Raw genomic sequence first — 57,671 nt, 5'->3', positions numbered from 1 at the left:
TCCCTGCGATGGCCGTCTTCACTTCCGCGGCACTGACATTGTTTTGACTGGCATCGAAACCGACAGCAGCCAGGTCTCGCTCCAGTTCGCGCTGCCACTTCTCGTACCAACGTTCCTCGGCCGACTTGGGCGTCGGGTCGCCTTGCAGTCCAGAGCGGTATTGGCCAAAACGGGCCTTCTGCAGTTCGTCGAGCCGAGAGCGCATTCGCTCAAGATGGGCCTCATCCATACTTTCGTCGGCCATGATGCTGGCGACCTCATCGAGTAGCGCGCGGACCTCGCTTGGAGAGAGGGATTCCGGTTTGCGGCGAGCGTAGCGTTCGGGGCAAGTCCGCTCAAGCAGCCAGGCGGCTGCGCGCCAGTCGGTACTGACCGCCGAACGCATCGCGCGAAGAGGAGTCAAACCGGCAGTCGTTTCAGCGGAGGTCAGCTGTGCGGCAAACTCCGCGTCGCGACTTGCCTCATTGCGAATCGTGGCGACGGTACAACCGACGTGCCTGGCCGCTTCGTCGTACCCCGCGCCGACCCCGATCAAAGAGCAGACTTCACGTCGCTTGATGGGATCAGCCAACACACGCGGTCGCCCAACAGGTCGCGGCGGCTGTGGTGAGTTCATGATGGTTCCTCCTGGAGTGTTCTGGGGTCAATCCAAAACCCTCCCTTGGGATGGTCGCGAGGTGACGAGCGGGGAGGGTTTTGCAAAAGACATAGCGAATATATACAGGCGTTCACTATAGCAGATTGGGTGGCCAAAAACGAGAGGAAATTTTCTCGGGAGGGGGGCTGGGATCTGGGGACTGGCGGGGTGGGGGAGTCAACTGCGAAACTCCTACCTGAGTGCTTTTGCGAAGCGGCGATCAACTTCGACGTTTCGGGCTGAGGTAGGTTAGGAGTCGAGCGAGCCTGCAAAGGATAAGCCGACTGGCATCACTATCGCAACACAACGAGCTTCATCAGCCTGATTGCGCAAGACTCAGTCCCTAACTGTCGTCGGTCGAAATCACCGCAGTGTTATGAGTCAAGTCTTCCTAGCGGGCGGTTGATGCAACCGATGTGAGTTGGCCAGTCGCCAAAGTGATCGAAGTCAGATTCCCCGCCGCGACTTCGAGCAGCCTTGCAGGGGCCGCCATGCCAACCACTTGGGTAACGCAGCTGGGTGGAGGTAAACTTGTCGATGCCGTGCACCAGGAGCATTCAAACTGGATGCAAGCGTATGTCGAGCGATTCCATGAGCACGTTTGCGCTCCCTTTGGGAATCCTCCGACAACGCAGATTGCCAAAATAAATCGCAGTTTTTTCAAAGAGATACTGCTAATAGATATCTTCAGCTGATTTGCGGCAATTGTGCCCCCACGAGTTCGTCGAGAAGCACTAGGGACTCTGTCCCACGTTGAACTAACACCAGCGGCACACCAATTGCACTATCGAGCATTTAGAATTCCATCAGATCCATATAGGAGGTCTTAATAGTGTAAGAGCATGATTTCGATGTGCGTTAGGGCACAATTCATTGCGCATATCGCACACCACGGTGCCGCCAATCAAGCAGAGCGGCAAATAACTGACATTGGCGGCCTACCAAACGTTGAGGGAGGCCAATGCCATGTGCTCAGTTTATCTTCGATGTCAAGTTTTCTATTCCTTCTTAGTATTCCTACCTGTCTGGTATGTAGCTCCGGCAGTAGCTGATTTCCACTATTCGGACTTTAGTTCCGTTGATGGTATTCGCATGCGCGGCGATGCCATCCAGAGTGGCAACCGCCTGCGCTTGACGCCTGCGGCTTATCACCAGCATGGATCGGCGTGGATTCGCTACCGAGAGATAGTAGACGACGGATTCCGCTGCAGATTTCAGTTTCAAATGACCGGAGGAGGATCTCAGCCGGGTTTTTCAGGTGTCGGGGGTGATGGATTGGCCTTTGTGATCCAGAACAGCAGCGTCACGGCGCTCGGAGACTATGGCTCGGGAATTGGCTACGGGGGTGTAGGTGATCGAGAAGCCATTCCTAACAGCGTCGCCGTGGAATTCGATACATGGAAGAACTCCGACCTCAACGACCCCAACGGGAATCACGTCAGCGTTCATACACGTGGACTCTCGCCAAATAGTCCCCATGAAGACTACTCGCTCGGCTCGACGACTTTTGTGCCTGATTTCTTAGCGGGGGCAATTCACACTGTCGAATTACGCTACCTTCCCGGGGTGATGGACATCTTCGTAGACGACCTGGCGACGCCAGTTTTTGTCGTTCCGTTGGATCTCAATCAGACGCTTGCATTAAGTCAGGGGCAAGCCTGGATCGGCTTCACAGCGTCGACTTGGAATGGCTGGGCCAATCACGACATCCTCAATGCTTCGTTCAACGCGATACCTGAAAGCGATACCTTTCTAATGCTGACAATGTTCGTTTGGGTAGTCTTTTGCCTAAGCGCATTATTTCGAAGGAGTCCCAAACTATGTACATGAAACTAGTGCTATTATGCGCGGTATCAATTGGTATCCAACTCAGTGATGTTAGTGCCCAACGCATACGTTGGGAAGTTACCGATGGAGGGAATGGGCATTGGTATGAAGTGTTTCAGGGTCCTATAGATTCCGTTTTCGGCGGGATTCATCGTGTTATCGATTGGCCCGATGCATACTTTAACGCCCATGCTCATGGCGGATACCTCGCGACGATCACTTCTGCTGAAGAAAACGAGTTTGTCTTCTCTCTAACGGATTCGCCTGAGTATTGGCAAGGAGATGGAATCGGCAACTATTTTGGCCCCTGGTTGGGTGCTATCCAAGAACCTGGAGACCGAGATCCATCCGTGGGCTGGCAATGGGTCACGGGGGAACCTTTCGAATTCACCAATTGGCATCCCGGCGAGCCCAATGATCTATTCGGCCAGATCGATGAGAATCGCATAGCCTTCTTCGCAAGTGAGAGCTCAACGGGGCTGCGATCCGCATTCTGGAATGATGAGCAAGCCACTCGCCTCATCGTAACCGCCTATGTCGTAGAGTCTGTCCCTGAACCATCGAACTTTGTGATGGTCGTGCTACTTACGTGTATCTGGCAACTAATGAAAAAGCCACTCGCTGGTGTTACCAATTACCTGAATTGTTCACATGAAAGGTTGTTGCCATGAAATACTCAAACGAGCAACTAGACAATTTGTTATGTTTTCCACGTCGACTGCTCGCCGCAGGATTGGTAATGCTTGCTGGTTTGTTCGTAACGAATGGAATGGGACTTGCCGAAGTGCCTTCATCAGAATCCCGGGATGAAAAGCAAACCCAGCGTTTGGAGCAGTTGAAGTCTCAAGGTCCAGATGCAACCTTAACCATTCTTCCGGTCCGTGTTGCCGCTAAACCAATGGATCGTGTTAGCGAGTTGATTGGTCTCCTCCTGGAGAAGAAGGGACTGAAGAACATCGAACTAGGAGACAAACCCTTCGATCCTGGCGAAAACAACGACCTACGCCAATACACGAATGAACTCGGCAAGTTCGTCGATCAGAATCCTATTCCAACGGACTATGCCTTGTACGTCGAGTACCATGTAAAACTGCCAGAGGGCCTGTTGACACAAATTCAGTCGGTCATTCTAGACAAAAAAGGGGACATCGTTTGGAGCGAACAACTGACCGAAGAGGATCAAGAATTGAAGGCAATGCAAAATCATCGCGACTTGATGACCCTTTCAGCGGAGGTCGTCGAGCGGATTGCTCCGCAACTGGGTCTGAATGAAGAGACCGCCCGTGCTGCTCAGCCGGGGAAAATGGCACGCCTTATCGACGAGCGCAGCGGATTGCCTCCTCAAGCAGAGCGTGATGCCATCCCGGCACGCGAGCAGCAGTTCCGCAAGGCAGGACCGCAGCGGACACTGCTGGTACTGCCGCCTCGCGTGCTTGGCCGAGCTACAGATGTCGCCAGCGCTCAGGCCTTGGCCAATGGACTAATTACCGCCGCACTGTGTCAAGCCAAAACCGCTGAAGAAGTTGTCGAGTTCGCTGCGTCTCAAAAGGATCCTAACGAATTGAAAACGCTCTGGGATCTGTCACGTGAGGTTCGAGAGTATGTTCGGCAGCATCCGCCGGAAACCGACTACGTGTTGTGTGCTGACTATGTGTTCAATCCCCAGAACTGGAAGCAAGGATACGTCCACTTGATCGTGTGTGACCGTCAAGGGGAATGGGTAATCGTCGATATGCAGAACTCACATCACAAAGATTATCAAGAAATTGAGCCGACATCGCAGGGTGATTGTGATCGACTTTTAGTCAAACGACTAAAGAAAAGTTTAAACTGAGATCTCAAGATAATGCAATACGACTAGTCGTTATTCCTATCAACGATTCGGACACCACAAAAATGACTTTATTGTCGCTGACATCGTACACACTGGTGAGGAATTAGCCATGTGAGCTGAAGGACATTCGATAGTGAAAACTGTCTCGTTACCGAATACATTCCCAAGAAACATCAACCCACATAAGAAGTCCCCTCCTGGGCACATAAAACCATCAAGAAAGGTAAGTGATTTATGCATTTTTAATAATCCCATGCAGCCGGAATAGACCACCTCGACTAAGCGAGCAAAAGAAAATTTCTGGAAACGCTTATATAATGTAATTAGGCAACCAATGAGGAGGAGGTGTGTGATGAGCACGTATTCCTCGAATGTCAAAAGTTTAACTCTTTCAACCGCCACTTGGAAATCAATCTTCGCAAAGGCAGGTCGATTGCTTTGTGTATTAGGTTTTTTCTATCAAACTAGTTCATTCGATTGTGATCTTTCCGGGGCGGAGCAAAATGATTCTCAGCAAGCTCCCTCTGCTTCGCATGAACAGTTGAAGCAACTGATGGCACAAGGCGACGAATTCGATCGCCGCCATGATTTCGACCAGGCACTTAAAAGCTATAATGAAGTCCTTCGCTTAGACAATTCTCTTGCTATAGCCTATTTTCGCCGCGGTGTGACCAGGATGTTGAAAGGTGAATTGCAGCAGGCTCTTGCTGATGCCGAATCTTATCTCATGCTTGAACCGAAGTCAGCCAGAGGCTATTGGCTGCGTGGTGCAATCTATGGCGAACGTGGAGATCTTGACGAATCTTATGAGGCCTACGATACAGCAATACGGCTGGATCCGAAGATAGCCGAAGCCTATTACGGACGGGCACTCATACATCAATCACGCGGGAACCTAACAGAGGCCTTGCGGGACTTTGATGAGTCCATCCGCTTGGCACCTAATCGTATTTATGTTCATAACTTCCGCGCCAAATTACTCTACAAACTTGGAAAATACGAAAAAGCAGTCAAGGACTACGATTTTGTCCTGCAACGAGATCCTGACAATTACGAAGCCTATTATTATCGGGGGCAAAATCTCTATCATCTCGAGCAATTTGAACAGGCACTGGCTGATCTCAATACCTCTCTAAAACTCTACCCCAAAAGTGCAGAAGCACACGACCTTCGGGGAGGAATACTCATCAAGCTTAACCAACTCGACGAAGCCTTGCGCGACTTCGACGAAGCGATTCGACTCGATCCCAACATGTGGGCCGCTTACGTTGGTCGAAGTGAAGTGCATACCGCACTCGGGGAAAAGAAACTTGCTATTCAAGACCTCGATGAAGTTATCCGACTCTACCCCGAGCATAAACTCGCCTACGTGCATCGTGCCATTTTGTGGATAGATCTCAACAACTACGATAAAGCGATTGAGTCCTACACGCTATTCTTGGAACTCGATGCCGACGACTATTGGAGGTCGACCATTTTTGCTGGCCGCGGAGTCTGTTGGTCTGAGAAAAAAGAATATCGAAAGGCCATAGCCGATTATACCGAAGCACTCCGCTTAGACCCTGACAACGAAGTCTACTATGGTGCTCGTGCATCTTGCTGGGACAAACTAATTGAATTCGAAAAAGCACTAGAGGACTGTGACGCCGGACTCCGCCTGAACCCACTATCGGCGATGCTCTACACAGAGCGAGGAAAGGTTCGGGGGCATTTGCTTGCCTATGAAAAGGGAATTCAAGATCTCACTCAGGCCATCCGGATCGACCCAAACTATGCAGAAGCGTATTACCATCGTGCGATATTGCATTGTGCAAATTTCGAATACTTGAAAGCGATTGCCGACTTCAATCGGGCAATTGAACTCGATCCCGAGAATTCCGTATTTTATGCCGCCCGTGGGTCTGCATATTACGCCCTTGGTGAAAAGGAGAAGGCTCGGGCGGATGAAGCCAAGGCCGACGAACTGGGCATCGTCTACGAGAGGATGTGAACCGTGCCTACTCAAGCTATTCACCAATCGAAATCGACGCTTAATAAGGTACTTACCTTTATGGGTATTGTCTTTGTTATGCTTGCCGGCGGTGTTGCTGGAGTGATGTATAGCATGACTTTCTTCATGAATCTCGGACTCAAGTATCACGACAACTACGAGTACTACGGTGGAACTCTGGCCACTTGCTTCTTGTGGTTGGCTGCAGCGGTAGGCTTTGCAACACCTGGAATCATTTTTTGGCATTTTCGAAACCGTGAAGTGCGATTCAGTCTCCGCACTCTGCTGATCACGATCACTGTCGTGGCGGCCCTTGCGGGACTCTATGCATTCTCCATTTAAATGGCGGAAAACATCGTCAGGAAGGTAATGACTTAAGAAGCTCAAGAGGAAAACTTCCTTTGATTAGAGACGGACTCTATCGAATGAGCATTTGAGGGTCTATGTCAACTCTCAATACTAAAGGATCGAGTTGAAAAGGAGGTGTGACATGAAATGCCCACGTGACGAATCACAATTAGCGAGAGCTAAGATTGATGGCATCCGACTTCACAAGTGCCTTGAATGTTCGGGGATTTGGCTCGAATTCCATAAGCTTGAAGCCATTTGTGGGCTGAAACTTTCGAATATCGAGAGTCATATCCAGGAAATAGATGATGCCTCATTAAACAACGACGTAACAAGTGGAGGCTACATGCGGTGCCCGCGGTGCCCAAAAGGTCGATTGCAAAAAGTATCTTACACGTTCATGCATCCAATAAGGATTGATCGCTGCAATCAATGCCTAGGGTGCTGGGTCGACAAGGGGGAACTTGATGCGATTGTGCAGGAAAAGACGACACTAGACGAACAATTCTCAGAAAGTCACTTTCAGATACCTTAGTCTGCCACTGGGGTCTTGACGGACGGTGGGAGACGTAGGCCTTCAACGGGAAAGGAGGTGTACGATGAATAACTCAACTATCACTGAAATTGAAAAAGTGAATCGCTCGATTGCCCGATGGGGATCGGTCGTTGCCGCGATCCTGTTTGCGGTTGGTTTTCTTACCGATCCGAGGTTGTCCGCCAACCTGGTGATAGCCGAATGGGAGCAAATCGCGCTAATCTTGGTAGTCTTTGTCGGTTATTTGCTCGCCTGGAAGAATAGATTTGAACTCACTGGTAGTATGATAGCTCTTTGTGCAATGGCCGGTTACTGGATTTGGTGCCGGATGTGTGTCAATCAGCTTCCAAACCCAATTGTCTTCATGCTGGCCGCACCAGCTTTATTTCATGTGCTGGCCGTGCTGGTTCACAGAGTTTTGCGTTGGCGGAAGGCCAGTTGAATCAATTGAATGTTTTTGGACCATCATGATTGCCGCGTTCGACTTTCATCCACCTAATTATCCATAGTTGCTGATGGACTCCATGGATTGGTACAAGGCTTGCGAAGGCAAAGCATGGTGATCTCAAGTCTGCATGTCATACCGAGATCTGACGAAATCACGACTTCGTGCCTGTGAAGTCCTCGAATAGTCGACTCGGCTACGATTGGCGAGCAAGGTGGCCGTCTGAAACCTGATACCTAAGATAAGGAGGGCCAGAATCATGTTCACTCACAAAACGCTTTTACTTGCAAGTTCAATCATCGTATTAGCGATTTGCTCAACGGCATCAACGCAACAGCAGGGTAACAACACGGTTGAACGTGGGTCTGCGTCACCACAAGGCTCCCCTTCCCAAAACATTCCAGAAGATAATCTCTCAGTTGCTTACGCCCGCGCCTGTCTAAGACTTGCCAAAGCAGAGGTTGCTGAGGCCCGTGAACAGAACCGTCTGGTCAGCAAATCTGTTACTGATTACGACATCTCACGACTGCTTTTGCAAGTTCGATTCGCTGAGCTGAATCTTTCCCATGCGGAACATGGAGCCGATTATAGCCAGTCGATCCTACAACATATTGCATTACAATCAGAATTGGCCAACTTTGATCTTAAGATTGCCGAATCATTGAGAAGTAAAAATGAAAACCTGATTACCGATGTAGAACTTGAGAGACTAAGAAGTTACGCGGAGGTCTGCAGATTGCGGATGAAGATGACTAGTGATCCAGTGAGCACTTTGTCACTCGTCGATCACTTGCACTGGGAGACACATCGATTATACGAAGAAATCTTGCAACTCGATCGCCGCATCGCGCGACTCGAAGAAATAATGAACCGTTAACTGGTAGCTTTGATTAAAGCGTTTTCTCTGACTGAGAGGCGAGGCGGCCTAGAGAAGCGCATTTCGCAGTCAAACCAAGATGGGGCTTTAGTTTCGTTCGGCCAACGCTTGCCCGAGCGACCCTATTGCTATGCCCGAGCGACCCTATTGCTAGTAGCGGTGGCAAGCTTCTCCTTCATCACGCGGAAGTTGGCAGTTGCTGACCAGCGGAGGTGTGCACAACCTCGCTCAGTTTGAGTTTCCTCGAACTGCCAGCGGGTGGACCAACTTCAGCAGCTTCTCCTGTTGCCCAACTGCTGGCGGTGTTGACAACCTCGGTAGATGCGCCCTTATTCTTAAGAGAGGAAGAGCTGACTCTTGTATGCCTTATCCTAAGTTCCACTAGCTGGCCCCATTCTACGGCGAATTCTTGGGACATGCACCAAGTGCCTATCCCAAAACGTAGAATGGGACCCCGTCCCGTTTGGACAAATGCTCTAAATCTCGGGTCGGGGACCCAAGCTACTTTTGAGAAAAATCGGTTCTGGGATAGGTTCTGAGCTTCAATCGAACCACTCATCCTCCGGGTCGAAGGCGGGGACCGGGACGTTTAGCACTTTCAGGCGGCCGATGGCTCTGTGGCGGCAGCCGGGTTGGATGAGGATGGCGTCGCCTGGTTTCACAGGGTGGCGCTGACCGTCTAGTTCCATTTCTCCTTCGCCTTCAAGAATGTAATAGAGTTCCGTCAGACGTTTGTGATAGTGCGTTTGGGCATTGGTGCTAATCTCAACCGACGTGTCTGGCCGCTTCGTCGTATCCCGCGCCGACCCCGATCAAAGAGCAGACTTCACGTCGCTTGATGGGATCAGCCAACACACGCGGTCGCCCAACAGGTCGCGGTGACTGTGGTGAGTTCATGATAGTGGCTCCTGGGGTTTGGGGACTCTATCCCAAAACCCCTCCCCGGCCGCTACCGCGTCCGACCCTCCCGACGGAGGGTAATTTTACTACACCCTCCCCTTGGGAGGGTCGCGAGTAGTCGAGCGGGGAGGGTTTTGCAACAGACATAGCGAATATATACAGGCGTTCACTATAGCAGATTGGGTGGCCAAAAACGAGAGGAAATTTTCTCGGGAGGGGGGCTGGGATCTGGGGACTGGGGGGAAGTCAGCTCCGGAAGTCCCTCCTGAGTGCTTTTGGGATGGGGCGATCAACTTCGACGTTTCGGGCTGAGGTAGGTAAGGAGCAGGGCGAAGCTGTATTAGGATAAACCAACTGGCAACGCTGTCGCAGCACAACGAGCTTCATCAGCCTGTTTGCGCAAGATTCAGTCCCTAACTGTCGTCGGTCGAAATTACCGCAGTGTTGTGAGTCAAGTATACCTAGCGGGCGGGTTAAGCATCCGATTGCAGTTTGCAAACAGCGAAACTTGCAGCGGGCGCTTAATCTCTCTCGATACTGGCTAAATTCTTGCCAACGAACGCTGATTCGTTTTTGACAAATTCCCACTGTTTGGTGGAGTCAGAAGTCAGGTCCGGCAGCCGATGCAACGATGTCGAAGGGACTGGCGAATTATCTTGTGTATTTCCTTTTGATGCCCATCGACCTAAGTCGAGAGTTGAGCGTTGTAGGTTTGACCCCCAAGAGTTCGGCAGCGCCACCTGGTCCGTAAACCTTTCCATCCGCCACGTCGAGAGCACGGCGCAGGTTTGTCCTCTCTATCTCGCGAATCTGAGCGTCAGTGAGCAACTCTGATTCTGAAACTGCTGACGACTTTCCTGGATCGATGGGCTTCTCATCCAGACTCACGCGCAGCGGCCCACCTTGCGACAGGATTACTCCTCGCTCGATCACGTGCTGCAGCTCACGTATGTTGCCGGGCCAGTTGTACTGCTCAAGATGTCGCACCACGGCCTTGGTCAATCTTGGAGGATCGACGCCGAACCGGCGCGACGCACCCTGCAAAAAATGATCTGCCAACAGCCCGATGTCTTCCTGCCGCTCACGCAGGGGTGGCAGCGCGACAGGAAACACACTTAGGCGGTAGTAAAGATCTTCACGGAATCGGCGATGCCGCGATTCTTCGCGTAAGTCTTGGTTAGTTGCTGCTATTACTCGCACATCCACTCGCCGCGTTTTCTCCTCGCCAACACGCTCGAACTCGCCTTCCTGGAGCACTCGGAGCAGCTTGCTCTGCAGGTCGAGCGGCACCTCGCCAACCTCGTCGAGAAACAGGGTTCCTCCATCGGCAAGTTCAAATCGTCCCAAACGGTCGCGGAGTGCGCCAGTGAATGCGCCTTTAACATGCCCGAAAAACTCGCTCTCAAAAAGCTCGCGCTGAACGGCTGCGCAGTTCACCTTAATAAGAGGGCGGTCGGCCCTGCCGCTACGCCGGTGCAGCTCTCGCGCGACAAGTTCCTTTCCGGCACCACTCTCGCCCAGAATGAGCACCGTCGAATCGGTGGGAGCCACAAGATCAATCTGTTGCGCGACATTCCTCAAGGCCGGGCTGGTTCCAAGCATCTCGCCAAATCCCTGCTCCAAAGCGACCTCTTGTTGCAGGTATTCGTTCTCCTCCTCCAGTCGTTTACGAAGCTGCTGAACCTCCTCCCAAGCGTAGGAATGGGCGATCGCGACCGCAGCGTGGTCGGCAATCATCCGCAGCCAGTTGAAGCACTCGTCGCCGATTTTAACTCGGCTGAACACACCGAGCACTCCCAACACCATCCCATGATGGCTAAGTGGTTGCCCTCCAAACCCCGTGATGCCCTCAGCGCGTACCCATTCGGGGTCTGCGATCCACTCTGGCATTTCGGCCAAGTCGGGCGCTTCGATCGCTTCGCCGGTCAGCGCGATCCGCCCGACTTTGCGTACGCCGATCGGAAATCGGCGAAAGCGACCGTCGAGACGCGTAAGGTCTTTTTCCGGCTCGGCGAATGACCGACCTTGGCTGGCCACTAAATGGAGACATTGCGAGCGGTCAGAACATTCGTCTCGTAGCGCGCACGTCTGACATATGTCGCCAGGTCTTACCAGCCAGAGACGCACCAACGCGACCGACTCCGAGTTGCCGATTCGTGTCACGAGCAACTTGAGGAGCGATGCCAAGTCACGTTCTTGTGCAAGGTCCAACAGGAGCTGTTTCGGATCGTCGAACAGCGGCGTTTGGTATTTCAAAGCGGCCATGCCACTACGATAACGAAATTTCGTTTCTCTTGCCATGACATTTCGTTGTTCGACGAAATATCGTGGCCATCTACAAATGCCACAGAAGTCCGTAACCGTCAATATAGAAATCACTTACGACGTACGAAGAGGGATTGGCACGTCTTCTGCAATTGGTGAATTCCGATGAGCATCAGACTCGTCTGTAGTCCCGAAACCATTGTTAATCGCAAGGAAAGAACCATGTCACGACTCCCCCAAATCGCTCCCGACCAAGCCAATCCGCAGCAGGCTGAACTGTTTGAATCCGTCAAATCGAAGCTCGGCCGAGTTCCGAACCTGCTCCGTGTTTTGGGCAATTCCACCGCCGCGTTGCGTGGGTACCTGGATTTTTCCGGTGCGCTTAGCGCTGGCGGCGGCCTCGATCCAAAGCAACGTGAGATTGTTGCACTCACCGTCGCTCAAGCGAACGATTGTGAGTACTGCCTCGCCGCCCACTCCACGATCGGCAAGATGGTCGGTCTATCACCCGAGGCGATCGAGGCCGCCCGCCGTGCAGACGGCTATGACGAATTGAGCCGCGCGGTGGCTCGCTTTGCCGACGCGGTCGTCAAGTCTCGTGGTCGTGTTGACGACGAGCAACTTGATGCGTTCCGTGCCGCCGGCTTTAACGACGATGCGGTCACTGAAGTGGTGGCGCACGTCGCGCTTAACGTCTTCACCAATTACCTCAACAATCTCGCGGAGACCGACGTCGACTTTCCAGCCGCGGCGCCGCTCGCCACCGAGGAGTCGGAAGCAGCAGCCTGCTCGACTGCCTGTGGCTGCACCGTCTGACTCAATTCTGCCTAGGGCCGTCGAACGCGGAGGTCCGGGTGGATTTCCTTTTACACAAACCTGGAAAGAAATCATGTCCACATCCACTTCCATTCGTCCTCCCTTCACACGGGAGACAGCCACAGCGAAGGTCCGAGCCGCAGAAGATGCTTGGAACTCTAGAGACCCTAACCGCGTATCACTCGCTTACAGCGAGGATTCAACTTGGCGAAACCGCAACCAGTTCCTTCAGGGTCGCGACAAAATTCGCGAGTTCCTCAGCAGCAAATGGGACATAGAACGAGACTATCGCCTCATGAAGGACCTGTGGGCGTTCGAAGGCAACCGGATCGCGGTTCGCTTCCAGTATGAGTATCGCGACGCCGACGGCCATTGGTGGCGAGCCTACGGGAACGAGCTTTGGGAGTTCGACCCCGAGGGGCTGATGCGACGCCGCGAGGCGAGCATCAATGACCTTTCCATCACCGAGTCGGAGCGGAAATTCCATTGGCCGTTAGGTGAACCTCGCCCCGCCGAGCCGGCCGTGGTGCTCTGCGTTAAGTGAGAAACAACTGACGGATATTCCTCAATGCGCACTTCGACGAGTGAATCGTCTTTCCGCACCCACCGTCCTCATCAGTAAGGAGCACCTCATGTCTACGATACCGAGCGACATCGCCTTTACGCCTGCCGTGAAAGCCGTTCAGACAGCTAAGGGCTCTCGCGCCGCTTACCATCGGATGGAGCGTAGCCGGGGTTGGCAGACGCAAGTCACTCCCGACTTGGCTGAGTTCCTCTCGAATCTTGACATGTTCTACCTTGGCACCGCAACAGCAGATGGCCAGCCTTACATCCAGTACCGCGGCGGGCCGGCGGGTTTCCTCAAACCGATCGGTCCCGGCACGCTCGCCTTCGCCGACTTCGGTGGCAATCAGCAGTACCTGTCGGTGGGAAACCTCTCGGAAAACTCCAAGGCTTTCTTGTTCTTGATGGACTACGAAAGTCGACGCCGTATCAAAATCTGGGGCCGCGCCCGTGTCGTCGAGGGCGACGACCCATTGGTTGCCAAACTAGCGCAGCCGAGTTATGCCGCAACGCCCGAGCGCGCGATTGTGTTCGACATCGAAGCGTGGGACGTCAATTGCCCACAACACATTCATCGCCGAATCCCCGAGGCGAAAGCTCAATCCGAGATCGACCGCCTCAAGCAAGAGATCGACACGCTGAAAGCCCGGCTTGGCGACGCAGCGTAACCCAGTTCAAAAATCGTTTTCCCTTTCACTGCAAGGAGTTTGCCATGGCATTGCCAGTCCCCGGATTCGAATTCACCAAAAGTGACACCGCCCTGGTGGTCATCGACCCGCAGAATGACTTTCTGAGTTCCGAAGGCGTCGCGTGGGGCGTCGTCGGCAAGAGCGTCACCGAAAACGAGACCGTCAAAAACATCGAGTCCCTGTTCCGTGCCGCGAAACACGCGTCGATATCGGTCTTCATCTCGCCCCACTACTACTATCCGCATGATCACAAGTGGCGATTTGAAGGCTCTCTCGAACGGCTGATGCATGACATCAAGATGTTTGACCGTCCGGGTCCGCTAGACTTAACAAACTTCGAGGGTTCAGGCGCTGATTGGCTTGAACGCTACAAGCCGTTCATCGACGATGGCGAAACAGTCATCGTCAGTCCACACAAGGTCTTCGGGCCCGAGTCAAACGACCTTGCACTGCAACTCCGTAAGCGAGGGATCGACAAGGTGCTGCTGGCCGGCATGTCGGCGAACCTGTGCGTCGAGTCACACCTGCGCGAGCTCCTCGAGCAGGGCTTTGATGTAGCCGTCGCCTGGGATGCCACCGCTGCGGCCATTCTGCCAGAGTTTAATGGCATGGCGGCGGCAAAGACAAACTACCACATGCTCGCCAGCGAGACGCTCGATGCCGCCGAAGCAGTCCGTCGCATCGCCTCGCTTTGATGCCGCGGCAAGTATGCCGAACGAGCACAAGAATCCGTCCTAATTTATGCGATCCTTCATTTCAACAGTTATAGGCGAAAACCCATGACGACAATCCTCAAACTCAACGCTAGCGCCCGAAGTGAGCGTTCACTTACGCGGCGCCTCTCTTCGCAGTTCGTACGAAACTGGTTGAAACACCGTCCGAAAGATGTGGTCATTGAACGAGACGTTGGCAGAGAGCCGCCACCGCCCGTGACCGACGAATGGATTGCCTGCGCTTTCACGCCTCCTGCCGATCGATCAGAAGAGCAGGAAAAAATGCTCACGCTTTCGGATGCTCTTATTGCAGAGCTCGCGGCTGCTGACATCATATTGCTTGGTACGCCGATGTATAATTACGGTATGCCTTCATCGCTGAAAGCGTGGTTCGACCAAGTCATTCGCGTCAATAAGACCTTTTCTTTCGATCTCGACCGCGGAGACTTTCCGCTTGAACCGCTTCTATCTAACAAAATACTCGTTATCCTTACTTCATCAGGTGAATTCGGATTTGAAGTTGGGGGAGTACGGGAACACATGAATCACTTGGTGCCTCACATAAAGACTTGCTCTTTCTATCTCGGCGTTAATGGGGACGACGACATTCACCACATCGGGATTGAATATCAAGAGTTTGGCGATGACCGCCATCGCAGATCCATTGACGAAGCGCAAGCTGGCGTCGCTACTCTCGTCGAAAAGCTGGTCCAAACCTTATAGCCGTTCTGTCCAATATGTCGTAGATAACGTTCGTTCGGCAGGGTTGAGCGTGTTTCGAAACCGCGAGCAACCCTGCCAGTGTCGATTCACCGCTGCAGATTTGTTCCGTCGCCAAGGCGCAGCGACTGGACCACTCGCTGCAAGTTTCGGCTGGAGCTAAGTCGCTGAGGTGTGTCTCAGATCGAGACACCTCTGCGCATTGTAAAAGTCGATTCCAGAGGGCGGACCAGGTGGCTCTGGGTGATTACTCACCCAGGGCTCCCACAGACCCGTACGTGCCCGCATTAGAGCATGCGGTTCCTCAAATCATGGTTTCGCTGCGTGACGAAGCTGCGAACGAACTGCGCGTGCGGGAGCAAGCGGGTAACGACGGAGCAATGCGCAGAATTTCTGCCAGTGCATCGAGCGGATGTTGTTGCGGCGGTTAAGCCACTTACGCCATCGGTTCTCGACTTCTTGGCGGAACCTGTTCATGCACTCCGAGTTTCCCGTTACTCCGTAATACGCGTAGTGTCCCCGCAGCTTCAGGTTGAGCGTGTGTTGTTGCTCAGCAAGTGGCAAGTGCCGATTGTCGTGGCACCACTTATCGATGCTACGCACGGCTCGGGTAAAACGATCGGAGGCAGTTTTCAGCTTGACCACCCAATAGCCCTTCAGGGATTTCGCCCAGTAGTGGGTGAATCCAAGCAGGTCAAACGTGCCAGGACGATCGTCGTCCTTCGTCCGTGAAGACGGGGGACGGAACGAAATGAGTTTCGTCTTGGTCGGGTGGACGGTCAGCCCATACTTACCAAATCGTTTCGGAAGGACTTCCAGCACGCGTTCAGCATCGCGAGGATCGCAAAAGCCGATCACGAAATCATCCGCATAGCGGATGAGGAAAGCCTTCCCACGCAGGCGGGGCTTCACTTCTTGTTCGAACCAGAGGTCCAGCACGTAGTGCAAGAACACGTTCGAAATCAAGGGAGAAACAACACCACCCTGGGGCGATCCGGAGTCCGGGTAACTGACGTTACCATCCTCCATCACGCCCGCTTTCAACCACTTGTCGATCAGACGCAGCAACACGCCATCACGCACCCTCTGTCGGAGAAACTGCCTGAGATGTTGATGATCCAGATTATCGAAAAATTTCCGGATATCGACCTCCAAAACTGTCACGCCCGTTCGCCAATGGCGCATCGTCTGGTCGCGGAAGGCACTCAACGCATCGTGTGCCGAGCGGCCACGTCGAAATCCGTAGGAACAGTCCAAGAAGTCCTGCTCATAGATTGGATCCAGTAAACATGACCACCGCACGCTGGAGAATTTTATCCTCAAGCGTAGGTATTCCGAGCGGACGAGTCTCCGTGGTGGAGCCGCCTTTCGGAATGTGCACTCGGCGCACAGGAGGAGCTTTATAGGTGCCGGACTTCGCGCGGTCGAGCAGGCTTTGAAGGTTGCCCTCCAAATCCTGTTCATATTGTTCCGCGGTCACTCCGTCGACACCAGCAGCACCGTCCTTACGCGTGCATCGATACGCATCCTTTAACCAGTCAATGTCCATCAGATAGGCGAGCGATGTGAAGGCCATCTCTGAAGACCGTCTCGCCAACGCTGCTATCCGTCTCTGTTTCGTGTACACGTCTATCGAATTTCGAGGCATTCGTCGTGTTTCTCAAAAACGGTTCCATGATTCGACGTCTCGCTTCCCTCGACTGGCTCCAACGGGGTGAAGTTCGCCAGCTTCAACGGTACTATCAAGACGCTATGACTTCCTGCTACCCATCTCGCCGCACTTCGTTTCCTTCGCTTGGCGATACCTCAGCTGCACTCGTTCTCTTTCGCTCCCTGGCAGACGAGTAAGCTGCCAGAGCCTGGAGTTGGTCACTCGGTGTCTCCGTCCGGGATGTTGCCGAGGAAGCAACAGGATCTCCCAAGTTCCTGGGGAACCTCTATCATCCGTTTGCACATGTTCCAAACCGACGCCGGCAGGACTGCTTGCACCAGACCAAAAAATGCGGCAGCGTGGCCCTTGGTCATCAAAAGGCAAAGGCTCCCACGATTGGGTCTTTCGACGCTCAATAGCATGGCTTTCGGACTCGCTGCGGGCACCGAGCGGAGCTTGGTCGGCTTCGCAGGGCCGGTCACCCGACACCACGCAAAACTCGCTTCCAGTTGCTGGTCAGGCTCTACTGGACGGGGTTATCACCCGCAAGGTTCCGATGAAAGGTTTCAAAGGTGTAATTTACATCTCATTCCCCTTTCCCAAGCTTTGCTTGGCGCAATTGGTCCAACCTCAGCAAGTTCCGGATTGGGCCAATTGATGGCGGTGTAGCTACCTCGTGAAGTTCGGGGACTTGGCGATATCTTTGTAGGAGGTGCTCTCGTCGGCAAAAAATGCCAAATTAGGTTGCATCCCTGGCTGGAGAGAAAATAGCAACCTACTCCTGGAAAAAGTCGGCTTTAATCGACCTCATGACCTAAGTCACGCAAATCTTGCCCCGAATCGAACATGGCGATCCGTCCGCTGCCGACCAGCTTTTGCCCTTGTTCTACGACGTGTTGCGGAAACTCGCTGCCGCTAAGATCGCCAACGAGAAGTCAGGTCAGATTCTTCAAGCGACGGCGCTGGTGCATGAAGCCTAACTGCGTCTAGTTGATGTGGATAAGGCTAAGCGTAGGAACAGTCGAGGCCACTTCTTTGCGGCCGCTGCGGAAGCGATGCGTCGGATTCTCGTCGAGTATGCACGGCGAAAGCAAGGGCCGAAGCGGGGTGGTGATCGAATACGTGTTTAGCTGGATCACATACAAGGTTTTCTGGACGTCAGAAAAGCCGGGGAGTTTCTCGCGGTTATAAATGGCAATTGAAAATGGCTCCACCGGCGACCGTCTTCCCAACGGCAGTAGTTCCTACCAAGAAGCAGTTGTTCAAGGGCACTCGGTATCCCAGCTTGTCATAGAAAAGAACGACCTCATCCCTCATTGAACCTGAGTAGTATTCTCTGTGAGAGTCGATCTGGAAACCGGCACTCCACTATGCTTTTTTCTGGCGATAGAGTGAAGCATCTACACATGCGGCCATTGCCTCGTAATCAAGTTGCCTTCCGAGCACCGGTTCGAGAAAAGCTGCGATCTGCTTGGCAGTAGCAGTCGGGTCTGCAATTAATTGAGCGTATTTAACTTCCAGCAAAGACGTGTCGGTGCGAGCTTCGAGTTCTTTGCGAACCAAAGTAAGCTGGCTCTCGAGTATATCTCGCATGCGCTGAGGAGCAATTTTGGCTTGCGGTCGACCAAGTCGCTCGAGCATGACCGATTGAGAAGCGAGTACTTCATCGAGATCACGCTCAAGAAAGATCACGGCCAACGGCATACCTACTGGGATGTGTTTAAGTAGAGCATGAATGACTTTGACTGCCTTGCCAGCTGAGTCGTGAAAAATCGACTTGTCCTGTGCCAGCCGCATGACTTCCTTGTGCTCGAAATATCCACGAGGATTGTTATCGTCCTCCGCACGCTCGCCGTCGGTGATGACCTTGATCCCTGATGCAAGAAGCATTTGCATCATGAGGCTGGTACCCGAGCGAGGGGGGCCAGAGACGACAACCGTGGGCAGAATATTGGTCATAGAGATTCGCCTAAAAGACCATACTTCGGTGATTTGTCTGTACAGAATTCCTGTATCGGGATTTTACCTAAGAAATCTAGTATGAGTTACCGAAAAGTATTGGGTTTTCCAAAAGCGGCCACCGTAATTAGGATTTTTACACCGCACAGTACTAATCTCTTGTGGGATTTCCGAAAGAAATGCGGCTTTATGGCTGCCTCGTATATTGAGGTTTCAGCCTCACCAACTTGAGGTTCAAACAGTAAGTTTGCTTCCAAGGCATTTCTTCAATAATGAAGTTCGACATAATGACGAGAGTCAGATTGATACCAGGCTCTACCGAGAATGGTAAGACTAGGCGGGCCACAAATCTCCCAAAATAATCGACTATTGCGTCAGAACAATTAGTCGTCCCTGATAAATTCCCTTTTGGGTTTCGCGCAGTAATTTGGGTAAGCAACCTCAGGCAGACGCCAACCGGCTCGGCGCGTCTTTGCGTCTGATCTTGAGCCAAAGTATGGTCACCAAGCGCAGCATGGACTGTAAAACAGGCAAAAAAACGACCCAGCGCAGCAGCTTCCGCAGATTGTACCCCGCGGCGGCCAGCAGCGTGTTGATCCGATCGCCCGCTTTGCCGGTTAAATGATTCCGACTGAGTCGGTTGTCACTCTTCAAATGACCGATGGTCGGCTCGACCGCAGCACGACGTTTTAACATCCGCCGCACGGCGCGAGTCGCCCTTTTGGGAATCGTGCGAACCACGTGCACCATTGCTTCTCCTTGATAACCGTGCCCTTGATAACCCTTGTCGACGATCACGTCACTGGGCGTGTTACGAGTTAATCGCTTGACTTGCTCAATCGCTCTTTCCAGCGTATGGCCGTCGTAGGGATTGCCGTGCAAGGCCTGCGCGCCGACAATCCAATTGCTCTTGCTGGTGGTGGCCACACTCGCCTTGCAGCCAAACTCGTAACGCTTGTGTGCTTTGCCCTTGGCGATGCACTCCACTTCCGGGGCATGTACGCTGTACAGCTTGTTCTTGCTGTCGCGCGTCTGTGCCAAGAGGCGATGCGCCAGAACCAACAACTCATGCAGCGCCTCGTCAACGATTTGACCACGTCTTTTCGGGGCCTTACGCTCAATGTCACGGACCACACGGCCCAGCAGCGTTTTCAACTTACGCGTCATCTTCGCAGCCCGTTTCATTTGTTTGGCGTGCGCGTAGCGATGTTGCTTGAATAGCAGCTGTTTGCCCACGAATCGGTAGCTCTGCCGCAGCGGCAGGTTTAACGCCTTGGCGTGCCGCACCAAAGCAACCCGCATCTTCTGATACAAACGAGCGTCGGTCGGAAAAGCAATCGCCTTTTCTTGGACAGTCGTATCGACGTTCACCTTCTCCAGCTCTTTGGGCTTGATGGCTTTCATCGCCAGCGCGGTATGGATCGTCACTTCCAGGAGTTTCTCCAATCGCTCGGCGCCCACCCGCTTCCGCCACTTGCTCATCATCGACGAATCGACCGGAGGATCGTGCTGCATGTACTCGAAGCCACAAAAGAACTGCCAATACGGATTTTCCACCCAACGAGCCACTACCGACTCGTCGCTCTCGTTAAACGCATGCTTCAAGTACATCAGGCCAACCATCAGACGGGTGTTCACGCCTGGTCGGCCAAGCTCGTCGGCATAGCAGGAATCGATGGCCACATCGAACTGCTGCCAGTCGATCCGCTCAGCGAGCACGTACAACGGGTGCTCGGGATTCAGCATTTCCGAAAAGTGGGCGCCAAACAATTCGCGTTGCAAGGTCTGCTTTTTAGGTTTCATTTTTTGCCAGCTTTCACGACCATAAGGATCAAAACTTGGCAAATTTTAGCGCCAGCGGAGAAGAGATGCTACCGCTATTGGAAGAGTTTTGTGAGTTTATCAGGGACGACCAATTAGAGTGTTGAAAGCCAATTCAATTGCGATTCGAGAGTTACCCTCGAGAGAAACTTCTTGAAAACTAGGGATGACTGTAAAAACAGTACTCAAGGCGATCGGCAAGTGCCGCCACGACATGAACTGGCCATCATCTGGGGGCTCAATTCCCCGGGAGCTTCTCTAATTCAAAATACAGGTCTTGCGTCGGACCATTAATTGTCTGCTCAAACGGAGTCGTCTTCTTGGACATGTATATTCGGGGAATTAACGGCTCACCGCTCATGTAGGACTTCAGTACGGTGAAACACACCTTATAGGTGCCGGGGTAAACTCCGTCGTCTGGTTTCAAAGTCGTCATCCGAAAGGAACCATCCGGTTGAATGTAGCCATAGGCTCCTTTGATTACTTCGCCGTCGGTGCTCTTCTGGTAGGACGTTGGTTCGAAGCGAATCATAGAGACTTCCCCTTGAGGGACTTCTCCGTCAACGAAATTCACCGTCCCGCTTACTTGAACTCTGCCTGAGTTGTCGCAACCTACCAAAAGCAGGCATATCATAAGGCCACTCACGGCTGCCCGTCGTCGAAGCTTTATGATTACAACTGGCATCGATTCTGGCAACGGAATCATAGGTTCTCCTCAACAACCGGGGCTCGAGTTGGCCATCCCGCATGGATCGGAGCCAAGACTCTTAATAGTTGCGATGGCATTCCAGGTTTACTCGGCGCGAGGAATTCACAGCAGAGTTCATTCTCTGCCATCGATAATTAGTCCATCGGAACTGGCGATCAATTTATCCCAGACCGTCCAAAACTCACCGTAGGGTCCGCTGGTTTCAATAGTATCGCTAATCCAGTGGACGCTACCATCTGCAAAAGCCATCTGAACACCTCCGAAATGCAGGCTTCTGGTGGTTGCCTGGGCGCTATATCCTCCCGTCCAGCAAGGCATACACTCCGTTGCCCTAATCGCATCCTCGGAGGGCACGCACCCGTTAACGTCGTCTGCATTGACGTTGCACACATTAGGGCCGTTTGAGTCACTCGACGAACCGTACCAGGCAATCAAGCTCGACCCTGCGCCCCCCAAGGCCCAGACGCCACGCCGATCGCTCTGAGTGACACCTGCTCGGACTTCGCCCAACATAATTGTGTTACTTGTGCCGTCGGTGATTTGTCCAAGCTTAACTGAAACATTGGGCCCCATCACACCACGGAGGTTCGCGTCTTGCCACCCTTTGGATTCTTCGCCCCAGAAGGCATTCTCTCGGTTCTTATCCCCAATGATTGGGCCATTGCCTACACTGGCCGCATAGTTAGACCGAGCCCAATTATCACCCATCTTGCGTCGCAAGGCAGTCGTATCGTCGAGTGCTTCAGCGTTGAAGGAATCCGATGGACAAAGCATAGACGCGATTCGCGTTCCGCGTACTGCCTGGTTTTGGGCATCTGGAATGTAGGAAGAGAAGTCAAAAGTGTCGTAAAGACCCTGCTGTTCCATCTGCGGCAGTACGGAGATGATCCAGTTCTTGCCGATCTTAGTCGTAAACGCCGGCTCTTCGCCTTCTTCAAACTCCATACCGATTGGGAGTATCTTCTGGCTAGATTCGTAATTCAACACCGCCAGTGCCAGTTGCCGGAGATTACTCTGACATTGGGTCTTGCGCGCCGACTCCCGGGCAGCCTGTACGGCAGGGAGCAACAAGGCAACCAGGACTCCTATGATCGCGATAACGACCAAGAGCTCTACAAGTGTGAAACCACGTGCTAGGTGCTGGCATTTTTTGTCGGTGAACCTATTCATGATTTTTGGTCCTATTCAAATGACGGGGACACGATTGCTGACTCCCCAAGGGAGTGGCAAATGCAAGATCCGTCATGTTTTCGACAGCCGATTGACGACGTTGCGAGCATGTTGCATCTCTCACGCACTACAAAGGCAATCCACGCCAACTACAATGCATTTTTGAAAACGCAAGCTCTTCTGTGTCCCCGGATTCTGGTGCGGGATGCTCGCCCAATCTGAATGAGGCAGACCACAATCACGAAACACCGCGCATCCTAAGTCTGTGGACTGACAATGTCAAGCCGTTGGTAACTGTCTTGGGGGAGGTATGAAGCGTCCTCATATCGGCGGAACTCTGTATCCTGTATGCCCAACAGCAGGCCGCTCTGTTGGGAACCTTAGTAGTCTCTATCGGGTCATGAATCCCTTCAGGACAAGTTGGCCGAATCCCGGTGTTGCTTGGCTTTGGCCGGATCTCGGAGGAGATACAAACCGGCAAGACGACTGTGTGTTTCTTCTAGCTCATAGCCCATGGAGAGACAGGTTTCAAAGGCGGCGATAGCTTCCTCGTCGTAACAGGCGTAGTGCAGCGCCGCGCCAAGATGGAAGTGGGCAGCAGGAAAGTGAGGGATCAATTCCACAGCGATTCTCGCATGCTTCACCGCAGTGTTAAGCTGATCAAGCTCAAGATACACTTGTGCTAGGCCGTCATGGGCTATCGGATTGGTCTTACAGGCAGCCAAAGAGCTCTGAAAGACTGACTCCGCTTGCACCCAGGCACTTGCCTGCAAAAACAGGCCACCAACGCGGTTCAGAAAGTGAGAATTGTCCGATCCTTGTTCTGCCAACTCGCAGGCGATGCGCAGAGCCTCACCTTTTTCGCCTTCCTGCAATGCAATCTTTGCCAACATAAACTGAACTTCGGGTAACTTCCGGGCTTCTTGCGGGATATGTGCCAGTGTGTCCTTGCACTCAGACCAGCAATCGAAACGCTGGTAGCACGACGCCAGTTGAATCGCATGGCTGGATTCTCCAGGGTAGTCGGTGACGAGAGCTTTCCAATGCTCGATGGCTTGTGCTACGCGATTGCTGTCGGTGAGCGCTAACGCAAGATTAATCCGATTGATCAGGGACACCCTAGTCACCATCTGCTGCAAGTCACCGCTCGGGGCATAATTATGTCCCAGGTCACTCAGGAGTTGTAAAGCGTCGGCATTGTCACGAGGGTTGGTAGCAATATTTTCGATAGGCTTTCCAGCACTTCTCTGTTCCGATTCCCACGATTTGATGTGTTTGGATGGAACCTGTTCTACAAATATCTCGTGCCAGGGACGTCCATCCATGTCATTGCCGACGGCAATGCCAAGCATTGTCAGAATTGTCGGTGTCACATCCAAGACCGTCGCACCAGTAAGCTGGGTGCTGCTAAGAATTCCCGGCCCTTTTGCGCAAGCGATACCAAAGCCGTACTGGGGTAGGTCGTGCGACTGGGAGGTAACAAAGCCCTGTTGATAAATTCCCCGCTGCCCACCGTGGTCACTCACAAGCAGAACCGTGGTATCGGCGCCAGCAAGAGATAACAGTGTTTCTAACATCATGTCGAGGAATTGGTAACAACCGATTAGTATGTTCCTGTGGATAGCATCCCACGGAAGATCGGCATCCGAGTGCTTCTGGGAAGAGGGGCCAAAACACTTGGAAAAGTCGTCGATCGCAGAGTAATAAACTGCCTGGAAGTCCCAGGGTTGCTGGACGATTTGATGGCAGGCGGCCGCATGTACCGAGGATGTGCGTGCGATTAGGCGAACGAGATTGTGAATTCGCTGGTCACTTTTCCAATCGATCTGTTCGAGTTGGGGAACGAACGGAAGAATCGCATCCATCTGAAGCTCTGACGAGCGAATGCAACGCGGGCCAATCTCTTTCTCAAGCGAAGCCGGATGAAACGTCTGTGGAGCGAACGAAAGTTCCTCCGCAGCGTCTTGCAAAGAACTGCCGAAGCGATTTGAAACCACGGTGCCTTGAATCGGTTCGGCAGGGTGGCTGGCCGGCCAGCCCACAACTCGGGAGGTCATGCCTACCTGAGACAGGATATTCCAGACTGCTTTGCAGGAACGCCTTGAACAGGAAACCGGTCGCAGGCCAGTAGCGTCCTCTGTGGGTTCGACACAACCGCAAATCCCGTGTTTGTCAGCTCGTTTGCCTGTAGCAATGGAAGTCCATAGCATAGGGGGCACGATTGGCTGAATAGTAGCCAGGTTCCCACTCACGCCGTTTTCCATGAGCTTGGCAAGCGTCGGCATCAATCCGGAGTCAACAAGAGGGCGGATGACATGCCAATCTGCCGCTTCCCAGCCGATCAGCAGGATCCGATGCGCAATGCGTTTGCTCACGTCACTGGATTCCACACAAATTCGACACGCACTCAACGAACATGACTGTTCCTCATTGGCTCTAGATGCCCGTGCCGCTCTTACCGTTAGGTACGTCGGCGTCGCTTCAGGGCTAGTGCACCTCCTCCGGCCGCCAAGAGAGCCAAAGAGGTCGGCTCGGGTATGCTGGTGCTCGATGCCACTAGCATAGGCCCTGTGTAGCTCCTTTGCCAAATGAGAAAGTCTCTGCCGTCGCTGTCACCATCCACATCGGCATCACTTCCTCCGTTGACGCCGTAATCGCCTTGCCACTGATTAAGGTCGGCGCCGTCCACATCTCCATCATCATCAAAATCTCCAGGAATGAAGGAACCTACATCGCCCGCAATAATGGCGGTGTCCGGATCCGTTTCATAGGCCCAGTCAAAAATGGTCGCTGTCAGGGGCGCAACGGGCGTGAAATCCTCGAGAGGAGTTACTTGCATACGGACCCATCCATAATGTGTCATACCGCCGATGTCTATCCGGATACCGGCAAATTGCGGGTAGTTCTCGGTATCTGTAGCGCCGAAGTTCGTATAGTTCGGCGCTACAATCCCATAGCCGGTAGAGGTAGTTACTGCACCAGGTCCTATCGAATCGCCCAGTTCGAACGAGCGAACATAGTAGTTACTGCCCTTGTCTGTATTCGAAAGTTCCTCCGAATAGCCCACCCCTTGGAAACGAATCGCTGCTAGGTCGTAGCCTGCAATCTGATAGCGGATCCTGAAGTCGTCGATCCCGTCACCATTCATATCGATATAGTAGTCGCCTACCAGACCTTGATCCATGTCGATCAAAGTGGCGGCAAGATCCGGTTCGACATCATGATGGATCACCAAGGCTTGGGCTGTTTCACCGTAGGCAAACGCGCCCAAACCTGCTGCGGTCGTGTAGCAGGTTAAGCGCTTGGCGAAGTGCTTCGAACGACGTGGTTTCTGCTTGCCCTTCAACGTTGTCTTTCTTTGTGGTTTCATGTGTCTTCCCACTCTTTGAAAAAGTTGTCTGGATCGCAATGGAAAGCGCCGGTCATTAAGCCATTGTCCTGGCTAAATGACAACTCTTTGTTATTCCAATCCCAATTCTCCTAGAACTATGCGTTAGCAGCCATTCTAGCATGTATCTTAATAAAGTTGGCGAATAATTCAAATTTTCCTGGGATCGGATGTCACTCTGAGTCCAGAAGTCAGAAACAAGCTCGCAACTGGGCTTTCCGCTTCTTTTCCCGATTGCGCCGAGGTCTCGCCTCTTGAGTCGCCGAGGCTATGCGAGGCGAATCACTTCCCCTCGCTCCCCATGTCGACCTTTTCCACAAACGGCTTCCCTCCATTCCAGGTCAAATGAATTTTCAGGGTGTCGGTCGGCACAGTAACATCCACTTCCAGTCCCGATGTCAGAAAATCCGCGTATTTCTTCGGAGCATACCAGCGTATTGCTGTCTGGCTCAAAACCTCGTTTGATACGATCTCAATGCGATGCATTCCAGGAATGGCCCCATCCTCACCGTCAAAACAGGTGAGTGTAAAGTGCCCCTGCTCACCAATGGTGCCCATTGACGGCCTGGCCCCATACGGGACAAACTTTATGTTCCCTCCGGGAAGTGGCTTTCCATCGATCAGGACTTGTCCGGACACAGCAACCCGCTTGGGCCGCCCATCCCCGCAGCCTACTACCATCGCCCCCAACCAGCCGAGAAGCACGGCCAGGCAAAGCGCCAAACCGCGGCCAAGAGTACCATGCTGGACGGTATAGGGGGAAAGCATGATTCCAGTCTCAGCGTCCTTGATTGCAATTCCAGGTCTGCGCAGTTCGAATTGTGTTGTAGGTAACGTGGAGAAGCCCATCACGAATTGTCGGCAACGGCTTCCTGTCCTGCCCGTGTGGAAAGAGCTCGATAGGTCTCGAGATCGATATTTTCACTAATGAACACGGCGTGCCCGTCTCCGAAGACGAAGTTTCCTCCACCGGGATGGTTGCTGATAAACGCTCCATTCGCCAGCGGAGTGGAGGTGGCCTTCATCGCCCTGGTTGTGCCGATGCCAGGTGGGGTATTCAGCGGATTCTCTGTGTTACGCAACGAGGTGACATGGCGAATGCCCTGACTCCAAATGTTGTAGGTGTCGAATTCCTTGAGGTGACCATTGGTAGTCTCCCCTGCGACGAATGTCCTGCTCATACCGTCAACCACTTCGCGGAGGGCGAAGGTGCGTGCGTACATGAATAGTCCGGTGTTCTCGAATTTCACGTCGGGGAGTATCCCGTACTTCGGGCCGTTAGAGCCCATGCATAGGGCGTAGCTTCCGGTCCCCAGCCCTTCAATGTCGTTGTATTCGACTCCTTCGACTTGTGGTTCCGCGAGGTCGCTGGGACACACGTAGAACGGGGGGCGGGTCCGGAGGAAGTCGAGAGCAGCCGTGTTATTTTTCCATGGATCGGGGCCATCCCCTACCATCAACATGCCTTCACCCTGCAAATCGAAGAGCAGATATCCAGACTGAAGCTCCATGTAGGGAAGGATCACAGCAAAGCCGCCGAGCTCACTTTGCTTCGGTACCTCAGTATCAGAAGGACAGTAAGGCTCAGGGCGATATCCGTAATCGCATCCGAGGCGGCCCGGGGGGAGGTGTCCATTCGAGACTTCAAAGTTTAGGACTCCCAGGCCAATCTGTTTGAAGTTGTTGACGCACTGCGACCTTCGTGCCGATTCCCGAGCCGCTTGTATGGCCGGCAGGAGCAATGCGACAAGAACCCCAATGATGGCAATCACGACCAACAGCTCTACCAATGTGAACGCTCTGCCAGTGTTACGGCTGACGAAAAGTATGTGCTGTGCTTTCATGGGACGAACCTATCTCTCGATGGAAAACGTGAATTACCAATAGTATTCAACTGGACAGTTCGTATGTTCGTTCTAATTTGTTCTCTTTCGCAAGGTCTCCTCCGCACGAGCCTTCTCTAGCAATCATTCGATAGTTAGGTTCCATACGGTCGTTTGTTCTCCTCGACTGCCTCCATGAAGGCAAACCTCTCAATGATCTGTTCCGAACTGAACAGCGGTTGACGGCTGCGGAAAAATGTCGCGCTCTCTTGCACCAACGGTCGGTAGCTGTTGTACCCGATGATACTTACTCGTGCTTCCAGAGCACCCTGGATGGTACCAACAATCCAATGAGACGGGCCTGCTGAGGAGAATACTGCCAGCCAAGCTGTCAGCGTGGGAATCCATAGCCTTGCGCTGCTGCCCTGCTTCGACAGGACAGTTTTGAGAGGAATCACGGAAAACTCACTCCGGTGGGGCAGATTCTGGCCGTGCGGAAGAGCAGGCCGCCTCGGAATACAAACTCTCCCACGAAAACTGCTAACGAAAGCAGGGTACCACAAGGTTCCGGTACCACGAACGCTGCAGTCAGGAGAGTCTGACCGTACTGCTCTTGAAACACAACCAGATCAGAAACATTGACCGAACCACTTCCGTTGGCGTCTCCATCACTGCTGGTGGCACCGCTGAGAATTCCAAATCCACGTTGCAAGGCCAACCAGTCAGCACCGTCCACATCACCATCGACATCGAAGTCAGCGTTGAAGGTAGGCGTGGGAGCCTCGTCGATGTAGTCAATCACGGCATGAAAATCGACTCCCGTGATGTCGGTTCCATAGTAGGCCTCGATTTCGCTGGCGAGCGTCATTACCGCTTCGAAATCCGCGAAAGTATTTCCAGGCCCAATTTCTGCAACATTCAAACCAACTCGAATATCACCGTTGAAATTAGCCACTTCCCAGGAGATTCCGTTCTGGATTGAGGAGAGCGTACTCCGCTCGTAGGCCATCATTGTAATTCCATCCAATGCTACCCCGATGTCTGCGAACCACTGAGTTCGATCACCTCTCGTCCAACTAACCGCCGTGGTACTGTCATACCACACCGGCAAATCGGCATAGATCTTTACTTCGGGATAGCCTCCCTGGTCGAGGGTCGCCCGGACGGCTGTGTAAGTGTCACGAAGTTTGTAAAGCAGATCACGTTTATCGGTCCCGGTGCCATTCTTCCAGGCGTTCGAACCGTGCGGTTCGATGTCGAGATGCACGTCATCAACATGCTCGCGCGGGTCAGTGCGTGCATCATTAAAATCGATGAGTCGCGTCTGGACCAGATTCGAGATACTTGTAGGACTGAAGTCCACGAGCCCAAGCAGTAGCTCGCTTCGCATTCCGACGTCATCGAGACTGGCATTCCAATTTGCGACGATCGGAGGGTCGTTTAATACCTGAGCTCCGTAGCTAGCGTAGATGCGATCAAAATTCCACGCCCCGAAATCAGCGATCAGCTCAGCCTCTTTCACGGAGTTGCCAAGAACGTTGGAACCGCCGTAGGGATGCGACGGGCTGCTCCACATCCAGACCCCGCGATTATTCTGAGCCGCGGCTGGAGTGCAGAAGGCGAGGATTAAAAGAACTGGAACCAGTGCCATCCGCACTGATACGGAGCAAGGACGCGGCGAAACAGTTGAAGGTTGCCGATCAACGAGAGCAATCGTGGTCACCATATCGCGCTATTTACCTCTTCTCAAACTGGCAGCCTCATCATTGTCGTCCTCTTTAAGGCGCAACGCGCCGAGCAACCTCCCGAAGTTAGCAGCATTTAGGAGATCACCGAGGCCATATTACTGAACCTAACAAAATTTACGGGTTCATTCAACCTTTTACCGAGATTCTCCTACTTCGCGAACCACGTACCGAGACCGCCAACAGTGTGTCCTGGATCCAGCATGGATCTGGCCATCGTTTATTCTATCCAGATTCAGTGACTACAGGGAGTTTTCTCTGTTCGCCTGCGACTTATCTTCTTTACTCACAGTCTTGAAGACCAGCCAAACGTGCGTACCCGCGGGCTTTTTCAGGGTCGCGCCCATCCTTGAAATAGAGTTCGGCCAGCCATTTGTATGCGACACGCATCTTGGGTGCCATGGCCACGGTGGTTTCCAAAGCCTGGATCGCTTCTTCATCCATACCTGATTCTGCCAAAGCTATTCCCAGGTTGCAGTGCGCACGCGGAAAGTGATGATTCAAACCTACTGCTCTCAGAGCGTATTCAACTGCCTTCGAGAACTGCCTCCGCTCAATGGCGATTCCAGCTAGCCCATTCAGTGCAACTGCACTTTCCTCATCGGCTTCTAACGCTTTCTGAAATTCTAGTTTGGCGTCGCTCCACCTCGAAAGCTGAGCGTAAGCCTGTCCCATTGCACTGTGCAGAGACTTCAAGTCGGTGCTGATTCCTGCTGCACGCTGAAAGTAGTCTAATGCCTCCTCTGGTCGTCGACATTGTAGTTTCAACTGGCCGTGCATCATGAGAGCGCCAGTTTCATTCGGCGCATGCTCAAGCAACTTGTTGAGAATCTCTTCGCACTTCTCAAGTCGCCCCACTTGCATGTTGCAGCGTGCCAACTCCAAGTAGTAGGAGACGAGCTCTGGTGAATCTTCCAAAGCGAGTTCGATGAGCTCTTCCCACAACGGAATCGCCTTTTCGATTCGCTGGCAATCCGACAAGGCTGATGCTAAGTTCCTTTTCAGATCGACGGTGGTATTCTGAATAGTCTTTTGAACATCGTCGCTGGGGGCATCGATGTATCCCAAATCGACGAGTTGCCGAATAGCTTCGGCGGCTTCCACTGGGTCTTCGCGACGATCTTCGCTGTGCATGCCACTGTCGCCGTCTAAATCGTCCCAACTGGGAAGCCGTGAGGGAGTGATTTCCTTATCGAAGATTTCCAGCCACGGTCGGCCGTCCATGTCATCGCCAATCGGCAAGCCAAACAATGACAACAATGTCGGCGTCACATCCAGGAGAGTTGCACCATAGATGGTATTATTACTCTTGATTTCCGGGCCGCGGACACAAACTACACCATAGGGTCGATGCCAACTGACAGGGTCTTTGAATCCGTCGATATCTTGCCGGCCACTACCGCTATGAAATCCATGATCGCTGACGAGTATGACGGTGGTGTCTCGGCCAGCATAGTCGAGCAATGACTCGAGCATCATGTCGTGGAACCGATAGCAACCGATCATCACATCCTTGTAGATTTCGGCGTCATGTTCAGATACTCCTTCCATTGCGGGTGGATGGTAAGGCATGAAATGGTGGCCAAACTGGTCAATCGCGTCGTAGTAGACCGCCATGAAATCCCAAGGTTCTTTGACCATTATCGCGCAGGCTGCCGCATGGATACTCGATGTGCGGGCGAGAAGCGATGCCAGTCTGCCCAAGCGTTCGTCCTTAGAGGCGTCAACCTCAGCTGCGCGGGGAACAAACGGCAGAATGGCTTGCGCGTCAAGGCTTTTCGGATTGACTTTCAGGTTGACAAGCGGCCTCAGGAGACGCTCCGGATGACAGACTCCTTCCGGAAGCGAGCCGAAGTCTTTGCCCTTTGGTGTGGGGTGCACATAGTGGTCAGTGACGACGCACCCGCGGATCGGTTCCGCCGGGTGGCTCGCAAACCAGCCGACGACATTACTCGTCAATTGGTTCTGTGACAGGATGTTCCAGACTGCCTTGGTTTTGCGACTGGTGCTGGTGACCGGACGGATCCCGCTGCCATCTGGCAGAGGCTCGGTAAACCCGCAGATTCCGTGTTTGTCGGCCCGTTTGCCAGTTGCAATCGAGTTCCACAACATAGGAGAGAGAACCGGTCGAATGGTCGCCAGTTTGCCGCTGGTGCCTTCGGCGATCAACTGTGCGAGGGTCGGCAGATAGCCCTGCTCAAGGAGCGGCTGGACCATGACCCAGTCTGCCGCGTCCCAGCCTATAAGCAGAACTTTCTTTGCAAGTCGTCTAGTCATGCGGTGAGGATATTTCGGTGGATCACTGTTATTTTCAAACTGGTCTTCGAGATTCCAGACCACCGTTGCGTAATCTGACGCGACACGCAAACATTGATGCCTCTTGAAAGCTCTTCCGCAATTCTGCTCGGAATCTCTAGGATTACCGAGACCAAAAACAGCACGAGGCCAGGAAGATTTGCCCTGGCCTCGTATCTCGTTAAACTGTTGCGAACTTGCCGTCCTATTACAACTCAGTCCGATCGACGACGAAAAGCCAGTGCTCCAGCGCCAGCTGCCAGTAAAGCCAGTGACGTGGGCTCGGGGATCGCGCCTGCTGCTATCGCGGTGTCCGGCGTAGTCTCATAGGCCCAATCGAAGATCGTGCCGGTAAGGGTAGTCTCTCCGCCAACATATTCAGTCTTGATCCGAACCCAGCCGTAATGCGTTACGCCAGCAATATCCAATCTGATTCCCGCATACTGGGGATCTGTTGGGTTTCCAAAATTGGTTGCATTCGGCGAGGCAACCCCAAATCCGGTAGAAGTGGGTACCGCGCCCGGTCCGATCGAATCTCCTGACTCAAACGAGCGCAAGTAGTAGGCACTGCCTTTACTCGTATTCGTGAGTTCATCAGAAGCCCCATATCCCTGAAACCGAATACCGGCTGGCGCATAACCCGGCTGGAACCGAAATCTAAAGTCCGGGACCGTGTCGCCGTCCATATCGTAGTAGCCACCGGTGGGGTTCGCCGAATTCACCACTATGTCCGGGACATCGGTATAGACGACTGTTGCTTCGGCGGTTTCACCACAAGCAAACGCCCCGAGACCTGCCGCCGCAGAATAAGCAGTCAGCCTTTTGGTGACATCCTGCATGGAGAGATTGTTAGATACCTTGTTGTTCTTTTTCACGAGACGCTCCTTAAGGATTGAGAATTGGATTGTTGTCTAGCGCTCTTGATGATCCGGTACTCCACCGATCCTACAATGCCTTGGACATCCATCGAAGCCCAGCTGTAACGACCGTTTGCTACACTTATGGTCTTAGCTCATCTTAGTGAAGAAAGTAAGGAATGCAACGAGATTCCGGTCTTTTTGACCAAGTTGCTCGATTCCGACGACCTCGAGGTAGTCAGGCTCCAACCAGCAATCGAGCTAAGACACTCACACGAAAGCAGTTAGATAGTTAGACTAGTTCCTCAACCCAAATCAATTGTTTTCATGACTCAGCTATGAAGGGCAATCGGTATTGTGGTCGACAGCACGGGCACGTTCGATAACTCGGGGGAAGGAGCTTGGGTTGGCAACTTCGGCGGGGCAGAACTTTATTCAGTTACGCCGGTGGCGATGGTGACGACGTATTCTAGTTTGCCAATCAGGGACTCCCTGGCGACTTCGACCACGACGTCGAAGTAGATGGCCGGGATTTTCTCGTGTGGCAGCGTAATCCGAGCGTTGGAGAATTGAAGCTTGGCAAGCCAACTATGGCATGGCGCTACATCTCTCTGTGAATGAAACCATGGTGCCTGAACCATCAACTTGGCTGCTACTGTCCTTCGTGACGGTTGGCGGGTGGCTAGCAAGACGGCGACGACTCTCTTGGCAAGTTTCAAGACCGATTTATGCGTGGCACTGGTCAAGAAACGACCCTTTTCTGAGACGCAGCTTATTAACTCTTTGCATGCGGCGGTGTGCACAACCTCATTCAGTTCGAGTTTCCTTCAACTGCCGATGGATGGACCAGTTTCAGCAAGTTAGCAGCCCTGCCAATCCGCTGAGGTTGCCCACCGCCGGCGGCATCTCCGCAGCTAAGCCGGGAGACGCCGCTCCGGTCGGATTCTAGGCCTGTCGGAACCTTCGCCGACAGCACGGGCACTCGCCATCGAACCCGTGCACCAGGGCGGTGAACGCCGTCGGCTGGGGAAGCGACATGATTGCCTTGAAGGCGAGCGGGTCCCGGTGAGCATAGTGCCTATATGTCACGCCGCCTACGGAATGGCCGAGGATCTCGATGGAAGATTCTGGCATGTGCTCGTCGTAGTAAGTCGCGCAGGTCTTCCGAAGGTCCTTCAGGACCCAGGATTTCTCTTCGCCGGTTTCCACGTCCTGCTTCGTCTTTACACCTGCCAAAGTGCAGAGACGTTGGAACTGCGCGTTCGGACGTGAGCTACCGCAGTCAAATACTGGCTGGTCCGGTTCAACCGAGTCGAGACGGAGACTCTTTAGATGCACCTTCACAACCCGATTCATCGGTCGATAGAACTGCTTCTTCGTCTTTACCCGGCGATAGTACAGCCAGCCGTAGCGAGACTCCTTGCCCTGGCCGTTCGGCGGTTCGGGAAGCCAGCAGATGTGCCGCCACAGGATGGGCTCATGGAACGCTGCGGTCTTGAAGATCGTTCCCGTGTCCACCCCGTAGTTGAAGAACACTACCAGAGCCGCCCGCCAATAGTGGCCGACAGTTAGCGGCTGCTTCCATCCCCTCGGCCGCTCCAGCTCATACGTGGCGAAATAGAGAGCGTTCAGGTCCGCCTTCGTGAGGTAGTGCCGTCCGGCGACGTCGCGCTGCGTCTTTGCCGTTGGAAACCTCGGCAGCTTCTCCAAAAAGTCCTGCTCCCAGGCCCACACGACAGAATGGCCCTCATATTCTCGCGGGACTTGTTGGCCGTACGTCCGGCGTTCGACCCGCCATCAGCGGCTGCCTTTTCATGGACCCAGTCGAGGAAGTCCCGTAAGTGAACCCTGCCAATCTGGTCGACGTCGACCCCTTTCCCCCAGGAAATCCATTTGGTGACGGTGCCCCTGTACTCCTTGCAGGTGCCAGACGAGAGCTTCTTGGTGGCCAGATACTTGGCGGCGACGGACTCAAAGCTGTGAGACATGGTGACGACTCCAGGCTGTCGGCACATGATTCCTTTCCCAGCTCCGCCAACCGATAGCCTCAATCGGCTTCCTACTGAACCTCCTGTCCCTCTAGAGTAAAATAGGGCAGCTTACGCTAGTTGCACAGTTGCCCCTATTTTAGTCAGGAAAATGGCGAAGTGTGCGAGTTAGCGATCTGGCTAACTTGCTGAGACTGATGCAACTTCAGCGAGTTAGAACGTCGCCAAACTGATCGAAGTCAGATTCACCTCTGTAATTTACTGTGCCGGGCAACTCGCGTCGGGATGTCCATCTGGTGGCAATCTGACTGACCCATAGTTGCGGGCGGCAGTTCTCACAGGCTGTGCGCAACCTAATTGGGCGAGCCCGTATGATTCAACTCAGTCTGAAAAGCTTGCGTGTTTTAATGAGTGATGACACATCGGCAGCTCCAACAAAGTACGGCTCCAATGACGAGCAGGAAACTCGTCGATTCCGGAACCGCAATGGAAGCAGACAGAGGTGGTGTCGCGGCACCGTAATTGGTCTGCCAATCTAGCAAATTGCCCATACTCGGATCGTGCTGCCACCGCAAAAAGTCATGCCCGTCGACGTCGCCATCCCCATCGAAGTCGCCGGGTATCGCCTCAACCAACGTCACAGATATGTCATCGACATACATCGAGCCGATTGCCGAACTCCCAGACAAAAATGTGAGATCGAAAGAGCGGATGCCGTCAGGCAAATCGATCGTAGTTTCAAACATTTCGAACTCACTTGCCAAACCCAGCGCAAGGAAGTTCATTTCGAGCAGAGGATTGACCAAATCGAGTGATGTGACAAGGTCATTAGAGAAGCGTAGACGAGCTTGAAATTCATCACCTGCTGCCGCATCATACTGCCAGAACCAGCGGAGCTTGAGAGTGCGATCTGTCCCCGCTGGAACGTCTGTTGCATAACTGCGCCATTCTTCGCTGGCGGTCGGGCTGTTGTCGGTGATCTCCAATGAGTGAGTCGGGCTGAGGGCTTCCTCAGCAGACCACTTCGCACTGCTACTGTAGTGCCAGAAGGAGGGACGTGCTGTGCCCGGGGAGATTCGTTCGTCCACGTCGCCGTTACGGATCAGATTGTTCGCCAGCAGCGAGGCGTTATAGTCGATCACCACATCGTTCACGAGCAACCTCCTGCCTTGGCGAGTTTCAAGTCCTCCCGCAGGAACGAGCACGAGTTGCACCGCTTCGCCGGCTATCACGTCGAACATTTGCTGTCCGCTGACGGAACGCGCCACAAAACGATTCGCTACGGCGTCGTACAAATCGAAGGCACCCGACCCTAAGTCGATCGCAATCGACTGTGTGTTCGCAAGAGGATTGTAGTAAAGATACGTCGGGTGGGCGTCGCCACGAAAGGAGTCAGTTGCCAATAAATCAAGTTGGAGAATTTTTTCGACGTTCGTCGTTTTAATGATCGACCCGAAAACTCCCGACATAGCCGAGCCATAGATGGCGAAATCCGTCTCAGGACCCCAGTTGTAAGTGAGTGGATCACCCGCTGCATATAATTCTTCGCCGTCGAACTCACCGCCTAACCAATGGTGGCGTAACCCCTCGTAGGCGACAGCACTGTTTGGGTCCCCGGTCCAGAACTCCGACGACTGACTCTGGTTAGAATGGGCGTCGCCATAGAATAATCTAGCAGCACTGGCGACGTTGACCATCCATTTTCCGATAGCTTGACTGTAGCGATCCTCATAACGTACGAGCGGTACCATCGGCATGGCGGTCGCGAAGGTGTTCATTGAGAAGGCGTATCCGCGGACGTCTCCGATATTCGGGATCGTGAATCCCATCAAGCCGCCAACTTCTTCGCCCCCCCATTGCTCGCCGCTGATCATAATCTTGGTGGGGCGGGCGTTGCTGCGATCGAACACCCAGTTCACAAACTTCTGAATATCGTAGTTTCTTCCGTGCTCTGCATTCATTCGAGCCGCTGTGTAGGCTCCGAACGGCGAAAGGATTTCATAGTCAGGGTTGGCCGACGTCTGTACATAATAACTAAGCGCCCAATCGACAGCGGTCAGATGCTGGGCTGCTAGACCAGGGTTGGAATCCTGGTTTCGCCAATAAGCGGCATGCTGCATCCATGCCATGCCCAGTCCCATGTCAGGCTCGCGCCAGACACCATTGTCGACCGGTTGACGAGTGCGGAAATTGTAGGCTGTATGGTTGAAGTTGGGAGCCGCTCCATTGGCTGTTAATACGCCAACAGCATCGTAGAAACGCTGGTCAATTTGGTCCATGATCGGTCCGAGATAGGTTTCGTCCGGATAGCGATCGGCGATTTGATAGAACAACACATTCGGGTAAATGTCGTACCATGCCGACCCTCCCGATACCGAGAAGGGCGAGTTGAGCACGATGTACTGGCCATTTCTGTTTACGTAATATTCGCGTGCCATCGAAACCCAATTGTACGGACCAGCCGACTTGTTAACGCCCACGAGCGTTCCCCCCAGTACAGCTGCAAGCGACGAGACCGCTTCGTGAACGGGTTCGCCCGTCTCACCAAAAGTGCGCGTTTCGCCCACATAGGCGGCTAAACCGAATGACTCCGTTAGCTGAGGAGAAACGGGCGTGGTGTCGATTTTTACCAGGGGAAGATACTGACCCGTCGCGGTGGTATCGAAGGCAAGCGTATCAAAATCGATGGCCGTCTGTCGCCAGTCGCGCAATTGGTTAGTGCTCGGCGCGTTGGGAAGCAAGTCGATCGAGGGAATCGAGAATTGATTCTGAGCACATGCGTTTACGGTAAGCATGCACATCAATAAAACAGTATAACCACGGAACCAACACGAACCCTTTGAATCCTGAAAAGCAAAATATCTCCAGGCACTACTTATTGCCGCGAGTCTCTGTTTGGTATGGTGCTCATGGTGAACTGGCGTCAGATGCTGCTCACCAGCACTTATATAATCAAAAATCAACGCTTTCGGCCTCTCAAGTTCAAGCCAAGCGTTGCGCCGGCAACAAGCGCGAGCAGCCCGGCAGAAGGTTCCGGTACGGCTCCCAGAGCAGTGAGACTTCCGTCACCGTAATTGTCTTGCCAGGCAAGAAGATCCACGGGGCTGAGGGAGTTGGGAGAGCTTCCGCGTTGCCAGACGAGGAAATCGTGGCCATCCACGTCACCGTCGTTATCGAAGTCACCGGCAAGTCCCCCGGTCGATTGGAAGTTGTTGAGAAACACGTCGCCGTTGGTAAAATCGTAATTGACGCTGGCGGTCGTATTGCCCAGGAAAGTCACGGAACCGAACTGGCCCAAGAGCAGCGAGGCAGTCGCGTCAATGAGCGTTAGCTTGGATGTTGGTGTGAAGGGGTATGCATCGAGATTTAGCTCAAGTTGTGCACCCTGAATTTCAGCTCCACCGGATGGTTCGCTGGCGTTCTGAAAAAGCGTGATCGGAGTTACACCTCCCGAGTCTGCCGTGAAAGAAAAGACGGCAGTAGGAGAAGCAGCAAGAATATCGCGGAGGGGGGGCATGGGGTCGACAACCAAAGGGTCAGGGTCGACGCCTACGTTAAAGGTTCCGCTAGAGCCAAAGATGGATACCTTGGCTAAACGCTGGGCCAGGAGGACTGGATTGGACTGACAATTATCACAGAGGTCCATGATCAGCCCTCCGTTCAAGTTTACCGTACCACCAGAGAGACGAAGTTCTCCTTGCGCGCCATGCTCGGAGAAATACATGTCTTTAGCCATAAAGGAGCCATGTACGTCAACCAAGCCTCTTCCGTCCAGTCCCGGTTCGGCACCAAAATCGTCGTAGGCGGGTCCATAGTTGCCGATGCGAATATCTTCCGTGCCACCAAACTGGTTGGGTACGACAGTCGTATCCCAGGTCCTCATTTCAACGATAGAGTTCTGACCAATAGAAAGTAGCCCCTTTGTGCGTTCACCGACGATGAGTCCATTAGCAATTATGGTAGACGAGCCATTCATGATGAGTTCGCCCCCTTTCTTGGCGTCGTCGGTGATAATGGGTTCTCGTTCGCGGCCGATGCCAAACAGACCCTCCGCACCCGAGCCAGTTATTTCGAGCGTCCCACCCGACATCGTTAACCTGCCAAAATGTGTGTCCCCAAACTGATGCTCTTTGGCCGCCGATCCGACTCTTAGCCCCTTCACCTGAGTAGTGCCGCCGGAATAAGTTGACGAAAGGCCATCGTCGATGCCATAGATGTCGACAAGATTGGTGCCAGGTGCATTCTCTGGTGTCCAATTTGTCGCGAGACTAAAGTCAGTATTCGTACTTCCATCGAAATACACAAAAACTGCCCAACAATCTTGGCTAACTATAGATAGAGCCAAGATCAGGGTAAAATGTGTCATCTTCTTGGCCGAAAGTCTTGCAGTTTTCATCATACGGACTCCAAAATAATTGCGTAATATTAGGAGGTGCAGAATGTCCTCGAAGAAACCTCTCCGCGGCTATCGTTTGGCACCGGCTCACGGGTTACTTGTCTTTCTCACTCAATTCACCTGTGATGTGTCGACTACTTCCCCTCTATCCCGAGTTCCTAAAGCGTTAAACATCAGGACATCGACGTCGAAACCAATCGAGCGAACTGATCCATCGGCAAAGATGCCGTTGAGCCCACCCGGGTGGGCTGATCCAAAGTAGTAAACGTCTCTATCTCTCCCGAAGAAGTCGCCAGGACCGTTGTTAGGCTGAAATTGGAATCCATCGCCATCGCTGTATGGCTGAAAGCAAGTCGAGCGGATCGCATCGGGATCCCAGCCATCGATCCATCCCTTGTCGTCTGATTTACTTCCCCCCTCGTACAAGTCGGTCCGGACATACTTCTCGCCAAGCAAGAAGGTATTGCTGGTTCCGTCGGTGATTTGGGCAAATCTTATCGGGCGCGAATTGTTCGTGAATATCTTGTTCTGATAGTCCCAGGCACTACGAACAATGACGCCGTCGTAGACTTGGTTATTCTTGGACACGATACCCGCGACTTCCCCATTTTTCCCTCCCCAAAAAGACAATTGATTTTTTACGTAGCCGTCTCTGGTAAGGGGCACCGAATCCTGAGGGTTGTATCGAACTGGCGTTGCACAGCCGGGGGAGCCTGGCGGGCAATCGTCGGTACACGGCTGCACAGCGGCATAGTCGATGAGAAACACCTGTTGGTCGCCGAGAATTGCAGCGTTGTTCGAAGCGGCTGAGACTGTCCGACGGGAGGGACATACATAGAGCGGGATAGACTGAGCTTGAAGTTCAACTTGCGTGGTAAGGCCTTGAATTGCGCCTTGTTCCAGATAGGGTAATATCTGGTAACACCAGTTGAGACCTTGCTTCTCAGGGCCAAAGGGCCTTCCTCCCGTGACGAAATTCGCAATGTCTGGATAAACGCCGACACCTCCTGTCGGAAATACACGCTGTGTGCTGACATGATTTTGAATTGCCAGGCCCATTTGCTTGAGCCGATTCCTGCAGTCGGTGCGTCGAGCGGCTTCTCTTGCAGCTTGAATCGCCGGCAAAAGCAACGCTACCAGAATGCCGATAATGGCGATCACCACCAATAGTTCGACGAGAGTGAAACCATACTTCTCGTTCGTGGAGCATCGCTTCCTGATTCCGACGATTGCATTCCAAGAAACCGAATTATTCATGCCTTGCTCCGGGCTTTGTCCTCAGACTCACCTTCGTTCTCTGTCAATGTCCACTCCTAGATAGTCTTCGTTACCGACAGCCGGCCATCCCAAGAGCGGGATGGCCGTTCTGTCAATTCCAATAGGAATGGTCAAAAACTATTACCTAATCAGCACGATTGCCGACGTCTTGCGCCGGCTGTAAACATCAAGCTGAGGCCGAACAGTAATATCGTCGACGGCTCAGGAATACGTTGTAGGAGAATGTCCCCGACAGCTTGGTCATAAACCACTGAGTATTGTGCACCGAGGGCACCGCCGCTAACCGTCGTCGAAGCAAACGTACCGAATACTCGGTCTCCTACTAAGGATTGGTCACCATCAAACAGCAAGATCGACGAAAGATTTGCCAGAGGAAAGCTATTCAAGTTAACTACGAGCTCGTTATTGGTGATATTAATCGCGTCCTGCAACTTTATAGCTGACACACCGAGCAAAGAATCGGCGTTAAACTCATAAAGTGTAGGAACCTCTCCCACCAAACTTTCCGACTCCAGATTGAAGGCACTTAATGTCGCCGTCGCACCGTTCATCTGAACCTTGGCTGACCCACCCGCTTCAAATCCAGAGGGTCTTGCAACCAGGTTGCCTGTCAGCACTACCGAACCGGTGTCGGAAACCCGCAACTCGCCAGTCGAGTCTCGGTCCCCGATGAAGATGACATGGGCATTGAAGGTGCCATTGTCATGGACATCCAGCAGGCCATTTCCCTCGAGACCGGCATCAACACTCGGGCCGTAATTCCCCAGCCGCCAATAATTATCATTGCCCGGTGTATTGTAAACCTTGCCATTCAGGCCGACATCAAGCACACCATGATCGCGTGTTCCTACGATCGGGTCCGAACCACTAATCTCTAACTCGGCATTGGTGATGACAATCAAGCCATCCCCATCGGCATCGCCCACTACGGCTCCGCGTGCGCGGGCGATCTGGAAGTTGTCGCCACCACCGGTGACGATGATCTTTCCGGCTGACAGGTTGAGCGTTCCATCGGTTCCAAGTTCTCCCGTCACCGGCCAATCGGCACCGACGATTAGACTCCCCAAGGTAGTCGTAACAGCTGTGTTATGTTGTACAACAAAGTTGTCGTTGATGATGGCTCGGTCACCAGCGCCAGGCACAGCATCAGGGCCAGCGGCGAAATCATTCCAGTTGGCCGCTATCTGGAAATCGTCAGACGGTAAGCCACCGCCATCAAACTGAAAGATGAGTGCCCAGCTATTCGTGCTGATCACTGAAAGGGCCAACAATAGACCGAGGCTCGTCACAGAAAATTTCTTCATTACGCTTTCTCCCTCAAAAACCATGGAAACTCCTGAACAGGATGCCAAGAAAAATGGCAAGACACAACCAAGACGCATGGCGTGCCGGCTAGTACCCAGACCGCCCAAATGAATAACCGCTGCCCGCGGCACCTGAGACAGAACAGATAAAAGAGAGCAATGACGAGCCGGAGTCCGCTTTTTATCCCACTATTTCGTTATGAGCGGACGCAATAAGTGATGTGGACGCGATAGTCGACGCCCGTCATCTGCTGACCTAAGTATATAGCAGTTGCGACCAGAATCTTACGAATTCAAAGATAATTCTACTAACAATTCATTACTTTATTCGAATCTGCAAAGGAATCGATCCTTGGGGCAGTATTGAGGCTATTTCGAGCATGAAACTCTCATTGACTCCCCTTTCCGGTCGATTGATTTACCCCTGTATTCTACCTTTCGACTGTTTTGTACAACCTTTTTGTAATACTTAAAGGCCGAACTATTCCAATCTGCAGTACTAATGAATTCTATCTCTTCCGTACGCATCACAAAGTTTTAGTGTAAGATTCGTGATATAAGTGTTCTTTTCTTTAGGAGAGGAGATGAATGCCATGACAGCCAATGATTCGGCCGTCACTCACGATTTCGTCGAACTCATGACCCAATACCAAGGGCGGCTATACGGGTATATTTTGTCTCTTTCAGGAGACACCGATTCAGCCAACGATGTACTCCAGGAGGCGAATATAGTGCTATGGAAGCAGTGGGACCAATTCGAACCTGGTTCCAACTTCAAAGCATGGTCCTTCCGGATTGCACATTTTCAATTCATGGCATATCGGCAAAAAATGATTCGAGACAAAGTTCACTACAGCAACGAACTATTGTCCAAGCTCGCCTGGGAGGCAAAAGAAATCGATGAAACCCATGAGCAGAGGGCCGCGGCATTGGAAAAATGCCTAGCCCTTTTGCCTCTCCGCTCGCGTGAGGCGATTCGACTCCGATATTTGGAGGAAGTGAAAGTCTGTGACATGGGCGAGAAACTCCGCTGCAATGCGAACTCGGTCTATCAGATTCTGTTCCGAGCTCGCAAGTGGTTAATCGAATGCGTTCAAAAAGATGCCAATACGGAAACCGCATAATGGTGAGCAGTAGTCAAGATTTTGAATTTCAGCAGCTTCTCGGACAATTGACCGAAGGAAATCTGAGTCAATCTGAGCATCAACGGCTGGGCGTTCTGATCGAATCAGATCCAACTTTGAGACAACAATATCTGGATTTCTGCCAGATGCACGCCCTTCTCTGTTCTGAGCATGGACTACTGACTGCCATGGTGATACCCACAAATCGATCCGTCAAGGAAATGGTTCGAGACAAGTGGACCAGGCGAAGCAAATTATTCGGTTGGACAATAGCTGCAAGCATCTTGGTCGCAGTCATTGGGATGGCACTTCGCACCTTCGAACAAGGTCAACCGCCCCTCCGCGGCGAAGAAATAGCCGTACTCAGCAAGGTCGTAGGTGCTAGCTTTAGCTATGGTGTGAATGGCGAAACGAGTCCCTCGGAAGGCATTCGACTGCGAAAAGGAATCTATGAGTTACTCAATGGCTTGATAGAAATTCAATACGAATCAGGAGCCATTCTTGTCTTGAAAGCTCCAGCCGTTTTCAACTTAGTTGATCACACTAGCGTCCAGCTGGAAGATGGGCAACTCGCAGCGCATGTGCCCGCGGCAGCTACCGGCTTTCGCGTCGAATCGCCCGGAGCAACTGTGATCGACTTAGGCACCGACTTCGCTGTTCAAGCGGTTAGGAACAAAGAATCAGAAGTTCACGTGTTTAAGGGAGAGGTGCTAGTCGACCTGCATGGGGAAAAAAGCAAGGCAGCGGAAAAGTTACGCTTGGTCTCGGGTGAAGCAGCCCGAGTCGACTTTTTCACAGGGATGCCGTCTGGCATTAATCTGGACTCTAGGCAATTCCTCCGTAGCCTACGTGGTGAGGTTAGTTCCTATGCCCAAACTGTTCTAGCCCTAAACCCTGCGGTGTATTATCGCATGGAACCAACCAGCGATGGAAAGCGGCTTATCGATTCGTCCTCCAGCGGGGCAGATGCGAGAATTCACATTGGACGCGGCAGCATGCCAGTCTGGACAGTTGGTAGAGTTGGTGCTGCGCTGTCACTTGGGGGACCCGCTGAGCAAGCATACGCCTCGGCACGGCAGTATCCTCAAGCGGAAGGAGACGCTCTGAGCGTAGCCGCATGGGTTTACGCCAACTCAAGACCTCGTTGGGCCAGCATCGCCAAGAATTGGGCAGGAGGTGATGAGGACAAGGGCCAGTTTCATTTCGGACTTTTTCAGGATGGTGGTGAACTTGAGGTACATATCTTCGACAGTAGTGGCAGAGAAATTGTCGCGAAGGAAAAGACGCCACTGCCACTGAATATGTGGCACCATGTCGCTTTCGTCGCCGATGGATCGACGCTGCGACTCTACCGCAACGGGCAAGAGGTGGCGTCCGCTGCGTATCACCAAATGCACCGCGATCCGCGGATCAGTTCTTTGGCGATAGGGACCAAGCTGAACTTGAGTGGAGATGCCCCCGAAGAGAGAGATTTCAACATGTGGGATGGTCGCCTTGATGAGTTGGCGATTTTCAACCACCCTCTTACGGCAAGTCAAGTTCTAGAGCTCTATGAGTTGGCAGGCGAGGCCGATTAAAGCCACCGATCGAGTTGGTCCGTTTAGTCACCGCGAGCCTTGGCCGCTTCACTGCTCGATTATGCGTCGTAGGTTTTTACCTGTTGTTTAATCAAATTTCTACGGCACTAGAATTAAGACAAGTCTCTAGAGGAACGTCTGCAGGCCGCTAGCTCGGCACATATCTCTTGGGGAAGTAATGTTTATGAAAATGCGATCCGCCTATCTGCGCATCCACTCCGGCTTTATCTGCTTGTTGACGCTTGGCGGTGCCAGTCCATTGAACGCTGTTGAGACAATGTCGCAAACTATGATCTCGAGAGTTGCACCGATGCCGAATCTTCCCCAGCCGTATTCGATGCGTGATTGGTCCCAGGTAACCCGCGATTATATCAACATGCTGTTCGATTTCGAGCAGCGTGGGGATCACCTACCTCTCGTCAGTTGGATAGATGAGAAGCAGACGATGGTCTCGATGCCAGCATTCATCGGCGGTCCGCGCGATCCTGAAGCGATTAACTATCTGGGTGCGGTGATCAGTGGTTCACTTGTTGGCTTAGACATGCGAACTCAACTTGGTCATGATTGGGTGACGATGGGTATGAATTTCTTCAGGCCAGAGGAAGGAGTCTACTTGAACCGGCTGCACCGCGGCTCGGGGAGCTCGTTTTGGTATGACATTTTTCCCAATGTCTTATTTTATCAAGTCGACGATTTGTATCCGGATGATCCTGTGCGCACACAACAGGCCCTCTCCGTGGCGCTAAAGTGGCATGAAGCTTGTATCGCCTTGGGAGGGGGGACTGTTCCGCTCGCACTGCCCAACTTTGATCACACTGGATTGAATCTCAAAACCATGAAGCCTGTAGAGAAGGGGCGCATTGAACCCGAAGCTGCCGCTGGGATCGCATGGCTGGAGTATATGGCGTGGGTAAAGTTCCAAGATCCGCGTTTTCTGACGGCCGCAGATTGGGCGATCCGATCCCTCCAAGAAAGGCCGGCCGATAAGAGTCCACTCTATGAAGTCCTCCTGCCTTACGGCGCGCTGGTCGCCGCCCGAATGAACGCCGAATTGGGTCGTGATTATGACGTCGCTAGGTTAGTGAATGATTGCTTTGAACCCCTTGGCCGACCTCAAGCCCGGCCAGGGTGGGGAGTGATCTCTGATCGGTGGAATGGCTTGGATGCATATGGTCTGGTTGGGAGTACTACGGATGGCGAAGGCTATGCTTTCGCCATGAACACGTTCGAATGGGCTGGCGCACTTGTGCCACTAGCACGCTACGACAATCGGTATGCTCACGACATAGGTAAATGGATATTAAACCTAGCGAATGCGTCGCGACTATTTTATCCCGATGCCCATGACCCCGAGCATCAATCGAGTTTCGAATGGGCCAAAGCACACGACGGTAAATCAGTGATTGCCTACGAGGGAATACGCAAGTGGAAACGCGGTTCAGCGACCGCCCGATCCGATTTCCGGACGTTACGAGGTAAAATCTTGAATGGAAGTTTCGTTTCCACTCATTTTCAGGAAGAGGCACCACCCGATCTTCAGGTATTCGAAGAAGCGTCCGGCATGGGGCCACCGTTTGAGCATATCTGGGAATTTGAACTTCCAGATGAGTTGGATCGTTGGCTCGTCGTGGCGGCCAAGCGAATAGATGGCGGACATATAGGGAATGCTTTTCGATTTTCATTTTCCGATCGACCAGACGGTCCGTACACTCCCGCGTTCTCGGTGTCTGGTTTAGATTCCGCGTATGTTGCGGAAATCCCCACCAAAATGAGGAAAGCACTCTACGTTAAAGCACATAGCAGTGACGAATCTCCGTGTGGAAGTGGCCAAGACAAACTCTCGGTGGACGCCATGGCGATTTCCTATCAATCCAACGTCGGTCCGTTTGCCCAGGGGGACTTGGTGGTCAAGTTCATCGACCTCCTCGAAGAAGCCACTGTTCCCATCGTGCTCTATCGGCCTGCTCCGGCAGCCACCGATCTGGGGCTGTACGGCAGTTCCCATGTCGGGACACTTGGCGGAATTATTCGACGGACTAATGTTGAAGCAATTTTACAATTGGATCTACTGAAAACGGATTACTACCACGACACAGCGTATCCCACCTACCTCTATTACAACCCTTACTCATCGAACAAGGTTGTCGAGATCGATGTCGGGTCCGAGGCGAAGGATATTTACGATGCTGCAAGCGACGAGTTTCTGCAGAAAAATGTAACTGGAATTGTATCGTTCATCATTCCAGACGATACAGCGAGGATCGTGGTCCTTTCTCCGGCAAGAGGGGAAATCCGACGCGAAGAAACTTGCATTCTGATCAACGACGTCGTAGTACGATACACTCCATAGGAAACGTTCAAATAATGGCTGACATCGCAAAGCGATTTGCTCAGAACCCCCTTCTCGGGCCAGCCGATATACCTCCAAGCCTAGAGGGAATGAACGTGGAATGTCTTCTGAATCCCGGCGTCTTCCGATTCAAGAACAAAACATGGTTGCTCTTGCGTGTTGCCGAACGCCCTGTGCAAAGCCCTGGCAAAACTTCATTTCCCATACTTGCCGAAAACGGCAGACTTCAAATACTAGAATTCGACAGTGCAGATCCCAAGCTCGATCTCTCTGACGCCAGGATTATTAGCTACGACAACAAGGACTACTTGACGACGATGTCGCATTTGCGGTTGGTCGCTAGCGAAGACGGCATCAACTTTTCAGAACATCCCTCGTATCCGGCGATGTGTGGCCAGGGCGAATTGGAAGCCTACGGCATCGAAGACTGCCGCGTTACGCAAATTGAGGAGACCTATTACCTCACCTTTACGCAAGTGTCGGCTCATGGAGTTGGTGTCGGACTTCGTAGCACAACGGATTGGCGCATGATTCGCGAACTCGGGATGATTCTTCCTCCCCACAATAAAGACTGCGCAGTTTTCGATGACCGGATAGGTGGCAAATATTATGCACTCCACCGTCCCAGCAGTCAGTTCATTGGCGGCAACTACATCTGGATTGCCGAATCGCCGGACCTCGTCCATTGGGGCCAGCACCGATGTCTAGCACACAGTCGTCCGGGCATGTGGGACAGCGCTCGCGTGGGGGCTGGGGCAGCTCCCATTCGCACGTCCAATGGCTGGTTGGAAATCTACCATGGTGCTGATGCTCAGAATCGGTACTGTCTCGGGGCATTGCTGTTAGATCTCGAACAACCCTGGAAAGTTTTGGCCCGATCAAGTGAACCTATAATGGAGCCCATTGCCGAATATGAACGGATCGGTTTCTTTGGCAACGTCGTCTTCACCAACGGTCACTTGGTCACAGGTGACGAGCTCACAATCTACTATGGTGCCTCCGATAGCGTGATCTGCGGGGCACGATTCTCGATTGAACAGATACTTCAAACTTTAAGTTGATACCGACCTATGAATAAACTCCGCCAAGAGTATCTGCACTTTCTCTCCTTTCCGCGCGATATGCAGATTTTGCTTCTCACGAACCTGATCTACGCCTTCGTCCTGCCCGTGATTGACATTTTCGTAGGGGCCTACGTCATGCGCAACACGCAGGACGTGAAAATGGTCGTTATTTACCAACTTGCAGTCTACACAGGTATTCCGTTCACATTTTTAGTCAACGGCTTCCTGCTCCAACACATTGGTATTAAGCGTCTCTATTCGGCGGGAATGTTACTGAGCGGGATTTCCATGGCGGTGATGATGTCGCTGGGAAAACTCAGCATAATGGGCATCGGGGTGGCAGGCTTAATGATGGGAATGTCCTTTGGCTTATTCTGGGCCAATCGCGACTTCCTTGCGCTCTCTACTACCAATGACTCAAATCGCAACTACTACTATGGCCTGGAAACATTTTTCTACACGAATACCTACGTCGTTGTGCCGGTCCTCATCGGCTGGTTTATCGAGGGCACAGGCCAGTGGGGATGGTTTGGCGGGGACCGCGTCGCAGCTTATCAAATCGTCACAGCGATGGTGTTCCTACTGACCATTTTCTCATCAATCTTGATCCATCGGGGTAACTTCGAAAACCCGCCAAAGTCCGATTTCATCTATTTTCGCTTCCACTGGCTGTGGAACCGGATGCAGTTACTGGCCATCTTGAAAGGATTGGCGCAAGGTTATATCGTCACCGCTCCAGCCATGCTGGTAATGCTTTTGGTCGGGCAAGAAGGTGCCTTGGGAACAATTCAAGCAGTCGGAGGCATCCTATCAGCTTTTCTACTCTACTTCATTGGCCGGACTGCCAAGCCGAAACACCGCATTATGATCTTCACTATTGGCCTTGGACTGTTTGTCCTGGGCGGGTTAGCAAACGCTCTGCTCTTCAATGCTACAGGCGTTCTCATCTTCATGGTATGCCTTCTGCTGGGCCGACCGCTGCATGACATTGCCTATTTCCCCATTCAAATGCAAGTGATCGACACAGTTTCCGCCATCGAACACCGCAATAAATTCGCGTACATCTTCAATCAAGAGTTCGGTTTTTTCATCGGCCGCTTAGCCGGTTGCGGGTTGTTTATTTTGTTGGCCAACAATATTTCCGATACGTTCGCATTGCGATACGCACTATTAATCATAGGAATCGTGCAATTGCTTTCGATTTGGATGGCCAAGCGCATTCTCAGCGGTTGCGGACAACTGGTACCCACTCGCGAAGTGCTCACTCCACAAAGTCCTGACATAATTCTTGAGAAACAGGCTCCAGGTTTGTTGGGTTGAGTAGTAAAGAATGGCATGAGCCTGGAAGTTGCCTCTCTTAAATGTTCTCAGGATCTAGCTCAACCAAGGTTCAGAAACCACTGTTGGCGTTTCTCTACCGCAGCGAAACCAACCAGACCTAAGAATGAGGTTGTCCGAGGGTTAAGAAGGAATCGTTTCAGTCTGCATGGTCTTCAATGAGCGACTTGGATGAACGAGAGAGTCCCTTATTGAACCAATCTGAACGGATGCAATCTTGTCGATTGGTAGATGAACTTCTGCTCAATCGGTTCCCCCGCAGTAGATTAGACCATCAGACTCCAGCCCTCCAACGTAGTGCCAATGAGGATTGGGGCAGCAAACAATTACCAGGAGAATCGCACGTGTTTAAATTCGTCTCAAATACTCATCGATCCGTGACACTGGATAAAACTGACTCTTTTCGGGGTTACGGTAGCGAAACCTAATTCGGTCTAATCGACCTCCCGCAGTTCGCGGATTTCCAAACTGACAGCGGATGGACCAACTTCAGCAGCTTAGCCTGTTGCCCAACTGCTGGCGGTGTTGACAACCTCGGTAGTTGCGCCCTTATTCTTAAGAGAGGAAGAGCTGACTCTTGTATGTCTTATCCTAAGTTCCACTAGCTGGCCAGGAGTGGCACTTTTCTGTAGATCGGTTCGTCTTCCAAGTCTGCCTCAGAAGTAAACGCTGAACGCGATGAAGACACATAGTTTACTCGCACAGGATGTACCTGTCGTGAATCGCAGACGAATGTTTTTTGAAGTGCCCAATCGGCCGGCGATAGCAGGAATAGTGAAGTTCATAACATTGGCCGAGTCATGGTGATCATTTAGCCGTTTTCGCGGATGATGACAACTGCTCATGAAAGACGAAGCTACCAACTCGGTAGTTCGATAGCCAATTGCTTAAGTTGGCCGAGCAGCAGTACTGAGGAGACGCCTCTGGGCGGGGTGAGCAAGAAGCCTGCCAACAGAGTCACCTGACGTAACACTTTCAATCGCACTGGTGGTAGTCACCGGTGGCGGGCATAGCAGGCGGCTTTCTTCCTAAGTGACTTTGCCAAAACTTCGCAACGGACAGGAGAGCCCATTCTACGGCGAATTCTTGGGACATGCACCAAGTGCCTATCCCAAAACGTAGAATGGGACCCCGTCCCGTTTGGACAAATGCTCTAAATCTCGGGTCTGGGACCCAAGCTACTTTTGAGAAAAATCGGCTCCGGGATAGGTTCTACGCTTTAATCGAACCACTCATCATCCGGGTCGAAGGCGGGGACCGGAACGTTCAACACCTTTAGCCGGCCGATGGCCCTGTGGCGGCAGCCAGGTTTGATGAGGATGGCGTCGCCTGGTTTCACAGGGTGGCGCTGACCGTCTAGTTCCATTTCTCCTTCGCCTTCAAGAATGTAATAGAGTTCCGTCAGACTTTTGTGATAGTGCGTTTGGGCATCGGTGCTAATCTCGACCAGGTGCATGGAAGCGACGCCGGCGGCGTCATCGACAAAGGCCCGGCGCGTTTCGCCGCAGAGGCATTTGACTGGAGGCAAGTCGGCGAGGTGTTCGATGCGATAGGGTTCGGACATGTTACAAACCAACTCGGTGGTGAATGAGACAAGTAGTACTATCTACACCTAAGATAGCCACGAAAAGCACAGCGCGGTCACTTGCCGCAACCAAATTAAAAGGAAGAAACTAGACGCGGATGATCGCTGATCGGACGGATTTACGCGGATGTCAAGAGAATTCAACTCACGAATGATCCGTGGTAATCCGCTAAATCCGCGTTTGTCCGCGTCTAATTTCCCCTCTTTGATTTCAACTGAGATGAATTTGCGTATGCTTCGAAGATTTGTGTCGTTAGTAGCACAAAAAGTCACAAAAAAGTAGGCATAGGTTTGCGCTGTGCCATTCAAACTGTTCTGACAAGATCGAATTTGTTGCAGAGAAGTGTAGCGCACCGTTGGGCTTCATTCAAGTTCACTCGCGTTGTGGAGATGGGGCGGGTGCGGTCCCAGTCGGTGAAATGCGTGACCCAGCCAAGGTCGCGCAGTTTTTGCACTCCTTGGGAAACACGACCCTCGTAGTTCTCTGGCACTTCCAGCAAGCCTACGCTTGCGCCACTGGTTAGTGCTTCAGAGACCATCGAGACACTGTCTTCGCTGACCCAAACTTGTGACGAATGAGTGAGTTGTTCGGGCACCCAGTTGAGGCTCGTGCTGGTATGGGGCACAACTGTGAGATTTGGCAGAGGAAGGTGCTCTAGTAACATCACTAGATCAGCGGGAGTGCGGCGCGATGTGGTGAGATGCCAGTTGACGTCGGGTTGGTTGCTGACAATGGCTCCAATCTGATTGATGATGGATGGGTTGTCCCAGCCATGAGCGGAGGAGGGGCCGCCAATGAGGATCAGTCCGCGTTCCTGTTGCTGCGACCGCGAGGGGTTAACGACATTGAGGACGCCGCGAGTGAGAATCACATTCTCGGATTTTTCGAGGCCGTCCTGGTCGGGAACAATGCAAAGATCAAACAGCCAATGGGGCAACGAAGGTTTCATTAACACAACTGCCTTGCCGCCGTTGTGTCGACGTGCCGCCAGAAGGGCGAAGTGGGTGGCGTGGCCTGCACCTAGAATGAGGTCCGGCCGTTTAAGATTTTCGCCCGGGGGAAACTGATTCCCCAGCCACCAGAGACAACTTTGTCTACGAGAGAAGCAAGGCAAGTCGAAAGTTTCGACAGGCGTGATCTCCGCTATGGCTTTGACGAGACCACGAGTTTGATTGATGTGACCTGATTTGTCGTCGTGGAATCGCCAGATGACTGTGCAACTTGCTGGATTGACATCCCTGCGTAGGGAAGCGTCATCTCCGCACGGTCGGGGATCCATTCGACTCCGCGTAGTGACTAGGTTCCCGCCTGCGCGGGAATGACCTGTTGATTCCCCGATTTGCATGGTAAATCCTATGCAGCCGTGCGTTGCCGTTGGGAGAGATACGCGTGGGCCATCTCCGCAGCAATGGATGTGGTTGCAACTTCGCTGAAGCGCTGCTTGCCGCGGAGTTCCTCAGAAAAAGAGAGATTGTCGATGACTGGCTTTGTAGGAAGGTAGGTCGCTCCCATCCGCGTGGCGATGTCGTGCGATTCGGCGTTGTATCTCAAAAGTTGCTCATTGTGTTGGGCATTGTGTTGTAGGGGTGGACTCCCCCAGAGCAGGATCCACACGCCGGGATTCGCTTTGCGAGCGAACTTGATCATCCGCTGAATGTTGGAGCAAAAATCGGCGATTGGCACTAAGGTTTCTCCTGAAACGACGCTTCGGGGTGATATGTTGCCCGAACGGAATTTCTTGAGATTCAGCAGTTTGCGACTCGTTGTCTTCAAACCCACCTCAGTAATGTAGGGATACGTGCCCCGAGCTATCGGTGTGATCCTTGAGTCTACGTGTCCGTAATTCAACAGGAGAATATCTGCCTGAATCTTGCTGGAAGCCATCAAAGCAGTTCCTTCTCGAGAGCAGGCCCGCTGGCAAGCAAGATTCTGTCCGGAGACGCGATAACCCGCCTGCTCAAGGCATCGGCAAAACTTATCGAGGATCGAACTACCTTTGGGAGCGACATGTGTGCCGAAGAGATTGCAGTCTCCAAGAGCTAGTACGCGAGTGCTGCCAACTGGAAAAGGAGCGTGTTGATTGGGAGGGATCATGGTGTGCGCAGTTGCCGTTTTGTGTTGGACGAGAGTTAACAAGGTGCTTCGGCTCTCTGCTTGTTCAATTATTGTGGAGGATTGAAAAATGTTGACATTGTAAGAAGACGTCTATAGTCCTTTTGCTACCGATGAATCAAGATCATCAAGAATCCTCGGTAGCTTTCACGATCTCATGATTCGAACTCAATTCTTGGAGGCCTGCTAGCAATTGACCTGCTAGCACAACGCCTGTTCGACTCGTTTGGGGCGCTGTTCTCTTAAAGGTTTTGTGCTTCTATTCGATCGGCTACGACCCCCGGAGAAGGGCATGGTACTTTCACTATGATTCCCCTGCCCTTCACTCCAATGAGGTTGACGGAATCTGGGCGATCAGGTCTAGTTCGCCGGGTATTTCTCCGCTGGAAGTGCTATGAGTAGTCTGTCTGTCGGCGGACGGCTTCACTTATTTGAAATTGCTACCCTTCCTGAGACCCTTATGTCTAGTGATTCGGCGCCTGAACTGGTGGTAACCAACCTCAATCGGAATTTTACCGGGGTCTCGGCGACGATAGATCAACTCCTGCGCATCCAGGAGAAGAATTACAAGACACTTTTTTGCGGGAACCCACTCCCTGCAGTCAATACGAAGCCCGTCTCAATAAGACAAGCGATCCTCAGTTCCTTTAGGGCGCCAAGAAACAGGCCATGTATTATTTGGCATGTGCGTCGGAATTGTGAAATGTTTTGGGCACTGGTTGCTCGCGATCTGCTGCGGTTGCCGATCAAGACGGTTTTTACTTCGGCCGCAATTCGTCGCCACTCGGCGTTGCCGAGATTTTTGATTTCGAGAATGGACGCGGTTGTCGCTACTTCGCCAAGGGCGGCGGGATTTGTGCCGAATGTAGTCGCCGTCGTACCGCACGGCGTCGATACATCGAGTTTTCAACCGGCAGTAGATCGCGCTAGCGCCTGGCAAGCGACAGGCTTTTCAGGCAAACGAGGGATCGCCACGGTTGGTCGAGTCCGACCAGAAAAGGGGACGGATCTCTTCGTCGAGGCAATGATCCGAATTTTACCGCATCATCCCGAAGTGACCGCTCTAATTATCGGAAAGACCGAGGCGAAGTTTGCTCGATTCTCACAGGCGCTGAAACGTCGCATAGCTGAGGCAGGACTCGAAGGTCGAATTTGTTTTACGGGGGAGATCGAGAAACAAAAGCTGCCTGAAATCCTCTCCGCGTTGACGCTACTGGTTGCTGTGCCACGTTACGAAGGCTACGGCATGACTCCCCTCGAAGCGATGGCCTCAGGTACTCCTGTGGTAGTCAGTGATACGGGCGCGTTTGCCACATTTGTGGCCAATAGCAAGAGTGGTCGGCTAGTGCCGATCAACGACATAGAAAAGGTGTGTGATGCAGTCGAAGAGATTCTCGATGATCCTAATCTGGCAGAAGATATGTCGCGAGGGGCACGAGAAACTGTCGAGCAGGAGTTTAGCGTCACCCAAGAAATTGAAGGAATCGGACAAGTCTACCAACAGCTTTGGGAACTTCGGAATGCTGCTTGAGTGATGTCATAATTCACATGTAGCCACTAAGGAACCACTCGTTATGAATAAATCAGCGTATTGTAGCCAGCACGGCGAGGACATCTTGCTTGATAAGGTGTTTGCAGGACAAAAAGAAGGATACTACGTCGAACTCGGCAGCCACGATGGTGTGCATTTGTCGAATACCTACTATTTCGAACAACGGGGCTGGAGTGGTCTGTTGGTCGAAGCGCATTCGGGACTCTTCGACGCTCTCAAAACAAACCGCAAAGGATCGACTTGTATTCGGGCCGCTGTTTCCGAAGAGGACGGCGAAGTTGTTTTCTACGAAACTCCCCGTGGCTCCCTCTCCACGTTTGACCCAGCACAACGAGATTACTTCATCCAGCGGCGTTCTGAAGTGACAGCGCACAGCTATCGCGAAACTAAGGTCAGGACTGCACGCACTACGACTCTGCTTGATGAGGCTCGTGCTCCTGCAACGATTGACATCATGTCGATTGATATTGAAGGTGCTGAGCTTGCTGCGTTGCGTGGCCTTGATTTCGACAAATACAATGTTCGTGTGCTCGTAGTCGAGTCAGACCACAAACAACATGAAGCGGAAAGCATGGTGCGAAAGCTACTCACTGCTCAAGGATATGAAATCGCACGCACGATCGGCGTCAATTCATTCTGGGTCAGAGAGGGTGAGCTAGCACGGAAGATTCGTGAGGTACCGTTTTCAGGCGAGGTCAATCACTATCGAAATGTCGGCAGGGAACTCGATGAAAAAGTTGTCTGCAACACGGTTAGCGTTTCCTTTGCTGCCGGGGAAAACTCAAGAAGAAGATCACTTCTGACACGTCTTCATCAAAGCTTTCATAAAAGATATCAAAGGTATTTCAATAGAGCCGCCTAGGTCACCCACGTTGCCATTTAAATTCCTTCGCATCCGGTTGAATAGGTTTACTCTTACCGAGATCTAGAATGAACGTCAAAGCATTTATTGTCCACCTGGAACGAGCAACGGATCGGCATGAACAGGTCGAGCGTCTTAAGCAGCAATGTCCGATTCCCGTAGAGGTCGTAGAAGCGGTCGATAGTGAAGCACTTGAGAATGAGAGTGTTCGCGAGAGAAGAGACTGCTCACACTTTAAGCCGTCCTATCCTTTCCAGCTGAGGTTGGCAGAGATAGCCTGTTTCTATAGCCATCGTAAGTGCTGGCAAGCGATCGTCGATCAGAATCTTGATGGGGGTCTAATCCTAGAAGACGATGTCGAACTTGACGTGACTGTTTTTAATTCCGCCTTCGACCTTGCGCTACGACATTTTACTCTGGAAGACTATGTTCGGTTTCCTCAAAAATGCCGTGAGAGAGCTGCATCAATTCGTGCTTCTACGGCAACTCACCGGCTCATTGTGCCCGAGGTGACCGGCTTGGGAATGATCGGACAATTGGTTGGACAGAACGCGGCAAAATCGTTATTGGAACATACTCAGCGATTTGATCGGCCCGTCGATGCGTTCTTGCAAATGACATGGCAAACGGGTGTGCAGCCAATTAGTGTTTATCCGGGCGGAATCACCGAAAGGTCTGCTCAACTCGGAGGGAGTTGCATTGGGAAGCGAAAGTCATGGAGAGAAACGCTAAAGAGAGAAATACTCCGCCCGCTTTATAGGCACAAACTGGCGAGCTGCGCTCGTCGGAGTGCCCAAATCAGCTTTTAGATAACGGATCCGGCGTATGCATCGTAAAATCGAAAAGGCGAGACGATACTGGAGTTGGCGCCTAAAATCGACGGCGAATCTCCCCCTTTTTTGGCATGTCGGTCGACCAAATTTCGGTGACGACATCAACCCTTCGTTTCTGGAGCGGCTTAGTGACCAGCAAGTCCGCTTCGCCACGAATCGTTCCCAACCTCACCTCCTCGGCGTAGGTAGCATCCTCGAAAGTGCAACGCCGTCTTCAATCGTAATAGGTTCCGGTTATCTCAAACCCGATTCTGGACCGTTGCCGAAACAGACGAGGGTTGTCAGTGTCCGCGGTCAAAGGAGTCTCGAACTCGCCGGCTGCGGCGATCATGTCCTGCTAGGGGACCCCCTCGTTTTGGTCGATCAATTATTCGATAAGCCAATTCGAAAGAAGCATGAAATCGGATTGGTATCGCATGTACTGAATATCTCCGCGATGAAGGCAAAGTACGGTCGCTACACCCATCTGATCAGCCCCATGCAATCTCCGTGGAGAGTCGTGGAAGAAATTGCTTCCTGTGAAAGAATCGTGAGTCAATCATTGCACGGTTTGATTGTGGCAGACGCATTGCAGATTCCTAATTTATGGCTCGCACCCTCGGATTCGATGGCTGGAGGGAGATTCAAATTTGACGACTATTTCTCTACGCTTGATCAAGAAAAGCCATTTTTCGCTGCGAACGAAGACATCTTTCAACATCCTTCGCAATACCCATTCATGATCGGCCAATTCAAATATTCAAAACAGCAGTATCGCACCGCAATAAGTAATGCCTGTGCGTCCTTGTCACTTGCTACAAACCGAGTTGAAGTCGGAGTCTCAGTATGACAATTGCAATACTCCCCTATCGATTGAAGAATATCCGTAATCTAGCCGATGTACCGCTTGATCAACTTATCTTGCCACTCGAAGCGAGTATCCGCCAAGGGACGGTCCGCGAGTTGTTACCCGAGGATCACTTGGTCATTCCCCCGAGTTCGCAACTACTGTATCGTCCCCTTGAGAACCTCCAGTGTTCAATCTCCCTGAGAATTACCGAACCCTATGCGGTCCATAGGCGTCACTATCTAGCGATGTATGTGCTGTGGCCACGATTCTTTCGCATCTTTTCGCGATGCCATAAGCTGAGACGGCGTATTCCGAATGCCCGAGCATTGACACTTACGTCAACTTGGGTGTCGGACCTAAACGCTGCGAACGTTTCAAAAACTGAGCGAATGTCTTTGATAGCATCTGGCAAACAAAAAATGAGAGGGCATCGCATACGTCATCAATTGGCTGCCTGGATTTCACAAGCTGGGGTCGAAGTAGATCTCTTGGGTCGGGCGTTTAAGTCCTTTGATAAGAAGGAAGAAGGGCTCGCTCCCTACCGGTTCTCAGCGGTTATTGAGAACAGTCGCGAACCGGGCTATTTCTCTGAAAAGTTGATCGACTGTCTACTTTGCAACACGATTCCCGTCTATTGGGGCGCTCCGGATGTGAACCAATACTTCGATACAAGAGGGATGGTCATTTGTCAGAGTATCAATGAATTAAAACAAGCCCTATCGTCTTTAAACTATAGAGACTTTGAGCGTCTCAGCGCTTACTCTGCCGAAAATCGTGAGCGGGCGCTCTCCTATATCAATCAAGAACAAGCCATTGCGAAAATGCTGCAATATGAGTTGTCCAACATATCGGCTGCATAAACTGCTCTTACGCGGTTCAGCATGAATGCACATTACTTAT

The 57,671-nt window shown here is 52.4% G+C and carries 55 protein-coding genes and 1 pseudogene (2 of these 56 running past the window's edge); 28 read left to right on the top strand and 28 right to left on the bottom strand.

Annotation, left to right across the window (positions count from 1 at the left end; translation table 11 throughout):
- Positions 1-616, bottom strand: the 5' portion of a protein-coding gene (locus tag Pr1d_RS09870) for a hypothetical protein (protein ID WP_148073376.1). It extends 101 nt beyond the left edge of the window; the window shows 616 of its 717 coding nt (coding positions 1-616); the start codon lies at positions 614-616; its stop codon lies beyond the left edge, outside the window.
- 512 nt (positions 617-1,128) lie between these two features.
- Here Pr1d_RS09870 and Pr1d_RS09865 point away from each other — a divergent pair.
- The 9 genes from Pr1d_RS09865 (at position 1,129) to Pr1d_RS09825 (ending at position 8,493) form a co-directional block, all read left to right on the top strand.
- Entirely contained in the window at positions 1,129-1,332 is a 204-nt protein-coding gene (locus Pr1d_RS09865) for a hypothetical protein (protein WP_148073375.1), read from the top strand.
- A 271-nt stretch (positions 1,333-1,603) separates the two neighbouring features.
- On the top strand, positions 1,604-2,467 hold the full coding sequence (locus Pr1d_RS09860) for an L-type lectin-domain containing protein (protein ID WP_148073374.1): 864 nt from the start codon (positions 1,604-1,606) through the stop codon (positions 2,465-2,467).
- The gene (locus Pr1d_RS09855; protein ID WP_148073373.1) at positions 2,458-3,135 is read left to right on the top strand and encodes a lectin-like protein; all 678 of its coding nucleotides are present in this window, start codon (positions 2,458-2,460) and stop codon (positions 3,133-3,135) included. The genes Pr1d_RS09860 and Pr1d_RS09855 overlap by 10 nt, the downstream gene beginning before the upstream one ends.
- A complete protein-coding gene (locus tag Pr1d_RS09850; RefSeq protein WP_148073372.1) occupies positions 3,132-4,298 on the top strand; it encodes a hypothetical protein in 1,167 nt (388 codons plus the stop codon). The genes Pr1d_RS09855 and Pr1d_RS09850 overlap by 4 nt, the downstream gene beginning before the upstream one ends.
- Positions 4,299-4,650: 352 nt before the next feature.
- Positions 4,651-6,288, top strand: coding sequence for a tetratricopeptide repeat protein (locus tag Pr1d_RS09845; protein WP_168205158.1), 1,638 nt, complete (start codon positions 4,651-4,653; stop codon positions 6,286-6,288).
- Positions 6,289-6,291: 3 nt separating this feature from the next.
- Positions 6,292-6,630 carry a hypothetical protein gene (locus tag Pr1d_RS09840; RefSeq protein ID WP_148073370.1) on the top strand — a complete coding sequence of 113 codons (339 nt, stop codon included), beginning with the start codon at positions 6,292-6,294 and terminating at the stop codon, positions 6,628-6,630.
- Positions 6,631-6,778: 148 nt separating this feature from the next.
- On the top strand, positions 6,779-7,171 hold the full coding sequence (locus Pr1d_RS09835; RefSeq protein ID WP_148073369.1) for a zf-TFIIB domain-containing protein: 393 nt from the start codon (positions 6,779-6,781) through the stop codon (positions 7,169-7,171).
- 64 nt (positions 7,172-7,235) lie between these two features.
- Positions 7,236-7,613, top strand: coding sequence for a hypothetical protein (locus tag Pr1d_RS09830; RefSeq protein WP_148073368.1), 378 nt, complete (start codon positions 7,236-7,238; stop codon positions 7,611-7,613).
- A 262-nt stretch (positions 7,614-7,875) separates the two neighbouring features.
- Positions 7,876-8,493, top strand: a complete 618-nt coding sequence (locus tag Pr1d_RS09825) for a hypothetical protein (RefSeq protein ID WP_148073367.1) — start codon at positions 7,876-7,878, stop codon at positions 8,491-8,493.
- 542 nt (positions 8,494-9,035) lie between these two features.
- Here the strand turns inward: Pr1d_RS09825 and Pr1d_RS09820 are convergent.
- The 3 genes from Pr1d_RS09820 to Pr1d_RS09815 form a co-directional block, all read right to left on the bottom strand.
- Positions 9,036-9,257: a cupin domain-containing protein gene (locus Pr1d_RS09820; RefSeq protein WP_148073366.1), complete on the bottom strand. Its 222-nt coding sequence runs from the start codon at positions 9,255-9,257 to the stop codon at positions 9,036-9,038.
- Position 9,258: 1 nt separating this feature from the next.
- A complete protein-coding gene (locus Pr1d_RS26460) occupies positions 9,259-9,390 on the bottom strand; it encodes a hypothetical protein (protein ID WP_261343811.1) in 132 nt (43 codons plus the stop codon).
- Positions 9,391-10,044: 654 nt separating this feature from the next.
- The gene (locus Pr1d_RS09815; protein ID WP_238476670.1) at positions 10,045-11,694 is read right to left on the bottom strand and encodes a sigma-54-dependent Fis family transcriptional regulator; all 1,650 of its coding nucleotides are present in this window, start codon (positions 11,692-11,694) and stop codon (positions 10,045-10,047) included.
- Positions 11,695-11,880: 186 nt separating this feature from the next.
- Here Pr1d_RS09815 and Pr1d_RS09810 point away from each other — a divergent pair, with 186 nt between their 5' ends.
- From Pr1d_RS09810 to Pr1d_RS09790, 5 genes are all read left to right on the top strand, one after another.
- On the top strand, positions 11,881-12,474 hold the full coding sequence (locus Pr1d_RS09810) for a carboxymuconolactone decarboxylase family protein (RefSeq protein ID WP_148073365.1): 594 nt from the start codon (positions 11,881-11,883) through the stop codon (positions 12,472-12,474).
- A gap of 73 nt (positions 12,475-12,547) precedes the next feature.
- Entirely contained in the window at positions 12,548-13,018 is a 471-nt protein-coding gene (locus tag Pr1d_RS09805) for a nuclear transport factor 2 family protein (protein ID WP_148073364.1), read from the top strand.
- A gap of 88 nt (positions 13,019-13,106) precedes the next feature.
- Positions 13,107-13,706, top strand: coding sequence for a pyridoxamine 5'-phosphate oxidase family protein (locus Pr1d_RS09800; RefSeq protein WP_148073363.1), 600 nt, complete (start codon positions 13,107-13,109; stop codon positions 13,704-13,706).
- Positions 13,707-13,750: 44 nt separating this feature from the next.
- The gene (locus tag Pr1d_RS09795; protein WP_148073362.1) at positions 13,751-14,422 is read left to right on the top strand and encodes a cysteine hydrolase family protein; all 672 of its coding nucleotides are present in this window, start codon (positions 13,751-13,753) and stop codon (positions 14,420-14,422) included.
- 84 nt (positions 14,423-14,506) lie between these two features.
- The gene (locus Pr1d_RS09790) at positions 14,507-15,163 is read left to right on the top strand and encodes an FMN-dependent NADH-azoreductase (protein WP_148073361.1); all 657 of its coding nucleotides are present in this window, start codon (positions 14,507-14,509) and stop codon (positions 15,161-15,163) included.
- 306 nt (positions 15,164-15,469) lie between these two features.
- On the opposite strand, the gene Pr1d_RS09785 is transcribed toward Pr1d_RS09790, so the two are convergent.
- On the bottom strand, positions 15,470-16,417 hold the full coding sequence (locus Pr1d_RS09785) for a reverse transcriptase domain-containing protein (protein ID WP_210417942.1): 948 nt from the start codon (positions 16,415-16,417) through the stop codon (positions 15,470-15,472).
- 10 nt (positions 16,418-16,427) lie between these two features.
- Positions 16,428-16,736, bottom strand: coding sequence for a reverse transcriptase family protein (locus Pr1d_RS26020; protein ID WP_210417941.1), 309 nt, complete (start codon positions 16,734-16,736; stop codon positions 16,428-16,430).
- A gap of 98 nt (positions 16,737-16,834) precedes the next feature.
- On the opposite strand from Pr1d_RS26020, the gene Pr1d_RS25735 reads away from it, so the two are divergent.
- Both Pr1d_RS25735 and Pr1d_RS09780 read left to right on the top strand, forming a co-directional pair.
- Positions 16,835-17,008 carry a hypothetical protein gene (locus Pr1d_RS25735; protein WP_168205157.1) on the top strand — a complete coding sequence of 58 codons (174 nt, stop codon included), beginning with the start codon at positions 16,835-16,837 and terminating at the stop codon, positions 17,006-17,008.
- 633 nt (positions 17,009-17,641) lie between these two features.
- A pseudogene (locus tag Pr1d_RS09780) lies at positions 17,642-17,941 on the top strand (ECF-type sigma factor).
- Between the two features lie 238 nt (positions 17,942-18,179).
- On the opposite strand, the gene Pr1d_RS09775 reads toward Pr1d_RS09780, so the two are convergent.
- From Pr1d_RS09775 to Pr1d_RS26240, 13 genes are all read right to left on the bottom strand, one after another.
- Positions 18,180-18,770, bottom strand: coding sequence for a sulfotransferase domain-containing protein (locus tag Pr1d_RS09775; protein ID WP_148073360.1), 591 nt, complete (start codon positions 18,768-18,770; stop codon positions 18,180-18,182).
- Between the two features lie 441 nt (positions 18,771-19,211).
- On the bottom strand, positions 19,212-20,573 hold the full coding sequence (locus Pr1d_RS09770) for an IS5 family transposase (RefSeq protein ID WP_390622087.1): 1,362 nt from the start codon (positions 20,571-20,573) through the stop codon (positions 19,212-19,214).
- 256 nt (positions 20,574-20,829) lie between these two features.
- Positions 20,830-21,297 carry a hypothetical protein gene (locus Pr1d_RS26015; protein WP_148073359.1) on the bottom strand — a complete coding sequence of 156 codons (468 nt, stop codon included), beginning with the start codon at positions 21,295-21,297 and terminating at the stop codon, positions 20,830-20,832.
- 117 nt (positions 21,298-21,414) lie between these two features.
- A complete protein-coding gene (locus Pr1d_RS09760) occupies positions 21,415-22,470 on the bottom strand; it encodes a DUF1559 domain-containing protein (protein ID WP_148076331.1) in 1,056 nt (351 codons plus the stop codon).
- Positions 22,471-22,880: 410 nt separating this feature from the next.
- Entirely contained in the window at positions 22,881-24,845 is a 1,965-nt protein-coding gene (locus Pr1d_RS09755) for an alkaline phosphatase family protein (protein WP_168205155.1), read from the bottom strand.
- A gap of 86 nt (positions 24,846-24,931) precedes the next feature.
- Positions 24,932-25,840 (bottom strand): PEP-CTERM sorting domain-containing protein, encoded by a 909-nt coding sequence (locus Pr1d_RS09750; protein ID WP_148073357.1) that lies wholly within the window; start codon positions 25,838-25,840, stop codon positions 24,932-24,934.
- A gap of 300 nt (positions 25,841-26,140) precedes the next feature.
- The gene (locus Pr1d_RS09745) at positions 26,141-26,626 is read right to left on the bottom strand and encodes a DUF4198 domain-containing protein (protein WP_148073356.1); all 486 of its coding nucleotides are present in this window, start codon (positions 26,624-26,626) and stop codon (positions 26,141-26,143) included.
- A gap of 80 nt (positions 26,627-26,706) precedes the next feature.
- Positions 26,707-27,702: a DUF1559 family PulG-like putative transporter gene (locus Pr1d_RS09740; RefSeq protein ID WP_148076330.1), complete on the bottom strand. Its 996-nt coding sequence runs from the start codon at positions 27,700-27,702 to the stop codon at positions 26,707-26,709.
- Between the two features lie 134 nt (positions 27,703-27,836).
- A complete protein-coding gene (locus Pr1d_RS09735; RefSeq protein ID WP_148073355.1) occupies positions 27,837-28,139 on the bottom strand; it encodes a hypothetical protein in 303 nt (100 codons plus the stop codon).
- Positions 28,136-29,407, bottom strand: coding sequence for a hypothetical protein (locus Pr1d_RS09730; RefSeq protein ID WP_148073354.1), 1,272 nt, complete (start codon positions 29,405-29,407; stop codon positions 28,136-28,138). The genes Pr1d_RS09735 and Pr1d_RS09730 overlap by 4 nt, the downstream gene beginning before the upstream one ends.
- A gap of 301 nt (positions 29,408-29,708) precedes the next feature.
- The gene (locus Pr1d_RS09725) at positions 29,709-31,703 is read right to left on the bottom strand and encodes an alkaline phosphatase family protein (protein ID WP_148073353.1); all 1,995 of its coding nucleotides are present in this window, start codon (positions 31,701-31,703) and stop codon (positions 29,709-29,711) included.
- 233 nt (positions 31,704-31,936) lie between these two features.
- Complete coding sequence (locus Pr1d_RS09720; RefSeq protein ID WP_148073352.1) at positions 31,937-32,596, bottom strand: PEP-CTERM sorting domain-containing protein; 660 nt, start codon at positions 32,594-32,596, stop codon at positions 31,937-31,939.
- A 413-nt stretch (positions 32,597-33,009) separates the two neighbouring features.
- Entirely contained in the window at positions 33,010-33,324 is a 315-nt protein-coding gene (locus Pr1d_RS26240; protein WP_238476669.1) for a hypothetical protein, read from the bottom strand.
- Between Pr1d_RS26240 and Pr1d_RS26645 the strand changes: the two genes are divergently transcribed.
- Positions 33,207-33,527 (top strand): PEP-CTERM sorting domain-containing protein, encoded by a 321-nt coding sequence (locus Pr1d_RS26645; RefSeq protein WP_390622086.1) that lies wholly within the window; start codon positions 33,207-33,209, stop codon positions 33,525-33,527. The two genes, Pr1d_RS26240 and Pr1d_RS26645, sit on opposite strands and share 118 nt — an antisense overlap.
- On the opposite strand, the gene Pr1d_RS09710 is transcribed toward Pr1d_RS26645, so the two are convergent.
- Complete coding sequence (locus tag Pr1d_RS09710) at positions 33,524-34,288, bottom strand: site-specific integrase (protein WP_148073350.1); 765 nt, start codon at positions 34,286-34,288, stop codon at positions 33,524-33,526. The genes Pr1d_RS26645 and Pr1d_RS09710 overlap by 4 nt on opposite strands.
- 131 nt (positions 34,289-34,419) lie before the next feature.
- Between Pr1d_RS09710 and Pr1d_RS09705 the strand changes: the two genes are divergently transcribed.
- Positions 34,420-34,623 (top strand): hypothetical protein, encoded by a 204-nt coding sequence (locus tag Pr1d_RS09705; protein ID WP_148073349.1) that lies wholly within the window; start codon positions 34,420-34,422, stop codon positions 34,621-34,623.
- Positions 34,624-34,970: 347 nt separating this feature from the next.
- On the opposite strand, the gene Pr1d_RS09700 is transcribed toward Pr1d_RS09705, so the two are convergent.
- The 4 genes from Pr1d_RS09700 to Pr1d_RS09685 form a co-directional block, all read right to left on the bottom strand.
- Positions 34,971-37,361: a hypothetical protein gene (locus Pr1d_RS09700; protein ID WP_148073348.1), complete on the bottom strand. Its 2,391-nt coding sequence runs from the start codon at positions 37,359-37,361 to the stop codon at positions 34,971-34,973.
- Positions 37,362-37,525: 164 nt separating this feature from the next.
- Positions 37,526-38,965, bottom strand: a complete 1,440-nt coding sequence (locus Pr1d_RS09695; protein ID WP_148073347.1) for a hypothetical protein — start codon at positions 38,963-38,965, stop codon at positions 37,526-37,528.
- Positions 38,966-39,073: 108 nt separating this feature from the next.
- Positions 39,074-40,219 (bottom strand): DUF1559 domain-containing protein, encoded by a 1,146-nt coding sequence (locus Pr1d_RS09690; RefSeq protein ID WP_148073346.1) that lies wholly within the window; start codon positions 40,217-40,219, stop codon positions 39,074-39,076.
- Between the two features lie 149 nt (positions 40,220-40,368).
- Entirely contained in the window at positions 40,369-41,544 is a 1,176-nt protein-coding gene (locus Pr1d_RS09685) for a PEP-CTERM sorting domain-containing protein (protein ID WP_168205152.1), read from the bottom strand.
- 584 nt (positions 41,545-42,128) lie between these two features.
- On the opposite strand from Pr1d_RS09685, the gene Pr1d_RS09680 reads away from it, so the two are divergent.
- From Pr1d_RS09680 to Pr1d_RS09660, 5 genes are all read left to right on the top strand, one after another.
- A complete protein-coding gene (locus Pr1d_RS09680) occupies positions 42,129-42,668 on the top strand; it encodes a sigma-70 family RNA polymerase sigma factor (protein ID WP_148073344.1) in 540 nt (179 codons plus the stop codon).
- Complete coding sequence (locus Pr1d_RS09675) at positions 42,668-44,245, top strand: LamG-like jellyroll fold domain-containing protein (RefSeq protein WP_168205150.1); 1,578 nt, start codon at positions 42,668-42,670, stop codon at positions 44,243-44,245. The genes Pr1d_RS09680 and Pr1d_RS09675 overlap by 1 nt, the downstream gene beginning before the upstream one ends.
- Before the next feature lie 184 nt (positions 44,246-44,429).
- Positions 44,430-46,595 (top strand): hypothetical protein, encoded by a 2,166-nt coding sequence (locus Pr1d_RS09670; RefSeq protein ID WP_148073342.1) that lies wholly within the window; start codon positions 44,430-44,432, stop codon positions 46,593-46,595.
- 14 nt (positions 46,596-46,609) lie between these two features.
- Complete coding sequence (locus Pr1d_RS09665) at positions 46,610-47,656, top strand: glycoside hydrolase family 130 protein (RefSeq protein ID WP_148073341.1); 1,047 nt, start codon at positions 46,610-46,612, stop codon at positions 47,654-47,656.
- Positions 47,657-47,665: 9 nt separating this feature from the next.
- The gene (locus Pr1d_RS09660) at positions 47,666-48,979 is read left to right on the top strand and encodes an MFS transporter (protein ID WP_210417939.1); all 1,314 of its coding nucleotides are present in this window, start codon (positions 47,666-47,668) and stop codon (positions 48,977-48,979) included.
- A 1,237-nt stretch (positions 48,980-50,216) separates the two neighbouring features.
- On the opposite strand, the gene Pr1d_RS09655 is transcribed toward Pr1d_RS09660, so the two are convergent.
- The 3 genes from Pr1d_RS09655 to Pr1d_RS09645 all read right to left on the bottom strand — a co-directional run bounded on the left by Pr1d_RS09655 (position 50,217) and on the right by Pr1d_RS09645 (position 52,467).
- Entirely contained in the window at positions 50,217-50,561 is a 345-nt protein-coding gene (locus Pr1d_RS09655) for a cupin domain-containing protein (RefSeq protein ID WP_148073340.1), read from the bottom strand.
- 326 nt (positions 50,562-50,887) lie between these two features.
- The gene (locus Pr1d_RS09650) at positions 50,888-51,862 is read right to left on the bottom strand and encodes a mitochondrial fission ELM1 family protein (protein ID WP_168205149.1); all 975 of its coding nucleotides are present in this window, start codon (positions 51,860-51,862) and stop codon (positions 50,888-50,890) included.
- 74 nt (positions 51,863-51,936) lie between these two features.
- Positions 51,937-52,467: an SGNH/GDSL hydrolase family protein gene (locus tag Pr1d_RS09645; RefSeq protein WP_148073338.1), complete on the bottom strand. Its 531-nt coding sequence runs from the start codon at positions 52,465-52,467 to the stop codon at positions 51,937-51,939.
- 931 nt (positions 52,468-53,398) lie between these two features.
- On the opposite strand from Pr1d_RS09645, the gene Pr1d_RS09640 reads away from it, so the two are divergent.
- From Pr1d_RS09640 to Pr1d_RS09620, 5 genes are all read left to right on the top strand, one after another.
- On the top strand, positions 53,399-54,226 hold the full coding sequence (locus Pr1d_RS09640; protein ID WP_238476668.1) for a glycosyltransferase family 4 protein: 828 nt from the start codon (positions 53,399-53,401) through the stop codon (positions 54,224-54,226).
- A 43-nt stretch (positions 54,227-54,269) separates the two neighbouring features.
- Positions 54,270-55,109: an FkbM family methyltransferase gene (locus Pr1d_RS09635; protein WP_148073337.1), complete on the top strand. Its 840-nt coding sequence runs from the start codon at positions 54,270-54,272 to the stop codon at positions 55,107-55,109.
- Positions 55,110-55,177: 68 nt separating this feature from the next.
- On the top strand, positions 55,178-55,918 hold the full coding sequence (locus Pr1d_RS09630) for a glycosyltransferase family 25 protein (RefSeq protein ID WP_148073336.1): 741 nt from the start codon (positions 55,178-55,180) through the stop codon (positions 55,916-55,918).
- A gap of 16 nt (positions 55,919-55,934) precedes the next feature.
- Positions 55,935-56,771 (top strand): polysaccharide pyruvyl transferase family protein, encoded by an 837-nt coding sequence (locus Pr1d_RS09625; protein WP_148073335.1) that lies wholly within the window; start codon positions 55,935-55,937, stop codon positions 56,769-56,771.
- Complete coding sequence (locus Pr1d_RS09620) at positions 56,768-57,631, top strand: glycosyltransferase family 10 domain-containing protein (RefSeq protein ID WP_148073334.1); 864 nt, start codon at positions 56,768-56,770, stop codon at positions 57,629-57,631. Before Pr1d_RS09625 ends, Pr1d_RS09620 begins: the two co-directional genes overlap by 4 nt.
- A 32-nt stretch (positions 57,632-57,663) precedes the next feature.
- Here Pr1d_RS09620 and Pr1d_RS09615 read toward each other — a convergent pair whose 3' ends face one another.
- Positions 57,664-57,671, bottom strand: partial view of a class I SAM-dependent methyltransferase gene (locus Pr1d_RS09615; RefSeq protein WP_148073333.1) — the 3' end only. The gene runs 1,111 nt beyond the window's last position; 8 of the gene's 1,119 nt are visible here — the last part of the coding sequence; its start codon lies beyond the right edge, outside the window — the gene reads right to left on this strand; it ends in the stop codon at positions 57,664-57,666.

The sequence above is a fragment of the Bythopirellula goksoeyrii genome (assembly GCF_008065115.1).
In the GTDB taxonomy this organism is placed as follows: Bacteria; Planctomycetota; Planctomycetia; order Pirellulales; family Lacipirellulaceae; genus Bythopirellula; species Bythopirellula goksoeyrii.
This window is presented reverse-complemented; position numbering and strand designations above follow the sequence as displayed.

Coding starts and splice junctions, on each gene's coding strand:
- Pr1d_RS09865 (WP_148073375.1), top strand. CDS start 1,129: ATGCCAACCACTTGGGTAACGCAGCTGGGTGGAGGTAAACTTGTCGAT.
- Pr1d_RS09860 (WP_148073374.1), top strand. CDS start 1,604: ATGTGCTCAGTTTATCTTCGATGTCAAGTTTTCTATTCCTTCTTAGTA.
- Pr1d_RS09855 (WP_148073373.1), top strand. CDS start 2,458: ATGTACATGAAACTAGTGCTATTATGCGCGGTATCAATTGGTATCCAA.
- Pr1d_RS09850 (WP_148073372.1), top strand. CDS start 3,132: ATGAAATACTCAAACGAGCAACTAGACAATTTGTTATGTTTTCCACGT.
- Pr1d_RS09845 (WP_168205158.1), top strand. CDS start 4,651: ATGAGCACGTATTCCTCGAATGTCAAAAGTTTAACTCTTTCAACCGCC.
- Pr1d_RS09835 (WP_148073369.1), top strand. CDS start 6,779: ATGAAATGCCCACGTGACGAATCACAATTAGCGAGAGCTAAGATTGAT.
- Pr1d_RS09830 (WP_148073368.1), top strand. CDS start 7,236: ATGAATAACTCAACTATCACTGAAATTGAAAAAGTGAATCGCTCGATT.
- Pr1d_RS09825 (WP_148073367.1), top strand. CDS start 7,876: ATGTTCACTCACAAAACGCTTTTACTTGCAAGTTCAATCATCGTATTA.
- Pr1d_RS26460 (WP_261343811.1), bottom strand. CDS start 9,390: ATGAACTCACCACAGTCACCGCGACCTGTTGGGCGACCGCGTGTGTTG.
- Pr1d_RS09815 (WP_238476670.1), bottom strand. CDS start 11,694: ATGGCAAGAGAAACGAAATTTCGTTATCGTAGTGGCATGGCCGCTTTG.
- Pr1d_RS09810 (WP_148073365.1), top strand. CDS start 11,881: ATGTCACGACTCCCCCAAATCGCTCCCGACCAAGCCAATCCGCAGCAG.
- Pr1d_RS09805 (WP_148073364.1), top strand. CDS start 12,548: ATGTCCACATCCACTTCCATTCGTCCTCCCTTCACACGGGAGACAGCC.
- Pr1d_RS09800 (WP_148073363.1), top strand. CDS start 13,107: ATGTCTACGATACCGAGCGACATCGCCTTTACGCCTGCCGTGAAAGCC.
- Pr1d_RS09795 (WP_148073362.1), top strand. CDS start 13,751: ATGGCATTGCCAGTCCCCGGATTCGAATTCACCAAAAGTGACACCGCC.
- Pr1d_RS09790 (WP_148073361.1), top strand. CDS start 14,507: ATGACGACAATCCTCAAACTCAACGCTAGCGCCCGAAGTGAGCGTTCA.
- Pr1d_RS26020 (WP_210417941.1), bottom strand. CDS start 16,736: ATGGCCTTCACATCGCTCGCCTATCTGATGGACATTGACTGGTTAAAG.
- Pr1d_RS25735 (WP_168205157.1), top strand. CDS start 16,835: ATGATTCGACGTCTCGCTTCCCTCGACTGGCTCCAACGGGGTGAAGTT.
- Pr1d_RS09775 (WP_148073360.1), bottom strand. CDS start 18,770: ATGACCAATATTCTGCCCACGGTTGTCGTCTCTGGCCCCCCTCGCTCG.
- Pr1d_RS09770 (WP_390622087.1), bottom strand. CDS start 20,573: ATGAAACCTAAAAAGCAGACCTTGCAACGCGAATTGTTTGGCGCCCAC.
- Pr1d_RS26015 (WP_148073359.1), bottom strand. CDS start 21,297: ATGATTCCGTTGCCAGAATCGATGCCAGTTGTAATCATAAAGCTTCGA.
- Pr1d_RS09760 (WP_148076331.1), bottom strand. CDS start 22,470: ATGAATAGGTTCACCGACAAAAAATGCCAGCACCTAGCACGTGGTTTC.
- Pr1d_RS09750 (WP_148073357.1), bottom strand. CDS start 25,840: ATGAAACCACAAAGAAAGACAACGTTGAAGGGCAAGCAGAAACCACGT.
- Pr1d_RS09745 (WP_148073356.1), bottom strand. CDS start 26,626: ATGCTTTCCCCCTATACCGTCCAGCATGGTACTCTTGGCCGCGGTTTG.
- Pr1d_RS09740 (WP_148076330.1), bottom strand. CDS start 27,702: ATGAAAGCACAGCACATACTTTTCGTCAGCCGTAACACTGGCAGAGCG.
- Pr1d_RS09730 (WP_148073354.1), bottom strand. CDS start 29,407: ATGGTGACCACGATTGCTCTCGTTGATCGGCAACCTTCAACTGTTTCG.
- Pr1d_RS09725 (WP_148073353.1), bottom strand. CDS start 31,703: ATGACTAGACGACTTGCAAAGAAAGTTCTGCTTATAGGCTGGGACGCG.
- Pr1d_RS09700 (WP_148073348.1), bottom strand. CDS start 37,361: ATGCTTACCGTAAACGCATGTGCTCAGAATCAATTCTCGATTCCCTCG.
- Pr1d_RS09695 (WP_148073347.1), bottom strand. CDS start 38,965: ATGATGAAAACTGCAAGACTTTCGGCCAAGAAGATGACACATTTTACC.
- Pr1d_RS09690 (WP_148073346.1), bottom strand. CDS start 40,219: ATGAATAATTCGGTTTCTTGGAATGCAATCGTCGGAATCAGGAAGCGA.
- Pr1d_RS09685 (WP_168205152.1), bottom strand. CDS start 41,544: ATGAAGAAATTTTCTGTGACGAGCCTCGGTCTATTGTTGGCCCTTTCA.
- Pr1d_RS09680 (WP_148073344.1), top strand. CDS start 42,129: ATGAATGCCATGACAGCCAATGATTCGGCCGTCACTCACGATTTCGTC.
- Pr1d_RS09675 (WP_168205150.1), top strand. CDS start 42,668: ATGGTGAGCAGTAGTCAAGATTTTGAATTTCAGCAGCTTCTCGGACAA.
- Pr1d_RS09670 (WP_148073342.1), top strand. CDS start 44,430: ATGAAAATGCGATCCGCCTATCTGCGCATCCACTCCGGCTTTATCTGC.
- Pr1d_RS09665 (WP_148073341.1), top strand. CDS start 46,610: ATGGCTGACATCGCAAAGCGATTTGCTCAGAACCCCCTTCTCGGGCCA.
- Pr1d_RS09660 (WP_210417939.1), top strand. CDS start 47,666: ATGAATAAACTCCGCCAAGAGTATCTGCACTTTCTCTCCTTTCCGCGC.
- Pr1d_RS09655 (WP_148073340.1), bottom strand. CDS start 50,561: ATGTCCGAACCCTATCGCATCGAACACCTCGCCGACTTGCCTCCAGTC.
- Pr1d_RS09650 (WP_168205149.1), bottom strand. CDS start 51,862: ATGGATCCCCGACCGTGCGGAGATGACGCTTCCCTACGCAGGGATGTC.
- Pr1d_RS09645 (WP_148073338.1), bottom strand. CDS start 52,467: ATGGCTTCCAGCAAGATTCAGGCAGATATTCTCCTGTTGAATTACGGA.
- Pr1d_RS09640 (WP_238476668.1), top strand. CDS start 53,399: ATGTTTTGGGCACTGGTTGCTCGCGATCTGCTGCGGTTGCCGATCAAG.
- Pr1d_RS09635 (WP_148073337.1), top strand. CDS start 54,270: ATGAATAAATCAGCGTATTGTAGCCAGCACGGCGAGGACATCTTGCTT.
- Pr1d_RS09630 (WP_148073336.1), top strand. CDS start 55,178: ATGAACGTCAAAGCATTTATTGTCCACCTGGAACGAGCAACGGATCGG.
- Pr1d_RS09625 (WP_148073335.1), top strand. CDS start 55,935: ATGCATCGTAAAATCGAAAAGGCGAGACGATACTGGAGTTGGCGCCTA.
- Pr1d_RS09620 (WP_148073334.1), top strand. CDS start 56,768: ATGACAATTGCAATACTCCCCTATCGATTGAAGAATATCCGTAATCTA.